The sequence below is a fragment of the Streptomyces sp. NPDC054765 genome (genome assembly GCF_053612065.1).
The window spans coordinates 56,085-100,514 of record NZ_JBSHBP010000029.1; the positions used below are offsets into that span (position 1 = coordinate 56,085).

Here is a 44,430-nt window from a genome sequence, read left to right on the forward strand (position 1 = left end):
TGCCGTCGTACAAACTTTTCGGTCCGGCGGCCCGGGACGGGCTTGTGGGGAAGACGTACTTCCGGGACGGATGGTTGCCCGCCGTGCCCCGCCACGCCCCGCCGCGCCCTCGCCGTGCCTTCCCGGCGCGGGCACCGTCCGCGCGCATACCGGCCGGAACTCGTGCCGAGCTGACCACGGCCGTCGAAATCCGGCCGGGCACGGCACGCAAGCAGGCACTTTTTCGCCCTTAGAAGACCAATCAAGATCACTGAATGGCGGTCGGCGGGCGTGTTGTCAGTGGCAGGTGCGAGGATGCACCCAGCACGATGCGGTGGGGCGCGGGGTCTTTGTCGCGACGTGCACTTGGGACTTGTACGTGCCGACGTGCCCGGGTGTGGTGGGGGGAGTGAGCGGCCCCTGCCGGATCCCGGCAGAAGGGACCGTTGACGGCGATGCAGATCCGGCTGACCGTCCTCGGGCCGCGCAGCGGCCACACCACACGGACCTGCGATGTGCTCGTGACGGCCCCCGCCGGGACCGCCCTGGCGGCGGTGGCGGGCTCGCTCGCGGCCTCGGTGGCGGGCTCGGGCGCGGATGTCGGCGGCACCGGCGGCAGCAGTCCCGTCGTGCTGTTCGCCGGGACCGAGCGGCTCGATCCGCAGCGCGCGGCGCTCGGCGAGCCCCCCTTGATCGACGGCGCGGTGCTCTCCCTCCAGGGTCCGGGCCCCGCACCGGCACACGGCCTGCCGCACGGCTCCGCCCGCCTGCGGGTCATCTCCGGTCCCGACGCCGGCGGAGTCCATCTCCTGCACGGCGGCCAGATCCGCATCGGGCGCTCCGCCGACGCGGACGTCCCCCTCGACGACCCCGACGTCTCCCGGCTGCACTGCGCCGTGACGGTCGAGCCCGACGGCTCGGTGTACGTCGCCGATCTGCGCTCCACGAACGGCACCGTCGTGGACGGCACCGACCTCGGCGAACGGCCCGCGCCCCTGCGGCCCGGCGCCCTGCTGCGCATCGGCGAGTCCGCCCTGCGCCTCCAGTCCGCGCCCGGCACCCCCGACCCCGCCCTGCCGACCGCCCCGGACGGCGAGGGACATCTGCGGATCACCCCGGGGTCGGCCGGCCCGAGCCCGGACACGGTGACGGCGGACCCGGCGGAGGCATACGGCGAGTACGGGCCGGCGACCGGTCCGCGAGGGGCCACCGCCGCCGCGGCAGGGACCTACGCGGGAGCCGGGGCCTGCGCCCCGGTGGCCGGCGGCGCCGCGGCCGCCCCCCTGTCCGCTTCCCGTACGGCACCGGGCGCGACGGCACGGCAGGACACCCCTCTGCGCGGCACCCCGGCCCCGTACGACGCACCGGCCCCCCAGCACTCCCCGTACGGCACCGTGCCCTTCCCGGCCGCCTCCACGGGCCATGTCTACGACCGCACCGCCGGCGGCCCCGCGGACGGCTCCGGCCCCGGCGTCCGGGAGCACGCCGACGGCTTTCCGGCCGGTGCGCAGGAGCGGACGCACGGCGGGCAGCAGTCCTTGGCGCCGTCCGACGAGCCGCCCCGTAAGGGCGGGCGGCGCGGCGGCATCGGTGCCTGGGCGCGGCGGCTGGCCGGCGGCCGGCCCGCGGTGGAGCGGCCGGCGGACGCCTTCGCGCCGGAGTACGAACCGGCCGGCGCCGTCACGGCAGCCTTCGCTGGCATCCCCGGGGACGCCCCGGCGCCCGAGGCGCTCAACGGGCCCGCCGGCCAGGAACGCTGGCCGGACACCGCCGCGATCCTGCTCACCGCGCTGGGCCCGGGGCCACGGCTCTGGGAGCGCGGCCCGGACCACCCCGACGCGCTGACCGTCCGGCTGGGGACGGCCGCCCGCAGCGGCGGCCGGACCGCCGTGCCGGTCACCGTCGATCTGCGCCGGGCGGGCTCCCTCGGCCTCGCCGGGCCGCGTGCGCGGCTGGCCGGGCTGGCCCGCAGCGCCCTCGCCCAGCTCGCGGCCCTGCACGCCCCCGGCACCCTCGATCTCGTGCTGATCAGCGCGGACCGGGCGCGCCCCGCCGGGGAGCGGGTGGCGGACTGGTCCTGGCTCGGCTGGCTGCCGCAGGTCCGCCCGGACCGCGGCCAGGACTGCCGGCTGCTGCTCGCGTACGACAAGGAACAGGCCGCGGCCCGCACGTCCGAGCTGGTGCGCCGGCTCGACGACGGCCCGCTGGGACCCGGCTGGGCCGAGGCCGGCCGGGCGGAGATCGCCTCCGCCGCCGCCCGCCACCGGGGCCCCTACACCCTCGTGGTCGTGGACGGCGACCCCGGCACGTCCGCGCTGCGCGAGCGCACCGCCCGGCTCGCGGCGGGCGGCCCGGCGGCCGGCATCCATCTCCTGTGCCTGGCACAGACCCCGTCCGCCTCTCCCGCGTTCCCGCTGGCCGCGACGTACGAAGCGGCCCGGGAGGCGTCGCCCGCCTTCGGGGAGTGCGGTGCGGTCGCGGTGCTCAGCGGCGATGTCGCCACGGCACTGCGCGTCGTCCAGCCGGGCTCCGGGCCCAACGGCACGGTCGCGACGGTGGATGCGGTCTCCGGTGCCTGGGCGGAGCGGTTCGCGCGGGCGCTGGCGCCACTGCGCGAGACCGAGGCGACGGCCCGCACCGGCGGCCGGGCGGCGCCCCGGGCGGCCGTCCCGCTGCCCGATGCGGCGCGGCTGCTGGACGAGTTGGGGCTGGCCCGCGCCACCCCGGCGTCCCTGATGGCCCGTTGGGCCGCCGCGCTGGACACCGGCCGGTCCGGCGCCGCGGCGGTGCTCGGCGCCGGACCGCACGGCCCGCTGTACGCCGATCTCGCCGCCGACGGCACCCATCTCGTCGTGGAGGGCGCGGCGGCCACCGGCAAGACCGAGCTGCTGCGGTCGCTGGCCGCCTCGCTGGCCGCCGCCGACCGCCCGGACCTGCTGTCGCTGGTGCTGGTGGACGGCGGCGGCAGTGAGCGCGGCGAGGGGCTGCGGGTCTGTACGGACCTGCCGCATGTCACGACATATCTCGCCGCCTCGGACCCGGTACGGATGCGGGAGTTCGCCCAGGCGCTGTCCCAAGAACTGAAGCGGCGGGCGGAAATACTGGCCGGCACCCCGTTCGCCGAATGGCGCGGCAAGCATCTGCCGGCCCCCCGGATCGTCGCCCCGCGACGGTCGGCCGAGAGTGGTGACGGAGAGCAGGAACCGATCACTCTCCGTAATCGTTGCCGTGATAGCGGAACGGACGGCGGCACAACGGCGGACCCGTCGACGACCGGAACCCTGCGGCTGCGCCCCCGCAGCACACCGCCCACCGGCCCGGCGGCCCCGGAGGGCGGCCCGGACGCGGCCGCCCCGATGCCCCGGCTCTTCGTGCTGGTCGACGACTTCGACGCCCTGGTGGCCCCGGCGCTGGGCAGCATGGGCCGGCCGGCCGCCGGTTCGGTGGTGCGCGCCCTGGAGGCGGTGGCCCGGGACGGGGTGGCGCTCGGGGTCCATCTGATAGCCGCCACCGGCCATCCGGACCGTACGGCGGAGACCGCGACCGGTGAACGCGCCGGTCTGCGCGTCCAGTTGGGCGCCGCCGGCGATCCGTCCGAGCCGGGGCCCACGGGCCGCGGACGGCTGCACCGCGCGGCGGACGGCTCCTCGACGCCGTTCCAGGCGGGCCGGGTGACCGGCCGGATACCCCGGACGTCCACCCTGCGGCCCACGGTCGTACCGCTGGAGTGGCAGCGGATGGGCGACCCGCCGGCCCGGCGCCCGCTGCGCGAGCTGGGCAACGGCCCGACGGACCTGGCCCTGCTGGCCAGTGCGCTACAGCGGGCCGCACAGTCCTCGGGCGCCCCCTCCGCCCCGCCCCTGCTCTGAGCCCGGCCGCCGCCCCATAACAGCACCGTCACGAAAGGCCGGTGGACGCGGAAGGCGGTATTGCGGACCCCGTGGCCAGGGCGTAGGACTGTCGCACACCGCAGAGCACGACGCACCACACAGCGACACACGGCAGAGCACGACGAGGCGCAGCGCGACCACGCACCATCGCACGGCACCACCGTCACGGCACGGCCCGAGCGGCACGGCCGGAACGGCACGGCACGGCACGGCAGGGGCGCCGCGGCACGACGTGACACGGCCCCTTCGCACCCGGCACGGCAGGCGCAGCGACAAGGGGCTACGGGGATGCGCAGACGACTCGACGGCACTGCTGTACGCGCCACGACCGCCGTGGCGGCGGCCTCGGCGCTCGCCCTGGCGCTGGCCGCCTGTGGCGGCGGTGGCGGCACGAAGGGCAGCGGCAGCGGCAGCGGCAAGGGCGGCGGCACCGCCCCCACCGTGCAACTCCCCTCGCTCAAGGGCCAGAAGCTACAGGTCACCGCGGTCTGGACGGGACCGGAGCGGGAGAACTTCGTCAAGGTGCTGGACGAGTTCGAAAAGCGCACCGGCGCCACGGTCGACTTCGTGCCCAGCGGCGACGACATGGCCGGCTTCATCGGTTCCAAGATCGCCGGGGGCGGGCCGCCGGATGTCGCGATGCTCCAGCAGGTCGGCGTCCTGGGCGAGTTCGCCGAGAAGGGCTGGATCGAGCCGCTCGGTGCGGCCGCCACGGCGCAGCTCGCCAGGAACTACACCAAGGGCTGGCAGGATCTCGGCGCCCACAAGGGCACCCGGTACGGCGTCTACTTCAAGGCGAGCAACAAGTCGCTGGTCTGGTACAACGCCAAGGCGTTCGACAACGCCGGCGTCAAGGAGCCGAAGACCTGGCAGGACTTCCTCACGACGGCGCAGACCCTGGCCGAGTCGGGCGTCGCGCCGGTCTCGGTGGGCGGTGCGGACGGCTGGACGCTGACCGACTGGTTCGAGAACATCTATCTCTCCCAGGCGGGTCCCGGGAAGTACGACCGGCTGGCGCAGCACAGGATCAAGTGGACCGACGCCTCCGTCACGCAGGCACTGACCACGCTCGGCCGGCTCTTCGGCCGGCAGGATCTGCTCGCGGGCGGCAACTCCGGTGCGCTGCAGACGGACTTCCCGACGTCGGTGACCCAGACCTTCAGTGGCGGTGACACCCCCAAGGCCGCGATGGTCTCGTCGGCCGACTTCGCCGCCGCCGACATCAGCCAGACCAAGGCCAGGATCGGCACGGACGCCAAGGTCTTCCCGTTCCCGGCGGTGGGCACCAGATCGCCGGTGGTGACCGGCGGCGATGTGGCGGTGGTCCTCAAGGACAGCAAGGCCTCGCAGGCGCTGCTGACATTCCTGGCGTCGACGGACGCCGCCAGGATCTGGGCGCAGGCGGGCGGGTTCATCTCGCCCAACAAGGAGCTCGACCAGGCGGCGTACGCCAACGGGGTGATGCGCAAGATCGCCAGGGCGCTGATCGCGGCGGGCGACGACTTCCGCTTCGACATGTCCGACCAGGCGCCCGCCTCGTTCGGCGGCAAGCCGGGCCAGGGCGAGTGGAAGGACCTGCAGGACTTCCTGAAGAGCCCGAAGGACATCGCGGGCACGCAGGCGCGGCTGGAGAAGGACGCCGCGAAGTCGTTCGGGCACTGAGCGCCCGCCGCCGACCGCCTCGACCGGGACCGGGGGACCGTCACGATGAGCGCCGTACAGGTCAGCAAGGCCGGTGACAGCAGCGAGGGCGCCGGGCGCCACGACAGCGGCAGGCGCCGCAGCCGCCTCCTGGGCACCCGCCCCTGGACCGCCGCGGTCTTTCTGCTGCCGGCGCTGCTGCTGCTCGGTGCCCTGGTCGTCTACCCGATCGTGTTCTCCGTCTGCCGCAGCCTGTTCGACGCGTCCGGCAACGGCTTTGTGGGGCTGGGCAATTACGGGGCGATGTTCTCGGACGACGGCATCCGTACGGCGCTGCGGAACAATGTCGTCTGGGTGGTGGTGGCGCCGACGGTCTCGACGGTGCTGGGGCTGATCTTCGCGGTGCTGACCGAGCGCATCCGCTGGGGCACCGCCTTCAAGCTGATCGTGTTCATGCCGATGGCGATCTCGATGCTGGCGGCCGGCATCATTTTCCGGCTGGTCTACGACCAGGATCCGCAGCGTGGGGTGGCCAATGCGGTGTGGGTCGGTGTCCATGACACGTTCGCCGGCCCGGCGCCGTTCCCCGGCGCCAAGCCGCGGCCCGCTTCCGGCCTGGCGCCGTCCGGCGGCGGTGCGTTCACCACGCGGTCGGCCGTACGGGCGGGGTCGCCGGTGAAACTGCCGCTGGTCGCCGTCCGGCCGGGCGATCTGCGCGGCGCACGGTCCGCGGCCGCCGCCGGGTCCCGGCCGGGCGAGGTCACCGGCACCGTGTGGCTGGACTTCACCCGTGGTGGCGGTGGCCGTCCCGATGTCATCGACGGCAACGAGAAGGCGCTGGCCGGGCTGACGGTCGAGGCGGTCAGGGGCGGCCGGGTGGTCGCCTCGGCGACGACGGCGGCCGACGGCACCTTTGTGCTGCCCGCCGGCCGGGCCGACGGCGCCCGGCTCCGGCTGCCCGCGGCCAATTTCGCCGAGGCCTACCGTGGTGTCGACTGGCTCGGTCCGGCGCTGGTCACCCCGGCCATCATCGGCTCCTACGTCTGGATGTGGGCCGGTTTCGCGATGGTGCTGATCGCGGCCGGGCTGGCGGGCGTGCCGCGGGAGCTGCTGGAGGCGGCGCGGATGGACGGCGCGGGCGAGTGGCAGGTGTTCCGCCGGATCACGGTGCCGCTGCTGGCGCCGGTCCTGGTGGTCGTGCTGGTCACCCTCATGATCAATGTGCTGAAGATCTTCGATCTGGTCTACGTCATCGCGCCGGGCTCCAGCATCCGGTCCGCCAATGTGCTGGCGCTCCAGCTCTTCCAGTCGTCGTTCGGTACGGACGTGGACCAGGGCCTGGGCAGCGCGATCGCCGTATTCCTGCTGCTGCTCGTGCTGCCGGTGATGTACGTCAATCTCCGGCGCATACGGAAGGAGCGCCGCCGATGACGGCCGTGGAGGGTGTCGTACCGGACGGGCGCGCCGGCGCCGCCGGTGCCGTACGGGCCCGGCAGCCGCTCGCCGCCCGGGTCGCGGCGCGGACCGCCGGCGGCGCGATGCGGATCTTCCTGGTCCTCGTCGCCCTGTTCTGGCTGATGCCGTCGGTGGGGCTGCTGCTGTCCTCGCTGCGCAGCCCGCAGCAGATCGCCGGGTCCGGCTGGTGGCAGGTCTTCAGCGAGCCGGCCCAGATCACCTGGGACAACTACGGCCGGCTGCTGGCCGACGGCAAGGTGATGGGCTCGCTGCTGACGACGGTGGCGATCACCGTGCCGGCGACGGTGCTGGTCGTGGTCATCGGGTCGCTGGCCGGCTATGCGTTCGCGTGGCTGGACTTCCCCGGCCGGGACGGCTGGTTCCTGGTCGTCGTCGGGCTGCTGGTGGTGCCGGTGCAGGTGGCGCTGATCCCGGTGGCAAAGCTGTTCGGCGCGGTCGGGCTCTTCGAGACGACGGCCGGGGTGATCCTCTTCCATACGGCCTTCGGCCTGCCGTTCGCGGTGTTCCTGCTGCGGAACTTCTTCGCCGAGATCCCGCGCGAGCTGCTGGAGGCGGCCCGGCTGGACGGGGCGGGCGAGCTGCGGCTGTTCACCCGCGTGGTGCTGCCGCTGGGCGGTCCGGCGATCGCCTCGCTGGGGATCTTCCAGTTCCTGTGGGTGTGGAACGACATGCTGATCGCGCTGATCTTCGCGGACAGCGGCCATCCGCCGATCACCGTCGCGCTCCAGCAGGAGGTACGGCAGTTCGGCAACAACATCGATGTGCTGGCGCCCGGGGCCTTTCTCTCGATGGTGGTGCCGCTGATCGTCTTCTTCGCCTGCCGGCGTCAGTTCGTCTCCGGGGTGATGGCCGGCGCGGTGAAGTGAGAATCGTGCAAGGACCGGCATTCCCCGGCTCCGCGCCATCTCCCGTTCACTTTTGTCCCTCTACGATGACGCCACTGCCGTGAAACGCATGGTGCGACTGGGCTTCGTCATGGAGACTGCCCGAGCGGCGCCCGGACGTCTTGTGCATCGACGGACGGCGCCCCGGTCCCCGCGAGGCCGCGCCCCTGCGCAGCGGTCATGACGCCGGGCGCGTCCATAACTGCACAGACGCCGACAACAGCAGAAATCTCCCAGCAGATCACGCATACCAGGCACCTCAGGCACATCCACGGCAGTCAGCGCCGGCACATACCGCACGCCCCCCTGCACGCGTCGTACTCAGCCCTACGTTCCCGACCGTCTGGAGACGGACCGCACATGACTGCTCCCATCGCAGACCAGAGTGCCGAACAACTCCCGCGCCCCACCCGGCTGTCCGATGTCAAAGGCTGGTTCTTCACCGCCGACCAGTTGCTCTTCGACTGGTTCCTGGCGCACCAGCAGGACCGCTCGGAGCCGGGTGATCTGCTCGAACTGGGCGCGTATATGGGCAAGAGCGCCATCTTCCTCGGTGCCCGGCTGCGCCCCGAGGAGCGCTTCACGGTCTGCGACCTCTTCGACTCCCCCGCCGAGGACGCCTCCAACTCCAAGGAGATGAGGAAGTCCTACGCGACCCTGACGCGCCGCGCCTTCGAGGCCAACTACCTTGCCTTCCATGACGAGTTGCCCACCATCGTCCAGGGCCTCAGCTCGGTCGTCGGCGACCACGTCGACGAGGGGTCGGTGCGCTTCGCCCATATCGACGCCTCGCATCTGTACGAGCATGTGCACGGCGACATCCTCGCGGTGCGCTCTCTGCTCACCGCCCACGGCATCGTGGTGATGGACGACTACCGTGCCGAACACTGCCCGGGGGTGGCCGCCGCCACCTGGCAGGCCGTCGCGAACGAGGGACTGCGCCCCGTCTGCATCACCGGCACCAAGTTCTACGGGACCTGGGGCGACCCCGAGCCGCTGCAGAAGGCGCTGGTGGACTGGATCACCTCGCGCGGCGACCTCTGGCACGAGGTGCAGTACGTCAACGACGCCCCGCTGGTCCGGCTGAGCGCCAAGGGTGCCAAGGAGCCCGCCCACCCGGTCTCCCGTCACCAGGCCGCCACCGCCCGCGGCCCGCAGCGGACGGCGGCGCAGTCGCCGAAGGCCTCCGCGGCCCGCCCGGCCGCGCGCCCGCCGCTCCCGGCGCGCAGCACGCTGCGCCGGGTCGCCCTGGACGTGCTGCCGCCGATCGTCACCCGCGCCCTGGTGAAGGCCCGTCAGCGGGCCCGTACGCGCTGAGGCGTCCGGCGCGGGCCGGGGCGACGGCACGTGGCCCCGGCCCGGCCGGCCCGAGCGCCGTCGCGCCGTCGTGCGTCGCGCCGTCGTGCGCCGCACCGTCGTGCGTCGCGCCGTCGTGCGTCGCGCCGTCGTGCGTCGCGCCGTCGTGCGTCGCGCCGTCGCGCCGGGGGCGGTCTTTCCAGCGTGCGGGTCAGCCGCCCTGACCGGCGCTTCCGATCGGGCCGACCTTCACCGGGGAGCCGGCGCCGTCCGTGACGGGCAGCGTGCCGGCACCCGGCCAGGGGAGGGTGACCGACTTCGTCTCGTTCGGCGGGGTCACCACCAGCGCCGTGACACGGACGCCGGAGCCGCCCGACGTGTTGACCGGGTAGTGGATGCCGAAGGCCACCGACGCCCCGCTCTTGAGGATGCCCGGGTTGGCCTTCTCGCCGCTGCGCTTCGCGGACAGCGCCCCCGCGTTGGTCTTCAGGTCGACGCCCGCGTACCCGGAAATCGCACAGTCCCGGCCGCCGCTGTTCTTCAGCTCCACATTGACGGTGCCATCGGTGTCGCCGCCGATGGTGCCGTCCATCGCCGTGATCTTCAGCTCGTCGGTGCGGCACTCGCCGGCCTTGCCGTTCCCGTGGGAGCCGGTCCCGGCGGCCGTGCCCTGCCCGCCGGAGCTCTTCCCGGCGGAGTCCTTCCCGCCGCCCTGACCGCTGTCCTGACTGCCACCCGTGGCCGACGAGCCGGAGGTGGCCGCCTTGCCGGACGGAGAGGCGGTCGAAGAGCCCTGCGCGGCGCCCGGTTCCTGACACCCCGTCACCAGCATGGCGCCGCCGACGAGGGCTGCGGAGACGAGAAATGCCGTGCGACGGTTGCCGGACATGAAAGAGACCCCTTGGTATCCAGTATGGAAGCCGAAGCGGTGCCGGCTCCTCGGTACGTGCTTGATCGGTACGTGCTTGATCATTATGAAGGGCTGTGAACCGAGGGGATACCGGCGTCATCGTTCCGCGACGCCACCGTCGCAAAGCGGTGACATGATCACGACATATTTAGCCCAAGGGCCTGCCCGGTACGCCCCGTTCGGCGCCACATACGGCTCCCCAGCGGCCCACCGGCCATCCGGAAGACCCCTCCGCGCCACACCCGGATCATCAGGCACGAGGCGAGACACAGGAGTCACTTCTCACACCCGGCCTAACCGCGCGGCACCTGCCCCACCAGCACGAAGACATTGGACCGCAGCAGCATCCCGGCCGGGCGCGGCAGCGGATGGGAGTACGTGCGGCGTACGGCCAGGCCCGCGGACTCGGCGAAGGCCCGCAGCAGGGCGAAGTCGGTGAAGCGCACCGGGGTGGGCCCGGCCCGATGCCCGGCCTCCTGCGCGGTGATCAGCAGCACCCCGCCGCCCGGCCGTACGTAGCGGACATAGGCCCGCAGCAGGCCCTCGACCTGCTCGTCGTCCAGATGTTCCAGGACGTGCGCGGTCAGCAGCGCGTCGAAGGCGCCGGGCCGGGCGTGCGGGCTCGCGAGGAAGGCGCCGGCCGTGTAGGCGGTCAGCCCGCGTTCGCGGCAGCGCGCCACGGACTGCGGGTCGTGGTCCACCCCGACGCTGCCGGGCGCGCAGCCGGCGAGCGTGCCACCGGTGCCGCAGCCGATCTCCAGCACCCGGCCGGTGCCGATCCGCCGCAGCTGGCTGCGGTACGGGGACCGGGCGGGCAGCAGCCGCGCCGGGCCGCCGCGCTCCCGTTCGGCCGGCAGCCGCGCGGTGGAGGCGGACGGCGCGGTGCCCGCGGGGCGCACCGGCCGGGCGGTCCGGGTGTCGCTGCCGGGCTGCCCGGCGTCGGGGCTGTCGGTGGCGGCGGAGCTGTCGGTTCGGCCGGGCATCGGGACGCGGTCACCTTCCCTGGGGAAACACGGCGCGGCGGCGCCGTAAAGCTGTGCAACGGGTCTACGGCATCGGACGCGGCCCGGCACTACGGCGCGCCGAATGCGCGCGCCGCGCGTCATCCTGTGCCCAGGTCTCGCCGAGGGCGTCTCTCACCCTTTCAGCGCAGAGGCGGTGACCGTGCCGCCGCGGGCGAGTTGAACGGACCGGTCTTGTGCATCGCCAGTCCGGAAAGGCTTGGTCCGCGTATGAAGCCTCGGCTCACCGTCGTCGTCCCGGTCCCTCGCATCGAGGGGTCCGAGCGGAATGTGGAGGAGTGCCTGGAGTCGGTCGCGGCTCAGACGCTGACCGATCTGGATGTGGTGATGGTGGACGACGGCCCGCCCGCCGACGCGGGCGGGGACGGGGCCGGCACCGCGACGGACGGGGCACCCGCCGCGCCCGCCGCGCCCTCCGCATCTGCCGCATCCGCCCCGCCCTCCGCGCCCGCCCGCCGTTTCGCGGAGCGCGACCCGCGGTTCCGGATCGTCCACCACCCCGGGGGCGGTCCGGCCCCCGGCTGCGGCGCGCTCCGCAACACCGGTGCCCGGCACGCCTATCCGCACACCGAGTATCTGGCGTTCCTCGACGCGGAGGATGTGCTGCTGCCCCGCGCGTACGAGGACCTCGTCGGCCTGCTGGACAAGTCCGGCGCGGACCTGGCGACCGGCAATGTCTACCGGCTCGGCGCGGCCGGCCGCAGCCAGTCCGCACACCACCCGGCCACCCGCCCCACCGTGCTGCGCACCCACATCGGCGAAGACCTCGGCCTGCTGTCCGACCACTTCGCCCGTAACAAGGTCTTCCGCCGCACCTTCTGGGACACACACCAATTCGCCTTCCCGGAGGGAGCGTTGTGCCATGACGCGGCGGTGACGCTGCCGGCGCTCTTCCTCGCCGGGGCGGTCGACGTCCTGCGGGAGCACGTCTGTTACCGGCGGCTGCCGGAAGGCCCCGACCGCTACCGGCGGCTCGACGCCCGGGGCGTACGGGACCGGTTCGCCGCGGTGGCCGGCATCCGGCGTTTCCTCGCCGACCCGGCTCACGCCCGGCTGAGCGTCCATCAGCGCGACTACGACCGTTCGCAGCTCACCGACGGGCTGCTCGACCTGGTCGACGCGCTGCCGGCGGCCACGCCGGAGTGCCGGACCGCGTTCCTGGACTGCGCCCGTGACTTCCTCTCCGGCGTCGATCCGCGGCTGTTTCCCACGCTGCCGGTGGAGCTGCGGATGCGCTGGTATCTGATCCGCGCCGGGCGGCTGGCGGATCTGCTCACCCTGCTCGTGCACGAGGCCCGCAACCCGGCCGGGTTCACCGTCGCCGGGCCGCCGCTGCGCAAGCGGGCGGTGCTGCCGCTGACACCGCGGCTGGAGCTGCCGCCGGGCGTGACCCGGCTGGACCGCGCCGACTTCCCCGTACGGGCCCGGGTCCGGGAGGCGGTCTGGCGCGACGGTGTGCTGGTGCTGCGCGGCTACGCCTATATCCGGAATCTGGACGCCGCGGCCCGGCACAGCTATCTCAGGACGGCCGTGCTGTCGTGCGGGCGGCGCCGGATCCTGCTGCCGCTGCGGCCGGTGTCGATGGTGGCGGCGACCACCGAGTCCGGTCAGGAGCTGCACTGTTACGACTGGTCGGGCTTCGAGCTGCGGCTCGATCCGGCCCGGCTGCGCCGGGGCGGGCGCTGGGAGGAGGGCGACTGGACGGTCGGGGTGCTGCTGGCGTCGGCGGGCGTGGTGCGGGCCGCGGCGCTGCACGCCCCGGAGACCGGCTCGGGCGCCGCACCGTGCACCCGTGAGCTGCCCGGGGACGGCGCGGACGGCGGCGTACGGATCACGCCCCGGTACGCGGACGGGCAGCTGCGGCTGTCGGTGGCCCGGCCCGCCCAGCGGCTGGCCGGCCATCGTGCGGCGGCGGCCGGCGCCCTGGACCTGGCCGTCACCGCGGCCGGCCCGCCGCCCGCCGCGCTGCGGCTGACCCACCAGCAGACCGGCACGGTGGTGTCGTTCCCGGTGGAGACGGCACGCCCCGGGGGGCCGGGGGAAGCGGGCGGGGCTTCCGGCGGCGCCCACTACACCCCGTCCCCGCCGCCGGCCTTCCGTATCCGGCTCGATGCCCTGGCCGCCGCGCGCCCCACCCGGGACGGCGCGCCGCGGGCGATCGTGCCGGCGCACACCGAGAGCTGGGTGCCCGAGGTGGTGCTGCCCGACGGCGGCACCGACCCGATCGCCTGCGATCCCGCTCTCGCCCCCGTCGCCCATCCGCTCGCGCACGGCCGTGAGCTGGTCGTGGCGGCCACCCCGGCCGGGACCCTGGTCCTGCACGACCGCATCCCGCAGCCGTACCTGGACCGGGCGATGTGGCGCGGGGACGGCACCCTGCTGGTGGCGGGCAGGCTGCCCAACGCCGCGCCGCACGCCACCGAGCTGGTCCTCAAGCACCGCGCACACGCCGCCGAGCTGGCCTTCCCCACCCTCCACGACGACGGCCGGTTCCACGGCACGCTGCCGCTGGGCGCACTGCCCTCGCTCGCCGGGACGCTGCCGCTGCGCGAGGGCCGCTGGACCCTGCATCTGCGCGAGCAGGGCGCGCCCGGCTCCCCGCTGGACGCCCCGGTGCGCTGCGCGCCGTCCCTCCTCGACGGGCTGCCGGCCGCCCGTACGGTCCGCGGCAAGCCGCTGACCCTGGACCGGCACCGGCTCGACGAGGTGCTCGTGACGGCGGGTCCCGCGCTGCCCGCCACCGACCGCGGCCCCTACCGCCGCCGGATGCTGCGCGAGCAGCACTACGCGCTGCACCGTTCCCGTCCGCTGCGGGACACCGTCCTCTACAGCAGCTTCGGCGGCCGCGCGTACGGGGATTCCCCGCGTGCGGTGCACGAGGAGCTGGTGCGCCGGGGCATGGACGTGGAGCATCTGTGGGCGGTGCGCGACGCGCAGACCGCGGTGCCCGGGACGGCGCGGGCGGTGCTGGTGGGCAGCGCCGAGTGGCACGGCGCGCTGGCGCACAGCCGCTGGGTGGTCACCAACACCCATCTGCCCCGGTGGTTCACCCGGCGCGGCGGCCAGCGCATCATCCAGACCTGGCACGGCACCCCGCTCAAGCGGATCGGCGCCGACCTGGCCGGGACGCTGTGCGCGGGCCTGGCCCATCTGGCGGCGCGGCCGCGGGTCAGCCGGCAGTGGAGCGTGCTGCTCTCGCCCAACGCGCACAGCACCCCGGTGCTGCGCTCCGCGCTCGGCTACTCCGGCCGGCTGCTGGAGACCGGGCTGCCGCGCACCGACGCCTTCTTCGCCGCCGACCGCGAGCACAGGGCGGCCACGGTCCGCGCGCGTCTGGGCATCGAGCCGGGTAAGAAAGTGGTGCTGTACGCGCCGACCCCGCGCGACGATCTGGCCTACGACGCGGGCCACCACCGGCTGCATCTGCCGCTCGACCTGGCGCTGGCACGGCAGGAGCTGGCGGATGACCATGTGCTGCTGGTGCGCGGCCACCCACTGGTCGCCGACCGGCTGCCGGCCCACCACGCCCCCTTCGCCCTCGATGTCTCCGCCCACCCGGACGCCACCGAGCTGTTGCTGGCCGCGGACGTGCTGGTCACCGACTATTCGTCGCTGGCCGTGGACTTCGCCAACACCGGACGCCCGATGCTGTTCCTGACGCCCGACCTGCCGCACTACCGCGACACCCTGCGCGGCTTCACCCTCGACTTCGAGGCACGGGCGCCGGGCCCGCTGCTCACCTCGACCGGTGAACTGATCGATGCGCTGGGCGACTTGACGGCGATCACCGCGGCGGGGGCGGACGCGTACGCGGACTTCCGGGAAACGTTCTGCCACCGGGACGACGGCGGTGCGGCGGGCCGGGTCGCGGATCTGATGGAACCGTGACCGGGGCCGGTCCGCCGCAAGGTGGTGGCGTGCGGATCGGCATCGTGCGGCACTCGCGTCGTTACAGCATGTGCAGGCGTCTTCACGGGCCTCTGCACACCCAAGCCCCGGCTCCCGCCAGGTAAGAAGACGGCAAGAGGGCGGAAAAGCGGAGCAGCGGGTGCAACCGCGCGGCGGGTTTCGGCCTCTGAACCATCGGAAATGGGTTCGGACCCCGCACGCGCCAAGAGATGCTGTCGACACGAAATGTAGATTCAGTGACTGTGAAAGAAGCCCTCGATCCGCTGACGGGGCCCACCATCACGCCATCCGCGCAGATCAGCATCGTCGTCATCGCCTTCAACGATGCCGGCCATGTCTGCGATGCGGTGCGCTCCGCACTCGCGCAGGGGCCCCCGGGCGAAACGGTCACCGAAGTGATCGCGGTGAACGATGCCTCCACCGACGGCACCGGCGCCGCCCTGGACGCCCTCGCCCACGACGAACCGCGCCTTCGGGTGATCCACCGCGACACGAACAGCGGCGGCTGCGGCACCCCGCGCAACGAGGGTCTGCGCGCCGCCACCGGGCGGTTCGTGATGTTCCTCGACAGCGACGATGTGCTGCCCCCGGGCGCGGCGCGGGCGCTGCTGGCCGCCGCTGTGGAGCATGACGCCCCGGTCGCGGCCGGTGCCTGCGTACGCCGTGAGCTGCCCGCGCACCGCGATGTCCCCTGGCAGCCCGGCCTCTACCGCGAGCCCGCGGTCCACAGCTCCCCCGAGGCCAGCCCCCAGCTGGTCCGGGACACGCTGTGCGTCAACAAGCTCTATGAGCGGGCGTTCCTCGACAAGCACGCCATCGCCTTCCCCGAGGGCCGCTTCACCTACGAGGACTTCGTGTTCACCGCGCGGGTGCTGGCCGCCGCCCCGCGGATCGCCACGATCCCCGACCGTGTCTACGTCTGGCATGTGCGCCGCTCGGCCGCCAAGCAGTCGATCTCCCTGGACCGCAAGGACGTCGCCAACTGGCAGGCGCGGATCGCGGCGCACCGCGCCAGCGTGCAGATCTTCCAGCACGCCGGGCAGCACGCGCTGGCGCATGCCGCGCACACCAAGTTCCTCGACCACGATCTGCGGATGTACGTCCGCGAGCTGCACACCCGCGGCGCGGACTACCGCACCGAGTGGTGGCGGCTGACCCGCGAGTACCTGGCCGGTTTCGACGAGGCCGATCTGCGGGCGGCCCGTGCCCCGGCCCGCTGGCTGGCCCGGGTGGTGCTGGCCTCCCCGGCCCCGCGGGATCTGGGACGGCTGACCCAGCTCGCGGCCCGGCCCGGCCGGCTGCTGCCTCCGTACGCGAAGGCCGACGGCCGCGCGGTGTGGTCCCAGGACCTGCCCGAGGTCCGGCTGGACGCGATGAGCAACAAGCCGATGCACCGCCTGCCGGTGACCATAGACGCGGAACCGGCCGTCAGCAGCCCCGGTGTGCTGCGACTGCGGGTGCACGATCTGTACGGGCGGCTGGCCGCGGCCGGACCGGAGAGCATCGACATCGAGCTGCGGCGCCGCCGGGACGACCGGCGCGGCCCGGTCCACACCGCCGCGCTCACCCCGGCCCCGGCCACCGACGGTTCCGAGGCCTGCTGGACCGCCGAGGTCGTGCTGGACCTCGGCGCGCTGGTGGAACAGGGCGGCCGGCACTGTGCCGACCCCGAGCCATGGGACCTGATGGCGCAGGTCAGCTGCGCGGACGGGGCCGGTTTCCGGGCCGCGCTGCGGGCCATCGGTCCGGGCCTGCGCCGCCGGGTGGTGCCCAGCCGCCGCCATGCCGTGCTGCTGGTCCAGCCGTATGCGACGACCGGCGGCGCGCTGTCACTGCGGGTCGCCTCCGGCCTGCGCAGCGTATGGCGGATCGCCGCCCGGCGGCTGCACGGCTGAAAGACCGCGGCCCGCCCCCCGCACACTCCGACCCCGACCTAGGATTGGCGCTATGTCTTATTTGATCACGGGTGGTGCCGGCTACATCGGTGCCCATGTCGTACGGGCCCTGCGCCAGGCCGGCGAGAGTGTCGTCGTGCTCGACGATCTGACGACGGGCGTGGCCGCCCGGGTCCCCGAGGACGTCCCTCTGGTCGTCGGCTCCACGCTGAACCGCGAGCTGCTCGATGCCACCCTCGCCGGGCACGGTGTCACCGATGTCGTGCACCTGGCCGCCAAGAAGCAGGTCGGCGAGTCCGTCGAGATGCCGCTGCACTACTACCGCGAGAACGTGCACGGTCTGCAGACCCTGCTGGAGGCGATGGCCGCGGGCGGCGTCGGCCGGCTGGTGTTCTCCTCCTCGGCCGCGGTCTACGGCATGCCGGATGTCGACCTGGTCACCGAGGAGACGCCCTGCACCCCGATCAACCCGTACGGCGAGACCAAGCTCGTCGGCGAGTGGATGGCCCGTGCGGCGGGCAAGGCGCACGGCATCAGCACCGCCTGTCTGCGCTACTTCAACGTCGCTGGGACGGCCACCCCCGAGCTGGCCGACACCGGGGTCTACAACATCGTCCCGATGGTCTTCGAGAAGCTCACCGAGGGCGCCGCGCCGCGCATCTTCGGCGATGACTACGACACCCCCGACGGCACCTGCATCCGCGACTACATCCACGTCGCCGACCTGGCCGAGGCCCATGTGGCGGCCGCCCGCAAGCTCGCCGAGCCGGGCCCGGTACGCGACCTGACGCTGAACATCGGGCGCGGCGAGGGGGTGTCGGTGCGCGAGATGGTCGGTCTGATCACCGAGATCACCGGCCACCGGGGCGTCACCGCCGAGGTCACCCCGCGCCGTGCGGGCGACCCGGCCCGGGTGGTGGCGGCCGCCGACCGGATCACCGCCGAGCTGGGCTGGAAGGCCCGCCACGACGTGCGCGACATGATCACCTCGGCCTGGGCGGGCTGGCAGCACCACCACCCGCAGGCCTAGGACACCTAGGGGCCCTGGGGCCGCACCGCTCGCGTACGGCCGCCGGGCACCGTCTGGATCAGTGGTGTCCTGTCGCAGCGCATCTGTCAGATAGCGAGCCGTTGACCTGCTGGGATGCCAGGTCGTGGGAGAAGGCGGAGGCCTGGGGTTCTCGAACGACCTGGCATCGCGGAAGTCGCGGTCACGGTAGCGGCAGATGTGCCCCTTGCCGGGTCGTCACAGGCGCGAGCCACCAGTCGTTCATCAGTGGGGGCCTCGCTCACATGAGGCCCCCACGAGGAGATCAGACGATGAGGACGATCTTGCCCTGGAGGTGACCGTCGTCGAGCAGCCGGTGCGCGTCGGCGACGCGCTCGAACGGGAACGTCTCCTGCACGTGGACCCTGAGCCTGCCCTGTTCGACGAGTTCGACGAGACCTCGCAGGGCGACCGGATCGGGGTCGACCGCGATGCCGCTGAAGCGCATGCCGGCCGCCTCGTACTTGGCGGCGAGTTCCGCATCGTCCATGGCGACCGCCGTCACCAGGTGACCACCCGGGCGGAGCACTTCGAGGGAGCGCTCGACGGTATCGCCGCCGAGCGTGTCGAGCACGACGTCGATGTCGCGGACCGCCTCGGTGAAGTCGACCGCCGTGTAGTCGATCACCTCATCGGCGCCACATCCCTCGACGAACTTCCGCTTGCTCCCGCCGGCGGTCGTGATCACGTGCGCGCCGAGCGCCTTCGCAATCTGGATCGCGACGTGGCCGACCCCGCCACCACCGCCGTGGACCAGGACGCGGTCGCCCTCACTCACGCCGCCGAGGTCGACGAGGCCCTGCCACGCCGTCAGCCCGACGACCGGCAGCGCCGACGCCTCGACGTGCGAGAGCGACGTCGGCTTGTGTGCGAGGTGCAGCGCCGGCGCCGACACGACCTCGGCGTACGCGCTCGCCGCCCGCGGGAACAGCGGCATCCCGAACACCTCGTCGCCGGGCCTGAACCGCCACGTCTGCGGCGCCTCCTCGATCACACCGCTGATGTCCCAGCCGAGGATGAACGGCGGCCGGCCGATCAGCGGGAACTCGCCGGCGCGCAGGCGCGCCTCCAGCGGGTTCAGCCCGATTGCCTTGACGCGGACGAGTACCTCGGTCGGAAGGGGCTGGGGCTCGGGCGCGTCCACGATGGTGAGCACCTCGGGACCGCCGAACGCCTGCTGAGTGATGACTCGCATGACTCTCCTGCTCAGGAAGGGGAAAACCCAGGCTATGAACCTGATAGGAACCAGCAGGTGCCATAGGCGCAGGTACCTTTGGCGCCATGAGCGGTTTCGGTCCCGGTGATCCCTTTCTCGCCGACTGTCCGGCGCGTCTGGCGGTCGAGCTGATCGCCGACAAGTGGACGGTGGTCGTGCTCTATGGCCTCAGCAAGGGCCCGGTGCGCCATGGCGAGCTGATCGAGCTGATCGGCGGCATCTCCCGCAAGATGCTCACCCAGACGCTTCGACGGCTCGAGGCGCACGGGCTCATCCGCCGCCACGCCTACACCGAAGTGCCGCCCCGCGTCGAGTACGAGCTCACCCCGCTCGGGGCGACTCTGATCGATCCGATCCACGTGCTGACCGAGTGGGCGAGGGCGAACGGCGATGCAGTGCTCGATGCGTTCGACGCCGATCCCGAGCCGATCGCCCCCAGCGGCTGAGGCCCCGCCAGGGCACTGAGCATCCTCTCGGCCGCTGCTCGGTATCGGGCCCGGCCGCGCTCGGTCTGCAGGCGCTCGATGCGTTGGACGATCTGCCACATCCGGGGGGAGTCCTGGCCACGCCCACGAGCGTCTCACTGGTCTCACCCCAGGTGCGGTGCACGAGGTCAAGCGCGTGTTCCACGACGGACGCGGCATCTCCGACGGCGCCCAAACGCAACCAGGTGCGCAGTCCGTAGTGGTGCGCGGCGAGGGTGTACGCGGCGAGGGTGTACGCGCGCAGCTCGCCGTCCGGCCTGGCGGCGAAGCGGCACTTGAGGCCGGGTAATTGCAGCGAGAACTCGTCCGGGGAGCGCACAAGCGCGATCTCGTCGAGTTCGGGTTCACGGCCATGGGCGCGCTCCGCCCTCGCCGCAGCGGCAAAGCCCTCGCGCAGCGCTGACTCGGGCAGAGCCGGGGCAAGGTAGGTCAGGCCGACGCTGCTGTTCTCCCCGCGGGTACCGGCCCACAGCCGCAATGTGCCGGGGGCTGTGTCGATGCCCATCTCCTCGGCCAGCTCCCGCGCCGCCTGGCCACCCAGCGCGGCCTCATCCAGAGCTTCGCCGTGTTGAGGCGGCTCTACGGAGCCACCCGGCAACTGCCGACGGCCCGGGGCGGCAACCGGTGCCACCGGCCCGAGCACGGCGCGCCCGCCTCCGGTGGATGCCGGCGGGGAGCCGGGGCGCGGGTCAGGTCAGCGGGTGCGAGGTCCGGCCCGAGGCGTCGTCGATCTCGTCGTGTGCCTTGGTCAGCAGCTTCATCGCCAGTTCGTTGAGCGCTCGGGCGCCCGCGACCTCCTCGCCGACCCTCGGCTGGTGGGAGTCGACGGGGTGGCGGCTGGCGTATCCGTGGGCCCGCACCTCGCTCCCGTCGGGGAGCCGTACGAGGGCCGCCGCGCGGGTGCGGTGGGTGTCCTCCTCGAATTCCATCTCGACATGCCATCCGACAGTGGTCTGCAACATGACGGTCACCTCCGGAGCCCCTGTTTCCAGCGTGCGCCCGCCGCTCCGCGTGTGCACGGCGTGCCGCGCCGCGAAGCACCAGGAAGGCACGAAGCAGAGGGAGCCTCCCGGGATGCGCCCGCCGGGTGAGGCGCGGGGCACCTTGACGGTGAATCCACGCGGTGGTGTGCACATAGCTCACCCGAAGTCGCCGTCCGCGAGCCGCTGTGTCCCGGTGCGCGACACTCTCAGCGCTTCCGGCTCCGTCACCGGCCATTCCGGGTGCCCCGGCCGCCGCAGGAAGAGGACACCTTTCCGGTTTCCGGATATCCGTCACGAAGGCCGGGCGCCCCGGGGCGTACTCGACCTCGTCACCGACCCTCGGGCGCTGACCGGCGCTCACCGCGCGGCCTCGATCGCGTCCGGAGTGGTCGTCCACTCCACACCGCCGCCCTCCGGCGAAAGCCATGCCACGGCTGGGCCGGCGGGAACCCGGAGCACCGGGTCGGGGGTGACGCTCTTCGCCTCGGGCGCGATGGCCCTCAGCACGCCGATCCGGTCGTCATGGGCGTGGTCGATCACCCGGCGGCCGAGCAGTGGATGCGACCGGTGGCCGAGGCCAAGGGGGTGGGCGGCAGGAGTGGGCGTGGTCATGAGCGTTCCTCACACTGGACGGATGGTCTCAACGGAGGCACCCGCCCTCCTCGGGGGACGCGCGCGGGTGACCCGTGCCGGCCGTCGCGTGGCAGACCCCCGGACGGCCGGTAATCACCCAACTCCCTTACGGCACACCGGGTAAGGGAGCAGAGTGGGAAGACGGTTGAACCGGTTGAACGCTCGGGGGTACACAAGATGGCACCACGGTCAAGGAAGCCGAACCTGCCCCTCGCAGCCCTGATGCGGGCGGGACAGGTCGGGAACGCCCAGCTCGCGCGGACCGTGAACCGCGTCGGCGCCGAACTCGGCGTGGCCCTGCACTACGACAAGACGACCGTGTCCCACTGGTTGAAGGGGTCCATGCCCAAGGCCGCGGCCCGCCCCGCTGTCGTCGAAGGGCTCGCGCGGCTCGTCGGCCGGCCGGTCACGTCCTCGGAGGCCGGGCTGGGCGACCTCGGTGAACCGGCCCCCGCGGCCGATACCGTGTCCGGAGTGGTCGATCTCGGAAGGGCCGACATGGCCCCGTCCCGCCGCGCGGTGCTCGGCGCGGGCCTGTACTCGGCGACGCTGGCCGTCCCCAGGTTCGAGGACGTGGCCGGCCGTACGGAGGCGGTGCCGGCCGGACGCACCGTACGCATCGGGATGAGCGAGGTGGCGACCGTCCGGACCATGACCGCGAAGATCGCCGACATCCTGGACGAGCTGGGGGGAGGGCATGCACGGCCGATGGCGGCGGCCTTCCTCGTCCACACGGTGGGTCCCCATCTGCGGGCGGACGGCAGCGAGGCCGCGAAGAAGGCCATGCGGGCCGCGGCATCGGACCTGGTGTACCTCACCGGCTGGATGGCCATGTACGAGCGGGAACACGGGACCGGGCAGCAGTACTACCTGCAAGCCCTCAAGCTCGCGGGCGGCGCGGAGGATCACCTCACCTACTCCCGGACCTTGCGCGGCATGGCGCTCCAGGCGTCGAACCTGGGTCACGGCACCAAGGCGCTGGCACTCGCCGACAGCGCGGCCGAAGCCGCACCGGCCGCGGGCCCGCGGCTGGTCGCCTTCCTCCGCGGGCAGCAGGCGCACGGCGCCGCGATGGTCAAGGACCGCCGGCAGGCGTTCTCCCGCCTGCGGGAAACCGAAGCGGCGCTGTCACGGGCGGAGGGCCGCAACGACACGGTCGGCGGCTACGACCGGTCGGCGTACGAATTCCAGGTCTCCCATGTGCGGTGGGAACTCGGCGACCGCGCCGGATCGGTCAAGGCCCTGCGCCGGTCCAACCGTTACCGGCCCGACGGGGAACGGCAGGGCCGCGTGCACGGCACCGGGCTCCTGGCCACCCGCCTCCTGGCCATGCGGCACGTGGAGGAGTCCTGCGAGGTGTGGGGCGACTTCCTGACGGACTACGCCGGGGTCGCCAGCGCCCGTGGTGACGAGCACTTCGCCACTCTGCGGCGCGGTCTGCGTCCCTATCACCGGCTGGCCGCCGTCCGGGCCTTGTCCGACCGTGCGCGAGCAGTGGGAGACCGCAAGGCCCGCTGACCGCCAGGGCGTGCGCGGGGTTCTACCGGGGTGACCGGCCTCGGAGCGGGCCCGGTGGAAGCGGTCTCCCGTCGGCTGCAAGCGGTCTCCCGTCGCCGTGCCCGGCCTGCCCCGCGCCCCGGCCTTCCCGCGCCCCCGACCCGCCCCGTGCCCCGTTCAGCCGCGGGGCCTGGAAAAGGGCTTCGTCCAGGAACCCGCGCCGGGCACGGTGAGGGTCAGCGGGGTCCGCCGGCCGTCCGGGCCGCCGGCCGTCCGGACCGGCAGTTCGCGGCGGAGCGGGCCCGCGGTCACCCGCAGGGCCACCCGCCAGGTGCCCGCCGGGCCGCTGCGCAGTGTGGAACGCACGGTGTAGTGGTCGGCGGCGCCCCGTTCGACCGTGGTGCGCAGCGCCACCGTGCGCGTCGCGTCGTAGAGGATCAGTTGCAGCCCGGCGTCCACGGGGCAGCCGGGCAGGGTGAGGCGCGCGGCGAGGGTGGCCCGCCCGGTGCGGGTGCAGTGGGCCGCGCCGCGCAGATCGCCGCCGAGCGGCCGGCGCGTGCCGTCCCGGTCCAGGTCGAGGTGGAGATGGCCGTGCGGCCGGGAGAGGAAGAGCGCGCCGACGGCCGGTCCGGCCGGGCCGCGGCCGACGATCCGCGGGGCGAAGTCCGGCCCGTCGGCCCCGCTCTCCGGGACCAGCCAGGCCTCGCGGCGGAAGGAGGGCCCCGCCGCGCCCCGGGGGCCGTGTGCGGTGACCGCGATCTTGAGGCCCCAGATGCCGTCGGACAGCGGCCCGCCGTCCGCGGCGGTCGCCGGGTCGACGGCGGCCTGCCACGCGCCGTCCGCATACCGGGCCGGCACACGGTGGGTGGCGCCGCTGCGGTGCAGCAGGATCTCGACGGTGTCGGCGCCGGCCCAGGGGAGGGTGGCGGTGCCCCGCAGATGGAGTACGCCGCCCACCCAGCCCTGGCGGACCAGCCGCTGGCGCAGCACCACCCGGTCGGTGAGGTCGTAGCAGGCGTCGGGGAGGGCGTGCTGCGGGTCGCGGAAGTACGGGTAGCCGGCGTACACCCGGCCGTCGGCGAGGTGCGGCGGGTCCGGCTCCCGCTCGGTGTCGGCCCGGACGACGGCGGCGAGTTCGTCGTCGAGCCCGGCGCGCAGGCAGTGGGCCCGCAGCCGGAGCCGGGGCGGCAGGGCGGTCTGCACCCGGTCGGTGAGGTAGCGCTCGACGAGCGGGCGGGCGGCGGCGGCCATCCGCTGCCGGCCGTCCGCGTCGCGGGCGAGGAAGGCGGCCCCGAAGGGCATGAGTATCTCGCCGTGGAAGTGCCGGACCATGAGCTTGTCGCGCTGCTCGCCGGGCGGGACCTCGGCCGCGAGTGATTCGAGGACGGTGCCGATGTAGCCGAGGTAGTCGCACCAGTCGATGTCCTGACGGGTGGCGTTGCTGTCGTCGTCGCGCCCGTGCAGGTAGTAGCAGTCGTGGTCGGCGAGGACGGAGACGACCTCGGCGCGCAGCAGGGCGCCGATGCCGAACGGCAGGTCCTCGGCCAGCAGCCGGCCCTCGACGAAGCGCAGCCGGTGCTCTTCGAGGAAGGAGCGGCGGAAGAGCTTGTAGGCGGCCAGCGACCAGTAGACCGGGGAGTCGAAGACGGAGACTTTTTCGCTGGTGGTGCGCAGGTCGACGGGGGCCGCGCGGCCGTCGGCGCCGACGATCCGGCCGTAGACGACGTCCGAGCCGCACTGCTGGGCCATGCGGGTGAGCCGGAGCAGTGCCTCGGGGCCGAGGTGGTCGTCGGAGTCGAGGAAGAAGACGTAGTCGCCGGTGGCATGGTCCAGTCCGGCGTTGCGCGGCCGGCCCGCGCCGCCCGAGGCCTCCTGGCGCAGCACGGTCAGGTTGGGGTGGCGGCTTACCTGTTCGGCCAGCCACTCCGCGCTGCCGTCGGTGGATCCGTCGTCGACCGCGATCACCTCGATGCGGCGCTGGTCCAGCGTCTGGGCGAAGACCGAGCCGAGGCTGCGGTCGAGGTAGCGCCGGGTGTTGTGCACCGGGACGATCACGGAGACGGTCGGCGTCGGGGCGTCCGGCCGGGTGGGAGCCGCGGTCGTGAGGTCGTCATGGGCGGGCACCGTGCCCTCCGTTCTTTCCGCAATCCCCGAAATACCCGGCGTCCCAGCCGGGCAAAAGGGACTATCAAGACATATAACGTTGGGTGAACGTTCGCCGATCGTGGAGGAGTGCCGGTGGCTCCGACGCCCGCCACCTCACAAGAGGCGGTCCGGCCCCAAGAGGTTGCCCGGCCCCTTCCCGGAAGTGAACACCCGGCCGCTTCGCGCGAGGGCCCCGGGCACCGGACGGCGCCCTGGCTCGCGGCGGCCCTGTCCATGGGGGCGTACTGCCTCGCGCTCGCCCTTTACGGCAGCTATCCCTTCGGACCGCGCTCACGCGCCATCAATGACCTGGGAAACCAGTTCGTGCCGTTCCACGCCCGGCTGTGGGACCTGCTGCACGGCACCACCAGCGGTGATCTGTTCTTCAACTGGAGCAGCGGCTACGGCGTCCCCTTCCTCGCCGACTTCTTCACCTATCTGATGAACCCGTTCTCCTGGCTCGTCGGGCTCTTCCCCCGCGCGCTGGCCGACCTCCCGGTGTTCCTGGTCACCCTGCTCAGCATCGGGCTGGCCGCCGCCCTGATGACCGTCCTGCTCGGCCGGCTGCACCCGGGCTCCGGCCCGCTGCGGGCCCTGCTGTCGACGGGGTACGGGCTGTGCGCCTGGGTGCTGCACGACGGTTTCGCCGATCCGATGTGGATGTGGGGCCTGGTCGCGCTGCCCCTGGCGGGGATCGCCGCTGACTGGTGTCTGCGCCGCACCCGCTGGGTGGCCGGCACCCTGCTGACCGCCCTCGCCTGGGCGGGCAACTTCTACACGGCCGCGATGGCGACCCTGGCAATGGCGCTGGTGCTGGTGGTGCGGCTGCTGACGGCCGCCCGGATGCCGTGGCGCGACCGGTGGCGGGCACTGGCCCGCGCCGCCTCGATGGCGCTGACCGGCATCACCCTCGCCGCGCCCGTACTGACCGTCACGCTCCGGGCCAGCCGGACGGCCCAGCCGGCCCCGGAGGTGTCCTACGACGGCCGGCCGTCGCCGCTCCACCAGGTGGCGCAGCTGCTGCCCGGCGGCCACGGCGGGACGCCGGCCCCCCACCTCGCCATCGGGATCCCCGGGCTGCTGCTGGTGGCCGTCTTCCCGTTCGTGCGGGCCCTGCCGCTGCGGGTGCGGCTCGGCTGGTACGGCCTGGCGGCCGGCGTCGCGGCCTCGTTCGTCTGGGAGCCGACGATCCTGCTGTGGCACGGCTTCGCGCTGCCCAACGGCAGCCCGTACCGCGCCGCCTTCGTCCTCAGCGGCATCCTCGTGATGATCTCCTGGCTCGCGCTGGCGCACCGCCCGCGGCCGCGCGAGCTGGCCGCGGGCGCGGCGCTGGTCGCGCTGCTCGCCTGGCTCTGCCGCCATCAGCCCGCGGCCGGCACCGCCACCTGGATCCTGGTGGCCGGCGGCGGCGCGGTGACCCTCGGGGCCCTGGCCGCGCTCACCGCGCCGCGCACCGCCCGGACCCGGGCCGCCGCGGCCGCCGCGCTGACCGCCACCGTGCTGCTCGGCTCGGCGTACACGGCGTTCTCGGTGACCGCGGCGCGGGACAAGATCGCCTGGTTCCAGCCCAAGATCACGCTGACCGGGCCGTCGTTGCGGGCCCGGGACGGCCTGACCGCCCGCGCCGGCTGGCCGCGCTCCCGCACCGATCCGGGCCCGCACGAGTTCGCCAACAACGACCCGCTGCTGCTCGGCGGCGAGGGCGGCTCCTACTACAGCAGCTTCGTCCCTGCGGCCACCGCCCGCGCGCTGCGGGGCCTGGGCGCCGGCTGGTACATGAGGGGCCGCCATACGCTCAGCTTCGAGGACCCGGTGGGCCAGGCGCTGATGGGCGTCGGCAGCTCGCTGTCCCCGGTGCCGCGGGACCGCGCCCTGTTCACCCCGCACACGGCGCGCCCGGCCCCGCTGCTGACCGTACGCGGCGCGCTCGGGCGCCCGGCCGGCCGGGAGACCGTGTTCGCCCGCCAGGAGCGGGTGCTGGGCGCCGCCGTGTACGAGGTGCCGGACCTCGTGCCCACCGCGGGCGCGGCCCCGGTGCCCGGCCGTGGCGACTGGCTGCTGCCCGGCGTACGGCGGCCGGCGGGCCCGGCCGCCGCGGGCACCACCTTCACGGCGCACTGCACCCCGGGCAGCACCGTCCTGTGGTACGCGCCCTGGTTCTCCGGGGAGGTCAGCGGCCTCGGCGGGCACTCCACCGGGATCGGCAGCGAGGACGTCACCGCCAATCCGGTGCGGCCGCTGGGCCGGGTGCCCGCGGACGGCACGGTGTCGGTGCGCTTCACCGGAGCGGGCCCGCAGCGCGTCCCCGGGCAAGCCGTCGGCTGTCTTTCCGGGCGCAAGCTGTCGGCGGCCGTGAGCGCGCTGCGCGCCCGGGGCCCGGTGGAACTGACCGCCGACGGCCACCGGCTGACGGCCCGGCTGCGTCCGGGCAGCAGGGGCAGCGCGGTGCTGGCGCTCCCGGCCGTCGTGGGGTGGGGCTGTTCGGTGGACGGCGGGCCGCCGCGCGCACCGCACTCGTTCGGCGGTCTGCTGGCCGTGCCGCTGGGAGGGGGCACCGGCCGGCTGTCGTGCTCCTATCTGCCACCGGGCCTGCACACGGGGCTTGCGGCGAGCGGCGCGGCGGCGGTGACGGTCGCCGCGGTGGCCGTCTTCGGCGCCGTGCGCGGCCGGCGGCGCGTTCACACCACCGGCGGCCGGCGGCGCGTTCACACCACCACCCCGTTCAGATCGTGACATTCCGACAGATTTGTAGAATTACCCCTCAGGGGACGGCGTCTGAGCCGCCCTCTGACCCGGCGAAAAGGCCTGCTCATGAAGCTTTCCATCGTCGTCCCCTGCTACAACGAAGAGGCCGTCTTGAGCCGTTTCGACGAGACGGCCCGCACGGTCCTCGCCGGGCTCGCCGTCGAGTACGAGCTGTGTTACGTGGACGACGGCAGCGCCGACGGCACCCTGGCCCGGCTGCGCGGCCTCGCCCAGCAGCACCGCGGCACCACCCGCTACCTCTCCTTCAGCCGTAACTTCGGCAAGGAGCCGGCCATACTGGCCGGCCTCAAGGCGGCCACCGGCGACGCGGTGATCCTCATGGACGCCGACCTGCAGCATCCGCCCGAGCTCATCGAGACCATGCTCGACCTCTACCAGCTCGGCCACGACCAGGTCGTCGCCAAGCGCAGCCGGACCGGCGACCGGCGGCTGCGGACCGCGCTGAGCAGGCTCTACTACCGCGCCGTCAACAGGTGGGTCGATGTCGAACTCACCGACGGCGTGGGCGACTTCCGGCTGCTGTCGCGCAAGGCGGTGGACGCGCTGCTCGCGCTGCCGGAGTACAACCGCTTCTCCAAGGGCCTGTTCTCCTGGATCGGATTCGACACCGTCACCTTCGACTACCGCAATGCGGCCCGGGAGGCCGGCGAGACGAAGTGGCGCTTGGGCTCCCTGGTCAACTACGGCATCGACGGCATGCTCTCCTTCAACTGCCGTCCGCTGCGGCTGGCCATCTACACCGGGCTCGGCCTGGCCTCGCTCGCCGCCGTCTACACCCTGTGGATCATCGGCGCGGCCCTCGTCGGCGGGATCACCGCACCGGGCTATGTGACGCTGGTGGCCATCATCGTGGGCCTGGGCGGGCTGCAGATGGTGATGCTCGGGCTGATCGGCGAGTACATCGGGCGGATCTACTACGAGGCCAAGCGGCGGCCGCACTTCCTGGTCAAGGAGAGCAACACCCTCACCTCCGGCACGGCACCCGCCGCCGGCACGGCACCCGCCCCCGGCACGGCGGGCGCCGCCACCGCCGGCTCCCAGGCCGGCTGATGCGCGCCCTGCCACCGCCCGGCCGCCGGGGCCAGACGGTGCGCTTCGCCGCCGTCGGCGGGGTCAACACCCTGACGTTCTACGCCTGTTATCTGCCGCTGCACCGCCTGCTGCCGTACTTCGCGGCCTACACCGCCGCCTTCGTGACGAGCATGGTCGGCTCGTTCTTCCTCCACACCTACTTCACCTACCGCACCCGCCCGACCTGGACGAAGTTCCTGCTCTTCCCGCTGACCCAGGTCACCAACTACGGGGTGCAGAGCACCGGGCTGGTGGCCCTGGTGGGCTGGTGCGGGGTGAACACCGCGGTGGCGCCGCTGGTGGCGGCGCTGTGCGCCCTCCCGTTCACCTATCTGGTCTCCCGGCGCATTCTGCGCCCGCCCGCCCGGACCGGTCCCGCCGCTCAGGCCGACCCGCCCCGGGCCCGCTCCGGCAGACCCGCCTGAGCCCGCCAGCCGCCGAACAGCGCGCTGGGCCCGACGGACGTCTGACGCGCCGTGTACAGCCTGCCGTCGAGGCCCAGCGCGACCACCACCGCGCGCCCGACGGCATCCTGGGCGACCCCGGCCGCCGCCGAGTGCGGCACCCTGCCCCGCTGCCACGGCCCGGCCCCGCCCTGGGCCATCGCCATCCGTACCGCGCCCGCGTCATCGCGCGCCGCGAGCACCATCCGGTCGCCGCTGCCGACCGTCGCCAGCGCCACCCGCCCGTAGCCGCCGACCGCCTCGCAGCGTGCCGACACCCGCCAGCCGCCGATCATCCGCTGCCGCTCGGCGATCAGCACCTGGGCGGTGACCGAGCGCCGGAAGGCGGCCCGCACCGCGCCGTCGGCCACCGGGACGATGCTGACCGGGCCGGCCGGCTGCGGCAGCCCGGTGGCCGCGCCCGGCCGCGGGATCTGGCCGGGCTCCTTGGACACCCAGTGCTGCACGGTCCCGACGGTCGGCGCGACCAGATGGATCAGCCCGTCGGAGTCCACACAGGCATCCAGCCCGTCGATGATCTGCGGTGAGGCCTTCAGGGTGCTGACCGGGCCCTCCAGCCGCTCCCACAGCGACCAGTGCACGCCGTGCGGGCCGCTGCGGTGGGCGACGTTGCCGTCCCAGGTCCGGGCGAAGACGTGCACCGTGCCGTCCGGGGTGGCCACCGCCGCCGGGAAGCCGGTCTCCAGCGACCGGACCGGGTCCGGGTCCGGCGAGCCCAGCGACTCCCAGTGCGCGAAGACGGGCACGCCGTCCGGGGCGGTGCCGGTCTGCGGTGCGGTCAGCAACTCGCGGCGGTGGGCGGCGTTGCGGCCCGGCAGCACGGTGCGGGAGGCGAACAGCTGCAGCGCACCGCCGGGGCGGCGCACCACATGGATCTGCCCCTGCAACAGCTCACCGCCGACCGGCACCGGCGTGCCGAAGCTGCCGCTGCCCGGCCGGGTCTCCGCCCAGCAGTACGCCCGGCCGCCCAGTACCGCGAAGGCGGCGAGCCGGCCGTCGGCGGCCGGGCGGATCCAGGCGTTGGAGCCGGGCGCGCGCAGCCAGGTGCTGCGGGTCCAGTTGCGCGAGCTGCCGTTGAGCGCCGAGCCGCCCACCTTGCGGTCGCCGCAGCCCGCCGGATCGCCGCAGGCGCGGTGGTCGGCCCAGCCGTAGACCGACAGCAGACGGGCCTTGCGGCGGGCGGTCGGCAGATCGATGTCGTTGGGCAGCACATCGGCCTCGTAGCCGAGGTAGTTCTCCACGACCGCCGGACGGCCGCGGCCCCCGTAGACGGCCAGCGCGGCCTGCGCGAAGTAGGCGGAGGCGGTGTGGTCCTGATGGTCGTGATAGCGCAGCCCGGCCAGCCGGGGGTCGTGGTCCCCCGTGGCCGGCGGCCGCCTGCGGGAGTGCACCGCGTTCGGGTCCAGGGTCCGTACGACCGTGGGCCGGACCCGGTCGAGCACCGCCACCAGGGTCTCGGTGACCTGGTCGCGGGTGTAGTGGAACTGCCGCTTCACGGGGGTGCCGGAGGGGCGCAGCGTGGGGAGGGTGCCGGTGGCTCCCAGCCACAGACCGCGCAGACTGGTCGCGCGGGCCTGCCAGACGGCCCTGGCCTCCACCAGCTCCAGGAAGATCAGCTGGTGCTGCGGGGCGTCGCGCAGTGTCTGGATCTCCACCTCGAAGCCGGGGAGCAGCGACAGCGCCGCGACGTCCCAGCGGGCGGCGGGGTTGCCGGTGGCCATCACGGCGTGGGCGGCGCGCAGTCCGTTGGCCCGCGCCCGGGAGAAGGCGGCCCGGTTCCGCGGGACGCGGCCGGGGTCGGGGTCGCGCCGGCTGACGTTGCGGCCGTCCGCCTCGCCGCCGGTGAGGCAGACGGTGACCGAGCGCGCCCCGCTGCGCAGGGACTGCTCCAGGTCGGGGTTCATGAAGTACAGCCCGTCGTCGGCATGCGCGATGACCTGGAGGAAGGACTGGTCCGCCGGGTCGGCCAGGGAGCGCCCGGGGCCCGCCGGTTCGGCCGTACGGGCGGCGTCGTCCGACAGCCAGGCCCACACCCCCGCGCCCGCCGTGGCGGCAAGCACACCGCCGCCGGTGGCCTGGAGCAGCCGGCGGCGGGACACACGGGGCGGGTGCGCGGGTGACACGTACTCAGTATTCGGCCGGCGCCGGGATCGCGCTCACCCGAAAATTCCCTACTTAACCAGATCCGTGATGAGCACCGCAGAACTTTCAGGTTACGAACAACAACCTTCCCGGGTGAACAACAGTCGGAAGGTTGACAATGCAAATACCCCGGTGGGGATTTTTTGCGTTCTGTACTCAGCTCGCCACGAGGAGTAGCACCACATGTCCGAGACAGGCGCCGACGCCGTACCGCGCTTCAGCATCGTCGTGCCCGTGTACCGAGTGCAGGGCTTCCTGCGCGCGTGCATGGACTCGGTGCTGACGCAGGATTACCCGGACTTCGAGCTGATCGCCGTCGACGACTGCTCACCCGACCGCAGCGGCGCCATCCTGGACGAGTACGCCGCCGCGGACGACCGCGTCCGGGTGCTGCACCTCCCGCAGAACGCCGGTCTGGGCCCGGCCCGCAACGCCGGCCTGGAAAAGGTCCGCGGCGACTACGTCCTCTTCCTCGACAGCGACGACACCCTCGTGCCCGGTGCGCTCCGCGCCCTCGCCGGCCGGCTGGCCGCCACCGCGGACCCCGAGATCCTGATCTTCGACTACGCCCGGACCTACTGGGACGGCTCCACCCGGCGCAATGCGCTCTTCGAGCTGCTCGACGAGTCCGGCGCGCCCTCCTTCCCGCTCGCCGAGCGCCCCCAGCTCCTCGATCTGCTGCAGATCGTCTGGAACAAGGCCTACCGCCGCGACTTCATCGAGGAGCACGGCTTCAGGTTCCCGGTGGGCTACTACGAGGACGCCCCCTGGACGTTCTGCACACTGATCACCGCACAGCGGATCGCGGTCCTGGACCGGGTCGCGCTGCACTACCGCCAGCGCCGGCAGGGCGGCAACATCCTGCGCACCACCAGCCGCAAGCACTTCGACGTCTTCGACCAGTACGCCCGGGTCTTCGCCCACCTGGACGCGCACCCCGAACTCTCGCGCTGGCGCCCGCACATGTTCCGCAAGATGGTCGACCACTATCTGACCGTGCTGGACAAGCCCGGCCGGCTGCCGCACCACGCCCAGGCCGAGTTCTTCCACCGCGCCGCCCGCGACTACCGCCGGCGGGTGCCGACCGGCTTCGTCCGCCCCCTCGGCGTCGCCGGCGGCAAGTACGCGCTGCTCGCCAAGGACGTCTATCCGGCGCTGGCCGGCCTCAAGGTCGCCGGCACGGTGCAGCGCACGGTGCGCAAGCACGCGGGCAAGCGGATCCGGCAGGCCAAGAAGAAGGCCATGGACCTGCGCTACCAGGCCCTGTTGCGGCAGCCGCTGGACGAGAACCTCGCGGTCTACTCCGCGTACTGGAACCGGCTGCCGGCCTGCAACCCGCTGGCGGTCTACGAGAAGGCCAAGGAACTGGCGCCGCATGTGCACGGCGTCTGGGTCGTCAAGGAGCAGCTCGCCGAGGCCGGCGAGGTCCCGGCCGGCATCGACCACGTCGTAGTGAACTCACCGCGCTACTGGGAGGTCATGGCCCGCGCCAAGTACCTCGTCAACAACGTCAACTTCGCGGACGGTGTGGTCAAGCGCGAGGGCCAGATCCACCTCCAGACCCACCACGGCACCCCGCTGAAGTCGATGGGCACCGACCAGAAGCGCTACCCGGCCGCCGCCAAGGGCATGAGCTTCCGCAAGCTGCTGGCCCGCGCCGACCGCTGGGACTTCTCGCTCTCCGCCAATCCGCACACCACCGAGCAGTGGGAGCGCGTCTACCCCTGCGACTTCGAGTCGGTGGATGCCGGATACCCCCGTAACGACATCTACTACCGGGCCACGGGGCGCGACGTCCTGGACATCCGCGAACGCCTCGGCATCGCCCCCGGCAAGACGGCCGTCCTCTACGCGCCGACCATGCGCGACTACCAGGTCGGCTACGTCCCGCGGCTCGACCTGGCGAAGATCTCCCGCGAGCTGGGCGAGGACTTCGTCCTGCTGGTGCGCACCCACTACTTCTACGACCGGGACCCCGGGCTCCAGGAGCTGCAGGAGCGCGGTGCGCTGATCGACGTCTCCGGCCACCCGGTCGTCGAGGAGCTGTGCCTGGCCGCCGACGCCCTGGTGACCGACTATTCGTCGATCATGTTCGACTACGCCAACCTCGACCGGCCCGTCCTCACCTACGCCGACGACTGGGACACCTACGTCCGCTCCCGCGGGGTCACCTTCGACCTGCTCTCGGGCCTGCCGGGCGACACCCCGGGCGTGATCGCCACCACCGAGGACGAGCTGATCGAGGCGTTCCGCAGCGGCCGCTGGGACGACGAGCGGGCCACCGGGCTGCGCGCCGCGTTCCGTGCGCGGTTCTGCCGGTGGGACGACGGGCACGCCGCCGAGCGGGTGGTGCGCCACGTCTTCCTCGGCCAGGAGGCGTGCCCGGCCCCGCTGCCGCCGCAGGAGCGCACCGTCGCCCCGTCCCCGCGCGCCGCGGCCGCGGAGTCCGGCCCGGTCGCGCTGCCGCGCCCGGGGGGCAAGCTGCCCGCCCAGCGGGACGGCAGCGCGGCAGACGAGGCATCGGACGCCGGGCTCGCCGGCTGAGCCACCACGGACGGCACCCCGCAGGTCTCTCCGGGTCCGGCCCCCGGTCTGCTCCCGGTCCGCCGTCGGCCTGCCCCCGGTCTGCCGTCGGTCCGCCGTCGGTCCGCCCTCTCAGCGCCCGCCGAGCGCGCCGACCACCGCCGCCGTCAGCTGGTCGAGATAGCCCGGCGGGACCGCGTCGCGGACGACCAGCAGCCGCCAGTACAGCGGCCCGGTCAGCAGATCCAGGGCCAGCCGGCCGTCCACGCCGGCCGGGATCTCGCCGCGCTCGACGGCACGCGCCACCATCGCCGCGGCGACGCCCTGCTGGCTGTCGTGCAGTGCGGCCTTGAGCGCACTCGCCAGCTCGGGGCTGCGGGCCGCCTCCGCCAGCAGGTCCGGGATGATCTGCGAGGCCATCGGGTGGCGCAGCGCACGGGCCGCGACCTCCAGCAGCATCCGCACATCGCCGGACAGGGATCCGGTGTCCGGCGTGGGCATGCCCGCCACGGCCACCGCGGAGACCACATCGAGAACGAGGTGCAGCTTGGAGCGCCACCGCCGGTAGACGGCGGTCTTGCCGACGCCCGCCCGCCGCGCGATGCCCTCGATCGACATCCGGGCGAAGCCCACAACGGCCAGCTCCTCGAAGACCGCGGCGCGGATCGCCTCGGTCTTGTCCTCGCGTAGTACGGCGGCGCCCGCCGGGGTCCGGCGCGCCGCCGCGGAGTCGTTCCCGCTGCCGTCTTTTGCCATGCCTTGAGCATAGCGTCACGACGCTACGGTTGCGTTTCGACGTGAGCTCCCTTTAGTCTCGACGTTGCGACGATACGGACCCGTTCCGTCGTACGGCCTCGTTCTCGTTCCACCACCCCCGTACGCAAGCGAAAGCGGCCTCCTCCATGCCCCAGACCCTCGCGCCCCCGGCCTCGACACCCACCGGGGCGCCCGCCCCCGGCACCGCACCCGACTCCGAGCTGCGCGCGCTGGCCGAGCGCCATGGCCTCACGGTGAGCGGCGCCCGCCCCTCGCTGTCGGAGTACACCCGCCAGCTGTGGCAGCGGCGGCACTTCATCACCTCGTTCGCCAGCGCCAAGCTCACCGCGATGTACACCACCGCCAAGCTCGGGCAGCTCTGGCAGGTGCTGACCCCGCTGCTCAACGCGGCCGTGTACTACTTGATCTTCGGTGTGCTGATCGGCACCCGGAAGGGCGTCCCGGACTACATCCCGTTCCTGGTGACCGGCGTCTTCGTCTTCACCTTCCTGCAGAACTCGGTGATGACCGGGACGCGGGCGATCTCCGGCAACCTGGGCCTGGTGCGGGCGCTGCACTTCCCGCGGGCCTGTCTGCCGATCTCCTTCTGCCTGGCGCAGCTCCAGCAACTGCTGTACTCCATGGGCGTGCTGGTGGTCATCCTGCTGTGCTTCGGGCAGATGCCGACCTGGTCGTGGCTGCTGGTCCTCCCGGCCCTGACGCTGCAGTTCCTCTTCAACACGGGCCTGGCGATGGTCATGGCGCGCCTCGGGTCGAAGACCCCGGACCTGGCGCAGCTGATGCCCTTCATCATGCGGACGTGGATGTATGCCTCCGGCGTGATGTTCAGCATCAACGTGATCCTCCAGGGCAAGCACCTCCCGCAGTTCGTGGTGGTGCTGCTGAACGGCAACCCCGCCGCCGTCTACATCGACCTGATGCGCTTCGCCCTGATCGACAGCTTCACCCACAAGCAACTGCCGCCGCACGTGTGGGCGTTCGCGGCCGGCTGGGCCCTGCTGGCCGGTGTCATCGGCTTTGTGTACTTCTGGAAGGCTGAGGAGCGGTACGGACGTGGCTGAGCACAAGAACGGCATCCAGCCGACCGAGGCCGCCCAGGCCCGCATCCCGACCGTGATCGCGGACGATCTGCACATCGTCTACCGCGTCTACGGCACCGGCGCCGGCAAGGGCAGCGCCACCGCCGCCCTCAACCGCATCGTCCGCCGCAAGCCCTCCACGGGCGTGCGCGAGGTGCACGCGGTCAAGGGCGTCTCCTTCACCGCCTACCGCGGCGAGTCGATCGGCCTGATCGGCTCCAACGGCTCCGGCAAGTCGACCCTGCTCAAGGCGGTCGCCGGCCTGCTGCCCGCCGAGCGCGGCAAGGTCTACACCCACGGCCAGCCCTCGCTGCTGGGCGTCAACGCGGCCCTGATGAACGACCTGACCGGCGAGAAGAACGTCGTCCTCGGCGGCCTGGCCATGGGCATGAGCCGCGAGGAGGTCCACGAGCGCTACGACGGCATCGTCGACTTCTCCGGCATCAACGAGAAGGGCGACTTCATCTCGCTGCCGATGCGCACCTACTCGTCCGGCATGGCGGCCCGGCTGCGGTTCTCCATCGCCGCGGCCAAGGACCACGACGTGCTGATGATCGACGAGGCGCTGGCCACCGGCGACCGCAGCTTCCAGAAGCGCTCCGAGGCCCGCATCCGCGAACTGCGCAAGGAAGCCGGCACCGTCTTCCTCGTCAGCCACAACAACAACTCGATCCGCGACACCTGCGACCGGGTCCTGTGGCTGGAGCGCGGCGAGCTGCTGATGGACGGCCCCACGGACGAGGTCATCGAGGCCTACGAGGCCGACCGCTAGACACCGCCGGAGCCGGTCCGGCGGACACGGCCGGTGCGGCACCGCGCGGAAACGGGGACGGCCCCGGAAGCCTGAGCTTCCGGGGCCGTCCCCGTACCGGACGCGTCAGCTGTGGGTGCGCAGCAGCGTCCGCATCGTCCGCATGGCCACGGACAGGTTCGCCAGATCGAACCCCTCCGACCCGTAGATCTCCTCCAGCGTCGCCCGTGCGCGGCTGAGGATCGCCGCGTTGGCCTGCTCCCAGGCCTTGAACCGCTGCTCCGGCGTCGAGGAGCCGTTGCCCACCGACAGCACGTCCGCGGTCAGCGCCGCATGGGCCGCGAAGAGGTCCTCGCGGATCGAGGCGCGAGCCATCGACTGCCAGCGGTCGTTGCGCGGCAGCTCCAGGATGCGGTCCAGGAGCTGGTTGATCCGCAGCCGATCGCCCAGGTCGTAGTAGACCTCGGCGACATCCAGCGGTTCCTTGCCCATCCGGTCCGCGACGGCGACGATGTCCAGCGCCGGGAAGACCGAGGAGAAGCCGGACACCTGGACGGCCAGCGGCTCGGGCACACCCGCGCCGGTCAGCTCGTCCAGGATCGCCTGGAACCATTCCTGGTCGCTGCCCTGCAGCAGATTCGGCAGCTCCTTCCAGACCCCGGCGACCCGCTCCGCGAAGAAGTCGATGGTCTCCGACAGCTCCAGCGGCTGCGGGCGGTTGTTCAGCAGCCAGCGGGTGCCGCGCTCGACCAGCCGGCGCGAGTGCAGCCGGATGCGGGTCTGGACATCGGCCGCGACGACATTGTCGAGCGCCTCGACGTCGTCCCAGACCTGGCTCAGGCCGAAGATCGCACGGGCCGCGGTGTGCGCCCGCACGACCTCTTCGAGGGAGGCCCCGGTCTCTTCCCGCATCCGGTGCAGGAAGCTCGTACCGCCGGTGTTGACGGTGTCGTTGACCAGCACCGTCGTGACGATCTCGCGGCGCAGCGCATGCCCGTCGACCTGCTCGGCGAAACGCTCGTGCAGCGCCGAGGGGAAGTAGGCGTGCAGCAGTCGCTGCAGGTACGGGTCGTCGGGCAGCCCGGTCTGGATCAGCGACTCGGCGACCGTGATCTTGGTGTACGCCAGGAGCACGGCGGTCTCGGGCTGGGTCAGCCCGCGGCCGGCGTTCAGCCGCTCACGGATCTGCCGGTCGGTGGGCAGGAACTCCAGCGCCCGGTCGAGATCGCCGTCCCGCACCAGGCGGCGCATGAAGCGCTGCTGGGCGTTGAGCATGCTGGAGGACTGGGCGAGGGCCAGCGCCAGCGCGGTGTTCTGCGCATAGTTGTTGCGCAGCACCAGCGCGCCGACCTCGTCGGTCATCGCGGCCAGCAGCTTGTTGCGCTGCTTGACGGTCATATCGCCGTCCGCGACGACGGAGTTGAGCAGGATCTTGATGTTCACCTCGTGGTCGGAGGTGTCCACACCGGCGCTGTTGTCGATCGCGTCGGTGTTGATCCGGCCGCCGGCCGTGGCGAACTCGATCCGGCCGAGCTGGGTCAGGCCCAGGTTGCCGCCCTCGCCGACGACCTTGACCCGCAGGTCCTCGCCGTTGACCCGGATGGCGTCGTTGGACTTGTCACCCACATCGGCGTGGGACTCCGCCGAGGACTTCACATACGTCCCGATGCCGCCGTTCCACAGCAGGTCGACCGGCGCCTTGAGGATGGCCTGCATCAGATCGGCGGGCGTCATCTTCTTGATGCCGGCCTCGATGCCGAGGGCGGTCCGCACCTGCGCATTGATCGGGATGGACTTGGCCGAGCGCGGGTGGATGCCGCCGCCCTGGGAGAGCAGCTCGGAGTTGTAGTCCGCCCAGGAGGAGCGGGGCAGCTCGAAGAGCCGGCGGCGCTCGGCGTAGGAGGTCGCCGCGTCCGGGCTCGGGTCGAGGAAGATGTGCCGGTGGTCGAAGGCGGCGACCAGCCGGATGTGCTCGCTCAGCAGCATGCCGTTGCCGAAAACGTCACCGGACATGTCGCCGACGCCGACCGTGGTGAAGTCCTCGGTCTGGGTGTCGTGGTCCAGCTCGCGGAAGTGCCGCTCGACCGACTCCCAGGCGCCGCGGGCCGTGATGCCCATGCCCTTGTGGTCGTAACCGGCGCTGCCGCCGGAGGCGAACGCGTCACCGAGCCAGAAGCCGTACGACTCGGCGACCTCGTTGGCGATGTCGGAGAACGTCGCGGTGCCCTTGTCGGCGGCGACGACCAGGTAGGTGTCGTCCTCGTCGTGCCGGACGACGTTCTGCGGGTGGACGACCTCGCCACCGACGAGGTTGTCGGTGATGTCCAGCAGACCGGAGATGAAGGTCTTGTAGCTGGCGATGCCCTCGGCCAGCCAGGCGTCCCGGTCCTGCGACGGGTCGGGCAGCTGCTTGCCGACGAAGCCGCCCTTCGCGCCCACCGGCACGATGACGGTGTTCTTGACCATCTGCGCCTTGACCAGGCCGAGGATCTCCGTACGGAAGTCCTCCCGACGGTCCGACCAGCGCAGACCACCGCGCGCGACCTTGCCGAACCGCAGGTGGACGCCCTCGACCTTGGGTGAGTACACCCAGATCTCGTACGCCGGGCGGGGTGCCGGCAGGTCGGGGATGGCCTGCGGGTCCAGCTTCATGGACAGATAGGCGTGCGGCCGGCCCTGGCTGTCCCTCTGGTAGTGGTTGGTGCGCAGCGTCGCCTTGATGACGGTGAGGAAGGACCGCAGGATGCGGTCCTCGTCCAGGGAGGCGACCTGGTCGAGCGCGCCGTCCAGCTCCTCCAGCAGTCCGTCGGTCAGCTCCGTGCCGGCCCGCTGGCGGTCGGGGGACATCCGGGCCTCGAAGAGGGAGACCAGCAGCCGGGTGGTGTGGACGTTGTTGGAGAGGGTGTCCTCCATATACGTCTGGCTGAAGGTCGAACCGGCCTGCCGCAGGTACTTGGCGTAGGCCCGCAGGACCATCGCCTGGCGCCAGTTGAGGCCGGCCTGCAGCACCAGGGTGTTGAAGTTGTCGCTCTCGGCCGCCCCGGTCCACACCGCCGTGAACGCGTCCTGGAAGCGCTCGCGGGCGTCGTCGCCCTTGACGTGCTCGGGCATCCGCAGCCCGAAGTCGTAGACCCAGGCGATGGTGGAGTCGGCGCAGCGCAGCTCGTGCGGGCGCTCGTCGACGACCTCGACGCCCAGGCGGTTCAGGCCGGGCAGCACCCGCGACAGCGAGACCGGCTCGCCCCTGCGGTAGATCTTGAAGCGGCGCTCGCCGGGGCCCGCGCCGACCGGCTCGTAGAGGCTGACGGAGAAGTCGCGGCCGGGCTCGCCGGTCAGCTCCTCCAGATGCTGGAGGTCGGCGACGGCGCTGCGCGGGCTGTTGTCGGCCTTGTAGCCCTCGGGGAAGGCGTGGCCGTAGCGGCGCAGCAGCTCGGCGGCACGCTCCTCACCGACCTCGGCGGTCAGCGCCTCGGCGAAGCCGTCGGCCCACGAGCGGGCGGCCTCCACCAGCCGGCTTTCGAGGCGGTCCGCATCGGTGTCGGTCAGCTCGGGCAGGCTGGCGCCGGGCTCGACACGGATGACGAAGTGCAGCCGGGAGAGGATCGACTCGGTGTTCCAGGCGGTGAAGTCGACGCTGGTGCCGCCCAGCTCCTCCTTGAGGATGTCGATCAGGCGCAGCCGCACACCGGTGGTGTAGCGGTCGCGCGGGAGGTAGACCAGCGCGGAGTAGTAGCGGCCGTACTCGTCCTGGCGGAGGTAGAGCCGCAGCCGGCGGCGCTCTTGCAGGTAGAGCACGCTGGTGGCGATGGAGCGCAGTTCGTCGACCGGCGTCTGGAACAGCTCGTCGCGCGGGTAGGTCTCCAGGATCTGCAGCAGGTCGCGGCCGTCGTGGCTGTCGGGGCTGAACCCGGCGCCCTCCAGGACCTCGGCGACCTTGCGGCGGATGACCGGCACCCGGCGCACGGACTCGGTGTACGCGGCCGAGGAGAACAGGCCCAGGAAGCGCCGCTCACCGACGACATTGCCCTTGGCGTCGAACTTCTTGACGCCGACGTAGTCGAGGTAGGAGGGGCGGTGGACCGTGGCACGGCTGTTGGCCTTGGTCAGGATGAGCAGCCTGTGCTCACGGGCCTTGGCGCGGGCGTCCGCGGGCAGCCGGTTGAACGACGGCGAGACGGGGTGGCCGTCGGCGCTCTCGTGGTGCGCAGGGTCGGCGCGCAGGATGCCCAGGCCCGTGCCGGGCACGGCGGTCAGCACGTCCTCGTCGACGCCGCCCTCGCCGGGCACCGAGGCCAGCTCGTACTCGCGGTAGCCGAGGAAGGTGAAGTGGTCGGCGGACAGCCACCGCAGCAGTTCCTGGGCCTCCTCGATGTCCTCGCCGCGCAGATCGTCGGCGATCGGCTCGGCGGGCAGCTCATCGGCGAGACGGCCGGCCGCGGCGCGCATCTTCTCCCAGTCCTCGACGGCCTCGCGGACGTCGGACAGCACCCGCAGCAGATCCGCGGTGATCTGCTTGAGGTCCTCGCGGTCGGTCTCGCGGTCCATCTCGACATGGATCCAGGACTCGGTCACCGCGTCGTGCGGCAGCTTCGCGCCCTTGCCCTTGCCGGTCCTGCCGTGCGCGTCGCAGTGGGAGTCGTAGACCTCGATGAGCTTGCCGGCGACATCACGGCGGACGATCACCTGCGGGTGGATCACGACATGAATGCCGCGCCCCTGCCGGGAGAGCTCGTTGGTGACCGAGTCGACCAGGAACGGCATGTCGTCGGTGACGACCTCGACGACGGAGTGGCTGCAGGTCCAGCCGTTCTCCTCGACGGTCGGGGTGTGCACCCGGACATTCGCGGTGCCCTGGGGGCGCATCTCCGCGAGGCGATAGTGCGAGAGCGCGGCACCGAAGACATCCACCGGGTCCCGGCCGGTGAGGTCCTCGGGCGCGGTGTGCAGGTAGTAGCGCTGGAGGTATCCCTCAAGGGTGTCCGGGTCGAGCCCCCGTACCGGGTGCTTACCCCCGGCCGGGCTGCTCTCTGCGACCCGGGCGGCCCTCGCGAGCAGCTCGGTTTTGGCTTCATCCAGCTTGGTCTGCATGTCCTCTGGCTCCTGTCGCGCGCCGTTGCGTGACGTTGTGGAAGAACGTGATGGAAGCCGCACAACGCCGCTGTGACGCGGGGTGTCCTGTCGATGTCGACGCTATGCCGCGATGAGAGAGGGCCGTGCCGTTATCGACAGTCTTTGACAAAGTCGACAGGGAATGTTGGCCGCAAAGACCAGCGACCGCCCGGTCACGGTGGTGTCCCGGGCGCACAGCAGGGGCCTCGATGCCCCCGCGGGTTATCGCGCTGATCACGGTGCAAGGCTATCGCTCCCCACACGGGTGCCGTCATGGGCCGTGTGTGTACAAAACCACGCCTCGAACTTAGCCCTTCCGGACAATGCACGGCCGGGGTGACATGTGCGTGGTGCCGTCGCTGCCGGGCACCCGGCGGCCGCGCGGTGCGGCGGCACCTGGAAACGCCCTGCCCACAGCGCGCGGAACGGCCCCTAGGCAGCTATGTCCCCCGCCAGCTCGACTGCCTCGGCCAGGGTGTCCACCACCGGCACCCCGGCGGCCTCCAGGCTCCCGCGACTGTGCGACCCGCCCGTGTAGAGCACTGCGTGTGCCCCCGCGTCCTGCGCGGCCACGGCATCGTCCACGGCGTCACCGATCACGACCGTACGCCGCGGGTCCACGCGCTCCATCGCCGCGAGATGCCGCACCATGTGCGCGCTCTTCGTGCCTCCGGACGGCCCGGTCCTGCCCTCCACCAGCACGAACCGCGACTCGATCCCGAAGTCGCGCACGATCGGCAGCAGCTCGTCATGTCCGTACATGCTCAGGATGGACTGGCTGCGCCCGGCCGCCTGCCACCCCTCCAGGAGCAGATCCACCCCCTCGGCGAGCTCACAGCCCAGCCGGTGCGTGCTGTAGTGGCGGTGGAACGACTCGTCCATCACCAGCCACTCGGCGTCCGTCGGCAGCCGCCCCATCAGCCGCTCGTAGAACCGCGGCACGGGCACGCAGTACAGCTCCCGGTACGTCTCCAGAGTGATCGGCTCCAGCCCGATCTCCGCGAAGGCGGAGTTGGTCGCCCCGATGACGGCGTCGATGTCATGGAACAGCGTGCCGTTCCAGTCCCAGACGATGTGTGTGGCGTGCTTCTCCATGTGGTCCCCCACGTCGTTGCCCGTGCGCTTCCCCATGAAGAAAAAATACCCGCAGCCACTGACAACGCGGGCAACGCGGCCCGGTCCGCGGACGACCCGCCCCTCACCCGGTCAGATGCGGGATCTCCTGCACCCCGAACCACAGCAGATCGTGGTCCTCCGCGCCGTCCACCGTGAACTGCGCGTCGTCATCGCCCTGGTCCGCCGCGCCGAGCGCCGCCGCGGCCGCCGCGATGTCCGCCTCCGCCTCCCCGGCGTCCACATGCACCGCCGCGGCCTTCGACAACGGCACCGGCCCGGCGAGACGCACCTCACCCAGCGCCGACTGGTCGAGCCCCCGGTCCGGATCCGCCACCGCCGCGCCGTCCGGCACGTCCACGGCCACCACCACGCGCCGCCGCGCGTCTTCCGGACGGCCCGCGAGCTGCCGCAGCGACGCCTGCGCGGCGCGGTTGAGCGCGGCGTACTCCAGCTCCTCGATGTCGTCGGAGACGTACCACTCGCGCAGCGCGGGGGTGACGGCGTACGCGTCCAAGGGGCCGGGGCCCAGCTCACCGTTCTTGTGCGCCTCTGCGAGACCGGAAAGGGTCAGGGGAACATAGACGCGCATGGCAGCCGCTTCCGCTCGATTCGCTCGACTTTGACGATTGTCCCGCCAGCATACGGGCGCGAGTCCCCCATCGTGCCGCCCCGGTGTCCCCCGCGCGGCCCGCGCGGGGCCCGGCCCCCGCCCCGCTCCCGAGGCCTCATCCCAAGGCCGCGCCACGGAAGGGTGAACTCTTCGCCCCCTGCGTCCCGGCCGGTCCGCGCCTTGCTGCCGTCCCGATCGCGCCGGTACGAAGTTCCCCACCAAAAGCTACCGCCCAGTAATTCACGGGCCCGGCACCACGGGGGCGATCACCACCATGACCGGCACGAACGACACCAGCGCACACACCCCACCCGCCGTCACCGGGCACGGCACACCGCCCGCCGCCCCCGGAGCCGGCGGATACACCGCTCGTCCCGCCACACCCGCCCCCGGACACACCACACGGCCCACCACACCCACACCCACACCGCCCGCCGACACCGCCGCCGCCGCCGACGACGGTCACGGCCCGCTCACACACCCCGCCTCCGGGACACCGGCAACGCTCCCCGCCGTTCCCCGGCCGAGGCGCTCCTCCGCCGACCGCCGCCCCCTCGGCCCCGCCGGGAGCGGCCCCACCCGTACCGCCCCGCGCCCCGGCCGCCCCGCCGCCCTGGCCGCCGCCGCGAGCCGCCGCTCCGCCACCGGCACCCCGGCCACCCCCGTCACCGCGACCGGTGTCCCGCTGCCGACGGCCGGGGCGCAGCGCCGGGCCCACGAGAGCCGGCCGCACCACTGGTTCGCCCGTCAGCTGGTGCTCGCGCTCAGCGGTCAGCGCCCCGTACACGCCCTGCTGGGGCACGCGCTGCCCGCCGCGTACGACCGGCTGGCGGAGCTCGCCCCGCTGGCGCCGCTGCGGCCGGTCACGGGTCCCGGCCGGTCCGGGCCCGCCCCCGTCGTGCGCGACTGCGGACTGTGCCGGCCGCGCCGCGGCGTCATCGAGGCCTTCGCCCGGATCGCGGCGGACGGGCGGCTGCGGGCCCTGGCGTTCCGGCTGGAGCTGGGCGCCGATGCCCGGTGGCGCTGCGCCGCCCTCGACATCGGCCCGTCCCCGGCCCTACCGGGCCCGGCCTCCTGACCGGTTGGCATACGAAGGGCGCCCCGGCCGTTCTC

At 72.8% G+C, this 44,430-nt stretch carries 28 protein-coding genes; 17 read left to right on the plus strand and 11 right to left on the minus strand.

The window, feature by feature from the left end:
* Window positions 1-434 precede the first annotated feature (434 nt).
* The 5 genes from ACWGJY_RS19860 to ACWGJY_RS19880 all read left to right on the plus strand — a co-directional run bounded on the left by ACWGJY_RS19860 (window position 435) and on the right by ACWGJY_RS19880 (window position 9,187).
* Complete coding sequence (locus ACWGJY_RS19860) at window positions 435-3,848, plus strand: FHA domain-containing protein (protein WP_453262147.1); 3,414 nt, start codon at window positions 435-437, stop codon at window positions 3,846-3,848.
* Between the two features lie 309 nt (window positions 3,849-4,157).
* Window positions 4,158-5,531: an ABC transporter substrate-binding protein gene (locus ACWGJY_RS19865; protein ID WP_453262119.1), complete on the plus strand. Its 1,374-nt coding sequence runs from the start codon at window positions 4,158-4,160 to the stop codon at window positions 5,529-5,531.
* Window positions 5,532-5,576: 45 nt separating this feature from the next.
* On the plus strand, window positions 5,577-6,941 hold the full coding sequence (locus ACWGJY_RS19870; RefSeq protein WP_453262120.1) for a carbohydrate ABC transporter permease: 1,365 nt from the start codon (window positions 5,577-5,579) through the stop codon (window positions 6,939-6,941).
* The gene (locus tag ACWGJY_RS19875) at window positions 6,938-7,852 is read left to right on the plus strand and encodes a carbohydrate ABC transporter permease (RefSeq protein WP_453262121.1); all 915 of its coding nucleotides are present in this window, start codon (window positions 6,938-6,940) and stop codon (window positions 7,850-7,852) included. The genes ACWGJY_RS19870 and ACWGJY_RS19875 overlap by 4 nt, the downstream gene beginning before the upstream one ends.
* Before the next feature lie 378 nt (window positions 7,853-8,230).
* Window positions 8,231-9,187 (plus strand): class I SAM-dependent methyltransferase, encoded by a 957-nt coding sequence (locus ACWGJY_RS19880; RefSeq protein WP_453262122.1) that lies wholly within the window; start codon window positions 8,231-8,233, stop codon window positions 9,185-9,187.
* Between the two features lie 190 nt (window positions 9,188-9,377).
* Here the strand turns inward: ACWGJY_RS19880 and ACWGJY_RS19885 are convergent, their stop codons facing one another.
* Window positions 9,378-10,055 (minus strand): DUF4232 domain-containing protein, encoded by a 678-nt coding sequence (locus ACWGJY_RS19885; protein ID WP_453262123.1) that lies wholly within the window; start codon window positions 10,053-10,055, stop codon window positions 9,378-9,380.
* Between the two features lie 314 nt (window positions 10,056-10,369).
* The gene (locus ACWGJY_RS19890; protein WP_453262124.1) at window positions 10,370-11,059 is read right to left on the minus strand and encodes a class I SAM-dependent methyltransferase; all 690 of its coding nucleotides are present in this window, start codon (window positions 11,057-11,059) and stop codon (window positions 10,370-10,372) included.
* Between the two features lie 249 nt (window positions 11,060-11,308).
* On the opposite strand from ACWGJY_RS19890, the gene ACWGJY_RS19895 reads away from it, so the two are divergent.
* The 3 genes from ACWGJY_RS19895 (at window position 11,309) to galE (ending at window position 17,932) form a co-directional block, all read left to right on the plus strand.
* Complete coding sequence (locus ACWGJY_RS19895) at window positions 11,309-14,986, plus strand: bifunctional glycosyltransferase/CDP-glycerol:glycerophosphate glycerophosphotransferase (RefSeq protein ID WP_453262125.1); 3,678 nt, start codon at window positions 11,309-11,311, stop codon at window positions 14,984-14,986.
* Window positions 14,987-15,249: 263 nt separating this feature from the next.
* Entirely contained in the window at window positions 15,250-16,902 is a 1,653-nt protein-coding gene (locus ACWGJY_RS19900) for a glycosyltransferase family 2 protein (RefSeq protein WP_453262148.1), read from the plus strand.
* 52 nt (window positions 16,903-16,954) lie between these two features.
* Window positions 16,955-17,932 (plus strand): UDP-glucose 4-epimerase GalE, encoded by a 978-nt coding sequence (galE, locus tag ACWGJY_RS19905; protein ID WP_453262126.1) that lies wholly within the window; start codon window positions 16,955-16,957, stop codon window positions 17,930-17,932.
* Between the two features lie 283 nt (window positions 17,933-18,215).
* On the opposite strand, the gene ACWGJY_RS19910 is transcribed toward galE, so the two are convergent.
* Window positions 18,216-19,145 (minus strand): NADP-dependent oxidoreductase, encoded by a 930-nt coding sequence (locus tag ACWGJY_RS19910; protein WP_453262127.1) that lies wholly within the window; start codon window positions 19,143-19,145, stop codon window positions 18,216-18,218.
* Window positions 19,146-19,231: 86 nt separating this feature from the next.
* Between ACWGJY_RS19910 and ACWGJY_RS19915 the strand changes: the two genes are divergently transcribed.
* Entirely contained in the window at window positions 19,232-19,612 is a 381-nt protein-coding gene (locus ACWGJY_RS19915) for a winged helix-turn-helix transcriptional regulator (RefSeq protein ID WP_453262128.1), read from the plus strand.
* A gap of 728 nt (window positions 19,613-20,340) precedes the next feature.
* Here ACWGJY_RS19915 and ACWGJY_RS19920 read toward each other — a convergent pair.
* Window positions 20,341-20,613 (minus strand): DUF1876 domain-containing protein, encoded by a 273-nt coding sequence (locus ACWGJY_RS19920; protein WP_453262129.1) that lies wholly within the window; start codon window positions 20,611-20,613, stop codon window positions 20,341-20,343.
* 378 nt (window positions 20,614-20,991) lie between these two features.
* Window positions 20,992-21,246 carry a hypothetical protein gene (locus tag ACWGJY_RS19925; protein WP_453262130.1) on the minus strand — a complete coding sequence of 85 codons (255 nt, stop codon included), beginning with the start codon at window positions 21,244-21,246 and terminating at the stop codon, window positions 20,992-20,994.
* 198 nt (window positions 21,247-21,444) lie between these two features.
* On the opposite strand from ACWGJY_RS19925, the gene ACWGJY_RS19930 reads away from it, so the two are divergent.
* Complete coding sequence (locus ACWGJY_RS19930; RefSeq protein WP_453262131.1) at window positions 21,445-22,785, plus strand: hypothetical protein; 1,341 nt, start codon at window positions 21,445-21,447, stop codon at window positions 22,783-22,785.
* A gap of 156 nt (window positions 22,786-22,941) precedes the next feature.
* Here the strand turns inward: ACWGJY_RS19930 and ACWGJY_RS19935 are convergent, their stop codons facing one another.
* Window positions 22,942-24,888 carry a glycosyltransferase gene (locus tag ACWGJY_RS19935; protein WP_453262132.1) on the minus strand — a complete coding sequence of 649 codons (1,947 nt, stop codon included), beginning with the start codon at window positions 24,886-24,888 and terminating at the stop codon, window positions 22,942-22,944.
* A gap of 114 nt (window positions 24,889-25,002) precedes the next feature.
* On the opposite strand from ACWGJY_RS19935, the gene ACWGJY_RS19940 reads away from it, so the two are divergent.
* From ACWGJY_RS19940 to ACWGJY_RS19950, 3 genes are all read left to right on the plus strand, one after another.
* Complete coding sequence (locus ACWGJY_RS19940; RefSeq protein WP_453262133.1) at window positions 25,003-27,642, plus strand: YfhO family protein; 2,640 nt, start codon at window positions 25,003-25,005, stop codon at window positions 27,640-27,642.
* A 78-nt stretch (window positions 27,643-27,720) separates the two neighbouring features.
* A complete protein-coding gene (locus ACWGJY_RS19945; protein ID WP_453262134.1) occupies window positions 27,721-28,725 on the plus strand; it encodes a glycosyltransferase family 2 protein in 1,005 nt (334 codons plus the stop codon).
* Window positions 28,725-29,171, plus strand: a complete 447-nt coding sequence (locus tag ACWGJY_RS19950) for a GtrA family protein (RefSeq protein ID WP_453262135.1) — start codon at window positions 28,725-28,727, stop codon at window positions 29,169-29,171. Before ACWGJY_RS19945 ends, ACWGJY_RS19950 begins: the two co-directional genes overlap by 1 nt.
* Here ACWGJY_RS19950 and ACWGJY_RS19955 read toward each other — a convergent pair.
* The gene (locus ACWGJY_RS19955; protein ID WP_453262136.1) at window positions 29,129-31,333 is read right to left on the minus strand and encodes a PIG-L family deacetylase; all 2,205 of its coding nucleotides are present in this window, start codon (window positions 31,331-31,333) and stop codon (window positions 29,129-29,131) included. The genes ACWGJY_RS19950 and ACWGJY_RS19955 overlap by 43 nt on opposite strands.
* 202 nt (window positions 31,334-31,535) lie before the next feature.
* On the opposite strand from ACWGJY_RS19955, the gene ACWGJY_RS19960 reads away from it, so the two are divergent.
* Entirely contained in the window at window positions 31,536-33,896 is a 2,361-nt protein-coding gene (locus ACWGJY_RS19960; protein ID WP_453262137.1) for a bifunctional glycosyltransferase/CDP-glycerol:glycerophosphate glycerophosphotransferase, read from the plus strand.
* Window positions 33,897-34,007: 111 nt separating this feature from the next.
* On the opposite strand, the gene ACWGJY_RS19965 is transcribed toward ACWGJY_RS19960, so the two are convergent.
* Entirely contained in the window at window positions 34,008-34,631 is a 624-nt protein-coding gene (locus ACWGJY_RS19965) for a TetR/AcrR family transcriptional regulator (protein WP_453262138.1), read from the minus strand.
* A 146-nt stretch (window positions 34,632-34,777) separates the two neighbouring features.
* Here ACWGJY_RS19965 and ACWGJY_RS19970 point away from each other — a divergent pair, with 146 nt between their 5' ends.
* Together ACWGJY_RS19970 and ACWGJY_RS19975 are read left to right on the plus strand one after the other, a co-directional pair.
* Complete coding sequence (locus tag ACWGJY_RS19970; protein WP_453262139.1) at window positions 34,778-35,713, plus strand: ABC transporter permease; 936 nt, start codon at window positions 34,778-34,780, stop codon at window positions 35,711-35,713.
* A complete protein-coding gene (locus ACWGJY_RS19975) occupies window positions 35,706-36,503 on the plus strand; it encodes an ABC transporter ATP-binding protein (RefSeq protein WP_453262140.1) in 798 nt (265 codons plus the stop codon). The genes ACWGJY_RS19970 and ACWGJY_RS19975 overlap by 8 nt, the downstream gene beginning before the upstream one ends.
* Before the next feature lie 105 nt (window positions 36,504-36,608).
* Here the strand turns inward: ACWGJY_RS19975 and ACWGJY_RS19980 are convergent, their stop codons facing one another.
* The 3 genes from ACWGJY_RS19980 to ACWGJY_RS19990 form a co-directional block, all read right to left on the minus strand.
* Window positions 36,609-41,570 carry an NAD-glutamate dehydrogenase gene (locus ACWGJY_RS19980; protein ID WP_453262141.1) on the minus strand — a complete coding sequence of 1,654 codons (4,962 nt, stop codon included), beginning with the start codon at window positions 41,568-41,570 and terminating at the stop codon, window positions 36,609-36,611.
* 453 nt (window positions 41,571-42,023) lie between these two features.
* Complete coding sequence (locus ACWGJY_RS19985; RefSeq protein WP_453262142.1) at window positions 42,024-42,722, minus strand: HAD family hydrolase; 699 nt, start codon at window positions 42,720-42,722, stop codon at window positions 42,024-42,026.
* A gap of 67 nt (window positions 42,723-42,789) precedes the next feature.
* Window positions 42,790-43,296: a DUF6912 family protein gene (locus tag ACWGJY_RS19990; protein WP_453262143.1), complete on the minus strand. Its 507-nt coding sequence runs from the start codon at window positions 43,294-43,296 to the stop codon at window positions 42,790-42,792.
* A gap of 295 nt (window positions 43,297-43,591) precedes the next feature.
* Here ACWGJY_RS19990 and ACWGJY_RS19995 point away from each other — a divergent pair, with 295 nt between their 5' ends.
* A complete protein-coding gene (locus tag ACWGJY_RS19995; protein WP_453262144.1) occupies window positions 43,592-44,395 on the plus strand; it encodes an Rv3235 family protein in 804 nt (267 codons plus the stop codon).
* Window positions 44,396-44,430: the final 35 nt, after the last annotated feature.

Excerpts from the sequence above, each read along its gene's own strand:
- ACWGJY_RS19885 (WP_453262123.1), bottom strand. The coding sequence starts at position 10,055 with ATGTCCGGCAACCGTCGCACGGCATTTCTCGTCTCCGCAGCCCTCGTC.
- ACWGJY_RS19895 (WP_453262125.1), top strand. The coding sequence starts at position 11,309 with ATGAAGCCTCGGCTCACCGTCGTCGTCCCGGTCCCTCGCATCGAGGGG.
- ACWGJY_RS19865 (WP_453262119.1), top strand. The coding sequence starts at position 4,158 with ATGCGCAGACGACTCGACGGCACTGCTGTACGCGCCACGACCGCCGTG.
- ACWGJY_RS19945 (WP_453262134.1), top strand. The coding sequence starts at position 27,721 with ATGAAGCTTTCCATCGTCGTCCCCTGCTACAACGAAGAGGCCGTCTTG.
- ACWGJY_RS19920 (WP_453262129.1), bottom strand. The coding sequence starts at position 20,613 with ATGTTGCAGACCACTGTCGGATGGCATGTCGAGATGGAATTCGAGGAG.
- ACWGJY_RS19880 (WP_453262122.1), top strand. The coding sequence starts at position 8,231 with ATGACTGCTCCCATCGCAGACCAGAGTGCCGAACAACTCCCGCGCCCC.
- ACWGJY_RS19930 (WP_453262131.1), top strand. The coding sequence starts at position 21,445 with ATGGCACCACGGTCAAGGAAGCCGAACCTGCCCCTCGCAGCCCTGATG.
- ACWGJY_RS19995 (WP_453262144.1), top strand. The coding sequence starts at position 43,592 with ATGACCGGCACGAACGACACCAGCGCACACACCCCACCCGCCGTCACC.
- ACWGJY_RS19915 (WP_453262128.1), top strand. The coding sequence starts at position 19,232 with ATGAGCGGTTTCGGTCCCGGTGATCCCTTTCTCGCCGACTGTCCGGCG.
- ACWGJY_RS19860 (WP_453262147.1), top strand. The coding sequence starts at position 435 with ATGCAGATCCGGCTGACCGTCCTCGGGCCGCGCAGCGGCCACACCACA.
- ACWGJY_RS19875 (WP_453262121.1), top strand. The coding sequence starts at position 6,938 with ATGACGGCCGTGGAGGGTGTCGTACCGGACGGGCGCGCCGGCGCCGCC.
- galE (WP_453262126.1), top strand. The coding sequence starts at position 16,955 with ATGTCTTATTTGATCACGGGTGGTGCCGGCTACATCGGTGCCCATGTC.
- ACWGJY_RS19970 (WP_453262139.1), top strand. The coding sequence starts at position 34,778 with ATGCCCCAGACCCTCGCGCCCCCGGCCTCGACACCCACCGGGGCGCCC.
- ACWGJY_RS19950 (WP_453262135.1), top strand. The coding sequence starts at position 28,725 with ATGCGCGCCCTGCCACCGCCCGGCCGCCGGGGCCAGACGGTGCGCTTC.
- ACWGJY_RS19965 (WP_453262138.1), bottom strand. The coding sequence starts at position 34,631 with ATGGCAAAAGACGGCAGCGGGAACGACTCCGCGGCGGCGCGCCGGACC.
- ACWGJY_RS19870 (WP_453262120.1), top strand. The coding sequence starts at position 5,577 with ATGAGCGCCGTACAGGTCAGCAAGGCCGGTGACAGCAGCGAGGGCGCC.
- ACWGJY_RS19985 (WP_453262142.1), bottom strand. The coding sequence starts at position 42,722 with ATGGGGAAGCGCACGGGCAACGACGTGGGGGACCACATGGAGAAGCAC.
- ACWGJY_RS19890 (WP_453262124.1), bottom strand. The coding sequence starts at position 11,059 with ATGCCCGGCCGAACCGACAGCTCCGCCGCCACCGACAGCCCCGACGCC.
- ACWGJY_RS19980 (WP_453262141.1), bottom strand. The coding sequence starts at position 41,570 with ATGCAGACCAAGCTGGATGAAGCCAAAACCGAGCTGCTCGCGAGGGCC.
- ACWGJY_RS19990 (WP_453262143.1), bottom strand. The coding sequence starts at position 43,296 with ATGCGCGTCTATGTTCCCCTGACCCTTTCCGGTCTCGCAGAGGCGCAC.
- ACWGJY_RS19925 (WP_453262130.1), bottom strand. The coding sequence starts at position 21,246 with ATGACCACGCCCACTCCTGCCGCCCACCCCCTTGGCCTCGGCCACCGG.
- ACWGJY_RS19910 (WP_453262127.1), bottom strand. The coding sequence starts at position 19,145 with ATGCGAGTCATCACTCAGCAGGCGTTCGGCGGTCCCGAGGTGCTCACC.
- ACWGJY_RS19960 (WP_453262137.1), top strand. The coding sequence starts at position 31,536 with ATGTCCGAGACAGGCGCCGACGCCGTACCGCGCTTCAGCATCGTCGTG.